Raw genomic sequence first — 55818 nt, 5'->3', positions numbered from 1 at the left:
GCAGGAGACCCGGGTCAGGAGATCGACGTGGCCTCGTTCTCGCATGAGCACGGCACCACCGAGTATCACCTGCGCCGGATGTTTTCGGCACTCGCGGGCATGCCGTTCTCGGAATACGTGCGTCGTCGTCGGATGACCCTCGCCGGGGCGGAGCTCGCTGCGGGTGCCGCGAGTCTGCTCGACGTGGCCGTGCGCCACGGGTACGGGTCGGTCGAGGCATTCGGACGCGCGTTCCGGGCTGTGCACGGCATCAGTCCGGCCGATGCGCGCCGTGACGGGGGTCCTCTCCGCACTCAACCCACGCTCCGGTTCCGCCTGAGCGTCGAAGGGAGAATCCCCATGGACGTCACCATCACCACTCGGCCCGCGTTCGTCCTCGCCGGTCATGCCGCCGAGGTCCCGTTGATCCACGAGGGCGTCAATCCGCACATCCAGGAGCACATCGCCGCGATCCCGTCCGAGGAACATGCGCGCCTCAAGGGCCTCGGCGACGCCGAGCCGTCGGGGATCCTGGCCGTCACGGCCGATATCGAACCGGACGCACCGGAGGGCACGCTGCTCACGTATCTGCACGGCGTCGCCCTGCAGAGCACTACTCCCGTTCCGGACGACCTCGACTCCCTTCCCCTCGAAGCCGGTTCCTGGGCGGTCTTCGCGGCCCAGGGCCCGTTCCCCGAGACGCTGCAGGATCTGTGGGCCGCCACAGCGACCGAGTGGTTCCCGTCGAACCCCTGGAGGCTTCGTCCCGGTCCCTCGATCGTGCGCTACCTCGAGTTCCGGGGTGACTCCGCGTCGTGCGAGCTCTGGCTTCCGGTCGAGCACGGCTGACGCAGGCCCGAGGGCGGGCGGGCGTCCGCGCACCACCCGCCCTCGCCTCGCCGCACCGTGTCCGACGCCCGTGCGACACTGGGCGCACGATCAAGGAGGGCACGTCATGGCGGCGATCGATCCCAAGAAGACGCTCGACGCGTATCGCGCGAAGAGGGGAGAGTTCCGCATCGTCGAGGTGCCGCCCCTGCAGTATCTGATGATCGACGGGGCAGGCGACCCGAACACCGCACCCGCGTACCGGGAGGCCGTGTCCGCCCTGTTCCCGGTGGCCTATGCGCTGAAGTTCGCGAGTCGGAACGAGCTCGGCGTCGACACGGTGGTGATGCCGCTCGAAGGACTCTGGCATGCACCGGACATGGAGTCGTTCACCTCGCGCCGCGACAAGTCGGCGTGGATGTGGACGATGATGATCATGGTCGGCGACCACATCACCGGGGCGATGTGCGTGGCTGCGGTGGAAGCCGTCGCGAAGAAGGCGGCGAAGAAGAAGGAGTCGATTCCGGCACTGGAGTCCGTGCGGTTGGAGACGCTCGACGAGGCCACCTGCGTGCAGACGCTGCATGTCGGCCCGTTCGACGACGAAGGTCCGGTGCTCGACGATCTGCATCACCGCTTCATCCCCGAGAACGGGCTGCAGATGCGAGGACTCCATCACGAGATCTACCTGAGCGATTTGCGTCGCGTCGATCCGGCGAAGCTGCGCACGATCCTCCGGCAGTCGGTCATGCCGCGCGCCTGAGCGGTGGATACCGGGAAAGCAAGCCCCTCCTCGGCTTCCGGTGCGACGGATACGCTTCAACGATGAGCACGGTCAAGAATGCGGCACGCGTCGCCAAGAGGTCGTCGACGTTCCGACGGATCGCCCGTGCCGGTTTCGTCGTCCTGGGCCTCATCCACGTCATCATCGGCTCGGTGGCGATCTCCATCGCGGCGGGCGCCTCCGGCGACGCCGACCAGGACGGAGCGATGGAGCAGATCCGCCAGAGCCCGATCGGAGGCCTGCTGCTCGTACTCGTGGCCGCCGGGCTGATCGCGCTTGCCGTATGGCAGATCGCCAGTGCCTTCCTCGCCGCCGACCCGGCCGAGACGAAGAAGTGGGGTCAGCGCGTCAAGCTCTTCGGCATCGCCGCCGCGTACCTCGTCGTCGGAGGCATGGCCCTGATCTACGCGGTGGGTGGCAACGCCGACTCGGAGACGGCCTCGAAGACCTTGAGCGCGGTGCTGCTCTCGGCGCCGGGCGGCGTGGCCCTGCTGGTCGTCGTGGGGCTCTCGGTCATCGGAGTGGGGGTCGGGTTCGTCGTCGGCGGTTTCACCCGCGGCTTCGAGAAGCTGCTCGACCTGCCATCGGGGGTCGCTCGCGGGGGCATCGTGACGCTGGGAGTGATCGGGTACTTCGGCAAGGGCATCGCGGTGGCCGTGACCGGGGTGCTGTTCGTGGTCGCCGCCGTGACACAGGACCCGGAGAAGGGCGCAGGGCTCGACGCTGCTCTGCACAGCCTGCTCGAGCTGCCCCTGGGAGGACTCGTCCTGGGGTTGGTCGGCGCAGGCTTCGCGGTCTACGGCGTCTTCTGCATCGCTCGGGCCCGCTTCGCTCGCATGTGACCTCCAGGCACGTGTGAGCGTTCAGGCCGCACTCAGGCGGTCGCGGGCTTCTCGCTCCACACCAGAAGGAACGCTCCGAGAGCGATCATCAGTCCGCCGCCTGTCGCGCCCATCGCCTCGATGCGTCGTGGGGAGCGACCGAACCAGTCGCGGGCGGCACTCGCGAGGAGCACCCACACCGCGTCGCACGTCACACCGATGGTGACGACGATCGCCCCGAGCAGGAAGAGCTGCGCGGGGACGGAACCGGCATGCAGATCGACGAACTGGGGCAGGATCGCGAGGAAGAAGGCGATGGACTTCGGGTTGGTCACGCCGACGACGAAGCCTTCGCTGAGGAGTCGCCACCCCGAGCGCCGTGCCGGTGCCGCGAACATGGCGCGCGCCGCATCCTTCCGGTGCCTGATCGCCTGGATGCCGAGGAAGATCAGGTAACCGGCGCCGAGCACCTTGACGATCGTGAACAGCACGATCGACTGTGCGATCACGGTGCCGACGCCGAGCGCGACGGCCACGACGAGGACGATCGACCCGACGGCCGTGCCGAGGATGCTCAGGAACCCGCCCCAGCGCCCCAGCACCATGGCCCGGCCGATCGTGAACAGCACCGTCGGCCCGGGGATCACGACCATGACGAACGCGGCGACGACGAAGGCGAGCAGCGTGTCCGGGGCGATCATGGGATGAGCCTAGAGGCGCGGGCGCCGGGCGGTCGAGGCCCGGCCACCCGGCGCTGCCGGATCAGGTGCTGCCGGAGACGGTGCTGCCGGATCCGGTGCCCTCGATCAGACGGTGCCCTCGATCAGACCGTGCCCCAGAAGCGGTCCTCCGCGTCCTGGTCCTCGCTGATCAACCAGACCTCGACGATGCGGTCATCGGCGACGCGGAAGACGTCGACGCCGTGCTGGTCGAGGTCGTCGCGCCCTTCGCGCTGGGCACGGAAGCGCACGGTCGCTGAGACGAGTGCGCCGCTCTCGGTCGCCGATTCGGTCTCGAGGGCGAAGGTTCCGCCGCTCAGCTGCATGAACCGGCCGAGGTGCGCGAGGATCGCGTCGGGACCGACATGGTCCCCCGAGACCTGGCTCTCTCCGGGCTGGTGCCAGACGGCGTCCGCGTGGAAGGTCGCGGCCAGAGCCTCCATGTCTCCGGCGGCCATGGCCGCACCATACTGTCTTACGACGTCGATTGCCGACATGATGCTCCTCCTGGATGGGTCGGTACTGTGGAGCATCCAGCGTCTCGACCGGGACGCGGTTACTTCAACGTCACCTGGGAAGGAGCGGCGGATGTCGCGCACATGGACGGTGTTCTCCGCCAGTTGCCCGTCGCGCGCGTCCCTCGCCCGCATCGCGAACAAGTGGACCGCGATGATCGTCGTCCTCCTGCACGAGCAGCCGCTGCGCTTCGGCGAGCTGCACAGCCGGATGGACGGGATCACGAAAAAGGTGCTCGTCGACACACTCCGCGCCCTCGAACGCGATGGGATGCTCGAGCGGGCGGTCGGCGACGACGGTCATCCCCGGTACCGACTCACCCCACTCGGGCGGACCCTGCACGAGCCACTCCAGGCGCTGCAGGTCTGGGCGGAGTCGCACGTGGAGGATGTCCGCGATGCGCAGGACCGCTACGACGAGGCCGCCGACGCGAAGACGCTCGACGGGCGCTGACGCCTGCGCCCACCCCCTGCTCACAGGTGGGAAACTGGAACGATGAGCGTTTCTCCCGGTGTCGACCTGATCGCCCCCTTGAACGAGGCCGAGGTGCGGCGCATCCGCGGGGACTTCCCGATCCTGGGAGCGCAGGTGCACGGGCATCCGCTCGTGTATCTCGACTCGGGGGCGACGTCGCAGCGCCCGACCGCGGTGCTCGACGCCGAGCGTGACTTCGCGACCTCCATGAACTCCGCGGTGCACCGTGGCGCGCACACGCTCGCCGCCGAGGCGACCGAGCTCTTCGAAGACGCGCGCGCCGCCGTCGCCCGATTCGTGGGCGCCGCCGACGACGAGATCGTCTGGACCTCGAACGCGACCGAGGCGACCAACCTCGTCGCGTACTCGCTGTCGAACGCGTCGCTCGGGCGCGGGGGAGCGGCCGCCGAGGGGCTCCGTCTCCGCGAAGGCGACGAGATCGTGACCACAGAGATGGAGCACCACGCGAACCTCATCCCGTGGCAGGAGCTGGCGGCGCGCACCGGCGCGACGCTGAAGGTCATACCCCTCGACGACCACGGGGGCCTGCGGCTCGACGTCGCGGCAGAGCTGATCACCGCCCGTACGAAGCTCGTCGCGTTCACCCATGTCTCCAATGTGCTCGGTGTCGTCAACCCCGTCGATCAGCTCGTCTCGCTCGCGCGCGAGGTCGGCGCACTGACGCTGCTCGACGCCTGCCAGTCGGCACCCCACCTCCCGCTCGACGTGCGTGCCCTCGGGGTCGACTTCGCCGTGCTGTCCGGTCACAAGATGCTCGGACCGACCGGCATCGGCGCCCTCTACGGTCGGCGCGAGGTGCTGGCAGCGATGCCCCCGTTCCTGACGGGCGGTTCGATGATCACCACGGTGACCACGACCGAGGCCGAATATCTGCCGCCGCCCCAGCGCTTCGAAGCGGGAACGCAGCGCGTCTCGCAGGCGATCGCGCTCGCCGCGGCCGTGGGCTACCTGACCGAGGTGGGGATGCCGCGCATCGCCGCGCACGAGGCCGCGTTCGGTCGCCGTCTCGTCGACGGGCTGAGCGCGATCGACGGCGTGCGTGTGCTCGGCGCCGGTATCGACCTGCCCCGCGTCGGCCTCGCGAGCTTCGACGTCGAGGGCATCCACTCGCACGACGTGGGTCAGTTCCTCGACGACCGCGGCATCGCCGTTCGCGTCGGCCACCATTGCGCGCAACCGCTGCACCGCCGCCTGGGTGTGACCTCCTCCACCAGGGCGAGCACCTACCTGTACACGACCGAGGCCGAGGTGGACGCCGTGATCGAGGGCGTCGCCGGAGCGATCGACTTCTTCCGGAGGGGCGCATGAGCGACCTGCAGAACCTGTACCAGGAGCTGATCCTGGACCACTCGCGCACGCCGCACGGCTATGGACTCCGCGACGAGATCCCCGCGCAGTCCCACCAGTTGAACCCGACCTGCGGTGACGAGATCACCCTGCAGGTGCACCGCGATGCCGACGGCAGCGTCGAGGCGATCGCCTGGGAGGGGCACGGCTGCGCGATCTCGCAGGCATCGGCCTCTCTGCTGGCGGAGCTCGCGGAAGGACTCAGCGTCGAAGACCTCGAGGTGCGCATCGCGGCCTTCCGCGAGGCGATGCGATCCCGCGGCACGATCGAACCGGATGAAGAGCTCCTCGGCGATGCCGCTGCCCTCGGTGGGGTGTCGAAGTACGTCGCGCGCGTCAAGTGCGCCATGCTCGCCTGGGTCGCGGCGGAAGACGCGCTCACGCGCAGCTGAGGTGCAGGATGGACGCATGTCCCTGCACCTGAAGCCCCTCCCCGCCACCCGCTTCGAGGCGTGGGTGACAACCGCACGGCAGCGCCTGATCGACCGGAACAGGGAGTCGGGGCGACGCCTCGGCGCGGACGCTGTCGGGCACGTAGAGCAGGTGTTCGGCGACCTGTTCCCGGAGGGTGGTGCGGCCTCGACGACGCGGGTCATGCGCATCGTCGACGATGCGGATGGCGAACTCGGAACACTCGTGCTGGCCCTGAGCGGACAGAAGATGCTCCTGCTCGACCTCGACCTCGACATCGGCCTCGGCGGTGCCGAGACGCTGAGCGATGCCCAGAACGAAGGGCTGCTCGCGCTCCTGCTCCCGATCGCCCGCGACATGGGCGCCACCCAGATCGGGGCGCAGCTCTTTCCGCAGGACACGGCCGGACGGGTGTTCGCCGAACAGAGCGGATTCGAGGTGGCCTCGATCCAGATGGTGCTCGAACCGCTTCCGGTGCGCGACGTTGCTCCCCACGTCGAGGTGTCGCCGATGACCGCGGAACGTTTCCCCCGCTTCGCGGCAGCGTCGGAGGAAGGGTTCGCGCACGACCTCGTCGCATCGGGGCGCTACACGTCCGAGGAGGCCATCGCCGAGTCGCATCGCCAGATGGTCGAGGAGCTTCCCGACGGGCTCGATACCGAAGGACAGGAATTCTTCACCGCTTCTGTCGACGGAACCGAGGTCGGCATCCTGTGGTTCGGGATGCGGCGGCGTGACGGTCGTCCGCAGGCGTTCATCCTCGACATCGAGGTGGCCGCGGATCAGCGCCGGAGAGGTTACGGACGCGCGTTGATGCACGCCGCCGAGAGAGAAGCCCGCAGGCTCGGCGCGGACTCGATCGGGCTGCATGCCTTCGGCTTCAACACGGGGGCCGTCGACCTGTATGAGCAGCTCGGCTACCGCCGCACCGAGGAGAGCCTGCTGCGCGAGGTCTGAGCCACGGTCACGCGAGCACTCGACGGGAATAGCCCTGAGCGCGAGGCGTTGGGGCCAACATGACAACTCTCGGAATCATCGGTGCAGGACACATCGGCAGCCAGGTCGCACGCGTCGCGATCGCGAACGGCTACGACGTGGTGATCGCCAACTCGCGTGGACCGGAGACACTCGCCGACCTGGTCGCCGAGCTCGGGCCCAGGGCTCGGGCCGCGACGGCGCAGGACGCGGCTGCTGCCGCAGACGTGGCCGTCGTCACTGTGCCCCTCGGCGCGATCGACCAGCTCCCGGCCGAGCAGCTCGCGGGCAAGATCGTCCTCGACACCAACAACTACTACTTCGAGCGGGACGGACACATCGAAGCCCTCGACAAGGGGGAGACCACGACGTCCGAGCTGGTGCAGCGTGCGCTCCCCGGCGCGAAGATCGTGAAGGCGTTCAACCACATCTTCGCCTCGGAGATCACGTCCGACGGAACGCCGGCCGGCACCCCCGACCGTCGCGCGCTGGCCACGGCCGGCGATGACGTGGAAGCCGTGGCCTTCGTGACGCGCTTCTACGACGAGGCCGGCTTCGACACCGTCAACGTGGGTCCGCTCAGTGAGTCCTGGAGGGTCGAGCGCGACCGCCCGGCGTATGTGGTGCGGCAGACTGCCGAAGAGCTCACGGCGAACCTCGCGATCGCGAACCGCCTGCCCTGAGCATCGTCGGGGGCGAGGGAGGAGCCCTCGTCCCCGCCCGGGCCGCCGCCGCTGCGAGGGCTTGGGATACCAAAAGTTGAGGAACACCGCCGGGAGTGCGAGAATGCCCAGATGGCGGGGGCTATAGCAGGAGGCGGCGAACTCGAGTCGGTGAGGGTCACGCGCATCCTTCGCGATGACATCATCCTCGGGCGGCGGATGCCGGGGTCGCGCCTGGTGGAGCGCGACATCGCGGCAGAGCTCAATGTGTCGCGACTTCCGGTCCGGGAGGCCATCCGCACGCTCGTCGCGGAGGGGATCGTCGTCGCCCGTCCCCGCACCTGGGCAGTCGTGCGGGAGTTCACCCATCGGGACATCCAGGACTTCGCCGAGGTGCGCGAGGCCATCGAGACGCTGATCTTCGTGTTCGCCGCCGAGCGGCACGACCAGGCCGGTATCGCCCGGATCCGCGAGGTCTACGAGCGTGAGCTCGCGGCCGCGAAGGCGCAGGATTCCGAGGCTGCGAGGGTGGCCGCAGCGGAGTTCCACGAGGTCGCCGTCGAACTCGCGGCGAACGAGATGCTCGGAGAGCTCATCGCCGTGTTCCTCACGCGTCTGCGCTGGTTGTTCGGTCAGCACGACGATCTGCTCGCGATGGCGGACGAGCATCGCATCATCCTCGAGGCGATGACTGCGCGTGACACCGAGGCATTGCGCCGGATCGTCCCCGCGCACCTCGCCAGTGGTCAGTCCGCAGCCGAGCGACGCCTCGCCGAGAACAGTGACCTGACGGCCTGAGCTGCCGGTTCGCCCTGACGCAGGTCGGGGGACCGCAGAGTCGGCTCCGGTTGTATATTGGGGCGATCGGAGTCGGTCCGGAACTGTTGCGCTGTCCTGGGGAGCGAGATGCGGAGTCTTGCTGTCGCGGTCGGATGCCTGTTGCTCGTCGGCGGGATCACGCTCGTCGCGATCGCGGATCAGGAGCGCATGGCGTCGATCGCCGCGGTCAAAGCGGAGATCGCACGCGTCGAAGGCGCGCTGGACACGTCGCGCGGCGAGAACCGGGAACTCGCCGAGAAGCTCACCGCCTTGCGGTCGAAGCTCGCTGAGCAGGACGCGCAGATCGCCGACACGACGGGGTTCCTGCCGTGATCCGCCGGGTGCTGGCCGTCACCCTCGCCGCCTCGGTGCTGCTCATCTCGGGGATGATCGGCAGAGCTGACGCCCTCGAGCACGAGAGAACGACCGCTGTCGCACAGCTCGTCGCACTGAACGGCCAGTATCGCGACGCCGGCCAGCGCACCGACTACCTCGACGGGGCCGTCGAACGCGCAGAGCAGGAGACCGCCGATCGCGCCGCCGTCCTTGCGCTGCGGCCCGCCTTCCTCGCCGAGGTCCAAGCCCTGACCGCCGCACTCCAGGGAGCCGAAGGTCGGGTGGATACGGCCGCGCATCGCGCCGCCGCCCTGTCGGCACAGCAGGCCGTCGCCGCCGAGAAGGAGAACCCCGATACCGTCGCGGCGGCCACGGCGACCCTGCACGCGCTCACGGAGAAGGTGGGCACAGAGGTCGCGTCCTGGCAGGCGGCACAGAGCTCGGGTCCCGGAGGGCCGATGTGGTCGTCGAGCAGTCCGGAGGGGTACGCGCGGGTGCGGGCAGCCCTCGACCTCGTCGGTGGTGGGGGCGTGGGACTCTACGAGTCCTCGTCGTGTGCGGGCGGGAACGCCCCGGCATGCGCGAACAGCAACGGATACATCAAGTACCGCGCCGACATCGCGACCTGGAGTGCCGGCCGGTTGAACTGGGCGATGGCGCATGAGCTCGCGCACATCTACCAGTTCCGCGTATGGGGCGCGCTCACCTCATCCGGGGCGTACGGGGCGCTGTTTGGCGGTGACCCGGAGTTCCTCGCGAACTGCATGGCCGTGGTGCGGGGCTATCCCGGATCGGTCGGCTGCAACGGCGACCAGCAGGCGTGGGCCTCGGCCATCTGGGTGGGCACCGTCCGCTGAGCGGGAGCCTGTCGCCGGCGTCGCCTCAGGTCGCCGGCGTCGTGGTGTCGATCGCCGCGCGCAGCGGGCGACGCATCACTCGCCAGTAGGAGGCGGGAGCGATGCGGGTGAGCACGTCGATCAGGCGGGCTTCTCGCCCGACCATCGTGCGCGCAGCCCGTCGTTCGGTCGCCCGCACGATCCGGGCCGCGGCATCGGTGGGCTCGGTGTGGTACATCGCGGCCTGCGCGGCGGCGGCCCGGGCCGCCACCTCCGGGTCGATCGCCGCGGCGTAGCGACCGTGCAGGATGATCCCGGTGCGCACCCCCGCAGGGTAGACGGCTCCGACGCTCACCGAGGTGCCCTCGAGCTCGTGCCGCAGAGCCTCGGAGAACGCGCGCACCGCGAACTTGCTGACCGCGTACGGGATGCGGCCGGCGGGGGCGGCGAGTGCGTAGACGCTCGCCAGGTGCGTGATGTGCGCGGCCGGCGCGGCGCGGAGCGCGGGGAGAAGGGCTTTGGTGACCGAGACCGTTCCCCAGAGGTTCACGTCGGTGAGCCAGCGCATCTCCTCCATGGTGAGCTGGTCGATGTCGCCGAGCATCGACGAGCCGGCGCACGTGATCAGGGCGTTGATGCGCGGGTGGGCCTCGGTGATGTCGGCGGCGGTCGCGAACACGGCCTCGTCGTGGCGGAGGTCGACGACGTGCGTCGTCACGCGCACACCCTGCAGTTCGGCCGCGATCGTCGCGAGTGACGCGGCGTCGTGGTCGATGAGCGCGAGGTGTACTCCCCGAGCCGCCAGCAGGCGTGCGATATCCGCGCCCATCCCGTTCGCCGCTCCGGTGATCACGGTGGTGCTGCCGGTGAGTTCGAGGTGCTTCATTGCTCTCCTGCACGGCGCGATCCTGGTGCGAACCCGCGGATGTCGGATGGGTGGGGCAAGCTGATTCCGAACCATTCTGGCCGACACCGGGCTGCAGTGATACCGGTACGCTCAAGGAGAGGAGGTACCGGTGGGACGGACAGCGGATGCCATCGCCGAGGGCGTTGCGATCGCGACCGCTGCGGCGCGCCTCGCCGTGAAGAACCACATCCTCATCGGCACCATCGCCGAAGACGGCGTCTTCGACATGGACAAGTACATCGACGACGCGCGTGAGGCGCTTCGTGCCATGGCCGAGGAGTCGGAAGAGGCCGCTGCCACCGTCACCGCGTTGCGCAAGAGGGCGAGGGGCCGGCACTCCGATCCGGTGGGGACGCACGACTACCGCGACCGCGATGTGCGCAACCTCCGCCGACGTGCCAAGCAGTCCACCGGCGTTGCCGTGCGCCTGCGAGAGATCATGCAGGACCGCGATCGGCTCGCCGAGATCGTCGAGGAGGCGCGTGACGCCGCCTGGGCGGATGTGCGCCACAACCTCGACCGCCGACTGCGGGTCGAGGGCATGCGTCCGGATCAGGATCCCGATTACAACCGCATGCGCGAAGCGCGGATGCAGGCCCTTCGACTCGTCGATCTGCAGGCGCTCTCGTCGGAGCAGAGGGCCAAGGCCAAGCGCCGGAAGAAGCAGCAGAAGGCCGCGTCGGTGGAGGACTGAGGCCTCGTTTCGCTTTCGCGTCGGGACTGTTGTAGGCTGTTCTACGGCCCGCTGAGCGGGCTGGGCGCCCGTAGCTCAATGGATAGAGCATCTGACTACGGATCAGAAGGTTAGGGGTTCGAGTCCCTTCGGGCGCACACTGTGTTGAGACAGTGAAGGAACGGCTTCCACTTCGGTGGGGGCCGTTTCTGCGTTTCTGCCCGCTGTCATCGGTCCTCGATGCTGCCGCATCCGCCCACGTCCGCATCCGCCCACGTCGCGAGTTTTTCTATACAGTCCAAAAATCATATGTAGGATAGGCAAACCTAACTTAGGAGTTGTCCATCGTGACTGAGCTGCTCACTTCCTCGACCGTCGACGTCTACCGCTCCCAGATCGCACGCACGGCGTCTCGGGTGGCCGCAAGGTTCACCGAAACCACACAACCCACGTCCGGCGCCTCGCTCGCAGAACTGCAGAAACTCGTCGATCGGGTCGACCTCGCCGGCTCCGGCATCGGCACCGCGTCGGCCATCCGTGAGATCGATGATCTCTTCCTCGCCCACGCCGTGTGGTTTCACCACCCCCTGTATGCGGCGCACCTGAACTGCCCGGTGGCGCTCCCCGCCGTCGCGGCCGAGACGATCCTCGCCGCGGTCAACACCTCGGTCGACACCTACGACCAGTCGACGGTGGGCACGCTGATGGAGCGTCGGCTGATCGAGGCCGTGACGGGATGGGTGGGGTTCGCCTCGGGCGACGGCATCTTCACCTCCGGGGGCACGCAGTCGAACCTCCATGCGCTGTTCCTCGCCAGAGAGGCGGCACTGGCGGCGGTCGGCGGCTCGCGTACGACGTCGATGTCTCGCTTGGTCGTCTTCGCCACGGCATCCAGTCATTTCAGCGTCGGCAAGTCGTCGCTGCTGCTCGGCCTCGCCGACGATGCGGTCATCGAGGTGGCCGACGACAGCGCAGGGCGGATGCTTCCGGCTGACCTCGATGCGGCGGTCTCTGCGGCTGTGGCGGAGGGACGGGTGCCCATCGCCGTCGTCGCCACCGCAGGCACTACGGACCGCGGCGTGATCGACCCGCTCGCGAGCATCGCCGCGGTGTGCGACGCCCGCGGTCTGTGGCTGCACGTCGACGCTGCCTACGGAGGAGGACTCCTGGTCTCGTCCCGGCGCCGGCACCTTCTTGCAGGCATCGAACGGGCACGGTCCGTCACCGTCGATTTCCACAAGAGCTTCTTCCAGCCCGTCTCCTCCAGCGCCCTGCTCGTGCGCGACCCCCGGGATCTGGTTGCGGGCGCCTGGCACGCCGATTACCTCAACCCGCGGGAGAACGACGAACCCAATCAGGTGGACAAGTCGCTGCAGACCACGCGCCGTTTCGACGCGCTGAAGCTGTGGGCGACGCTCCGATCGATGGGGACGGCGCAGATCGGCGAGCTGTTCGACGCGGTCATCGATCTCGCCACGGCCGCCGGCGATCTGGTCGACGCCGATCCCGAACTCGAGCTGGTGGGTCGCACCCAGCTCAGCACCGTGCTCTTCCGCGCGCGTCCCGGGGATGTGCCGCCCGCAGTGCAGGATGAGCTCGTCGCGGGGGTCCGGCGCGTGCTCTTCGAATCCGGCCGTGCACTCGTCGCGAAGACGGTGATCGACGGACGGCCCTGCCTGAAACTGACTCTCCTCAACCCGGAAGCCACCCTCGACGACGTCCGAACGATCCTGGACATCGTGAAGGACGCGGCGACTGCTCTCGCGGGCATATCGCCGGATCTCGTCGCCGCGGAGGCGACGGCATGACCGCGCACGTGCACGACGTCGTCGGCATCGGCATCGGCCCGTTCAACCTGGGGCTCGCCTGTCTCGCGGATCCGCTCGGGGTGGACGCGGTGTTCCTCGACCGTGCGGAAAGCTTCCGATGGCACCCCGGGATGATGATCGAGGGCTCGACCATCCAGGTGCCGTTCCTGGCCGACCTGGTCACTATGGCCGATCCCACCTCGCGCTTCTCCTTCCTCAACTGGTTGAAGCAATCGGGGCGGCTCTACCCGTTCTACATCCGTGAGAGCTTCTATGCGCTGCGTACCGAATATGACGCGTACTGCCGCTGGGCGGCCGAGCAGCTGCACCAGCTGCACTGGAATCACGAGGTCGTGCGGGTCGAGCATGACCCTGTCGACGACGTCTACATCGTGCAGGCGATGCGCACCGACACCGGCGAGGAGCGCACACTGCGCACCCGTCACGTCGTCGTCGGGGTCGGCACGAGCCCCACGATCCCGACGGCTCTCCGCGACATCTCCGGCCGTGCCGTGCACAGCTCGGCATACCTGGAGAATCGTGATGCGCTTCGCGCGACGGATTCGATCACGGTGGTCGGCAGCGGCCAGTCGGCGGCCGAGATCTACCGCGATCTCCTCGAGGGTGCGCGCGAGGGCGGCTATCGTCTCGACTGGATCACCCGGTCGCCGCGGTTCTTCCCCATGGAGTACACGAAGCTCACCCTGGAGATGACCTCACCGGAGTACACCGATCACTTCCATGGCCTTCCCCTCGCACTGCGGCAGCACCTGAGTCGGGAGCAGCGGAGCCTCTACAAGGGTGTCTCCTGCGACCTCATCGACGACATCTACGACACCCTCTATCGGCTCAGCGCCGAAGGTCCAGTGCCCACGACGCTCCTCGCCGATACCGAGGTCACCGCCGCCGAGTGGGACGGCGTGCGCTTCCGGCTCTCGTTGCGGCACGGCCAGCTCGGAGAGCAGTACGACAGGGAGACGGCCTCGCTCATCCTCGCCACGGGGTACTCTGCCCAGACGCCGCCTTTCCTGCAGGGCATCGCCGACCGTCTGGACTGGGATGCTCTGGGCAGGATGGACGTCGCGCGCGACTACAGCGTCGACGGCGGACGCGGGCGGGTCTTCGTGCAGAACGGTGAAGAGCACACCCATGGGTTGACCGCCCCGGACCTCGGCTTCGGCGCCTGGCGCAACTCGTCGATCCTCTCGTCGATCCTCGGTCGAGAGGTCTACCCGATCGAGCGCCGCATCGCGTTCCAGGACTTCGGTGTCCCCGCCGATGCCCTCCGGGAGTCCACCGTGCCCGGGGCGGTCGTGCGATGACGACGACGACCGGGATCGGAGTATCGCTCACCGTCGCCAGCCCCCTTCGGGACGCGGCTATCCTGCACCGCTGGCTGGCCGATCCCCATTCGGCGTACTGGGGCATGACCGACCTGGATGTCCCCGCCGTCGCGGCCTATCTCGCCGCTGTCGATGCTGATCCCGCCCAGCAGGCGTGGCTCGGGCTGGTCGACGAGGTCCCGCTGTTCTACGCCGAGACCTATGACCCGGCGCAGGTGCTGCTGACAGAGGTCCACGACGCGGTGCCGGGCGACATCGGCATGCACGTCCTGGTGTCGCCTCCGGGCGAGGACCCCCGACACGGGCTGACCGATGCGGTGTTCGCCGCCGTGATGTCGTGGTGCTTCGATGAGCTCGGCGCGGAGCGCGTGGTCGTCGAACCGGATGTGCGCAACGCGCGCATCCGCGCGAAGAACGTGCGCGCCGGCTTCGACGAGGTGCGCCACGTCGTCATCGACGAGGGCGGGCACCTCAAGACCGCGATGCTCTCGGTGTGCACCCGCGCCGGCTTCGCGGCGTCCGACCTGATCCGCCTCGACCGAGAGGGACGCGCATGATCGCCCCCGCCGCCCACCTGACGATCGATTCGCTGGAGCGCGCACAGCGTCACCTGGTGGCCAAGGCTCTCGCGGAGTTCAGCCACGAACGGCTGATCGCCCCGGAGCCCTCCGGCGATGGTTGGCGCGTCGGTTTGCCCTCCACCGCCGTCGAGTACCGGTTCCGCGCCATGCGTACCGAGCTGGAGCACTGGATCATCGAGGAGAGCAGCATCCGTCGCCTCATCGACGGTACAGATGCCGTGCTGGACGCGCAGCAGCTGATCCTCGAGCTGCAGCCGACCCTCGGCCTGTCGGATGAGCTTCTCCCGTTGTACCTGGAAGAGATCGCGTCCACGCTCGCTGGCTCGATGTTCAAGATCGCGCGGGGTGGGCCGTCGGCGCGGGAGCTGGCCGGCGCCGACTTCCAGACGATCGAGGCGGCGATGACCGAGGGGCACCCTGGTTTCGTCGCGAACAACGGGCGCATCGGCTTCGGTGTCTCGGATCATGCCACCTTCGCTCCCGAGGCCGCCCGGTCGTTCCGCCTGGTGTGGGTCGCCGCGCGACGGTCAGCATCGCATCTGGCCCTCGGCGCGGATCTCACCGAGGAGACCCTGCTTTCGGGCGAGTTGAGCCCGACCGAACGCGATCGCTTCGCCACCCGTCTTCGCGACCTCGGCGAGGAGCCGGCCGACTTCCACCTGCTGCCGGTGCACCCGTGGCAGTGGGAGAACCGCGTGACCATCACCTTCGCCCCCGACCTCGCCCGACGCGACCTCGTCTACATCGGCGAGAGCGAAGACGACTATCGCGCCCAGCAATCGGTGCGCACCATGTTCAACGTCTCCCATCCGCATCGGCACTACGTGAAGACGGCGCTCGCTGTGCAGAACATGGGGTTCCTTCGAGGGCTCTCTCCGGCGTACATGCGCGTCACACCCGCGATCAACGACTGGGTGGCCGAGCTCGTGGCCGCCGACCCGACATTCGCGGATGCCGGCTTCCGAGTGCTCCGGGAGCGCGCGTCGATCGGCTACACGGGCGACGTGTACCACCGCACCGCACAGCCGTCCGCCCACCGCAAGATGCTGGCCGCCCTCTGGCGTGAGAGCCCTGTGCCGTTGGCAGCCGGGGCTGAGCGACTGGCGACTCTGGCGTCGCTCCTGCATCGCGACGGCGAGGGCGTCTCGGTGGTCACCACGCTCATCCGTGCTTCCGGTATCCCCGCGACCGCGTGGGTCCACCGGTTCCTTCGCGCGTATCTCCGGCCGATCGTGCACAGCCTGCTGGCCCACGATCTCGCGTTCATGCCGCACGGCGAGAACCTCATCCTCATCCTCGAGCGGAACGTGCCGACCGGTGTGTTCATGAAGGACATCGGTGAGGAAGTAGCACTACTGTCCGAGCGCACGCTGCCGGAGGAGGTGCGACGCATCGTCGCCCCCGTCGGCGACGAGGAGAAGGCGCTCGCCGTCTTCACCGACGTCTTCGATGGGGTGCTCCGGCACCTGGCGGGCATCCTCCACATCGACGGCACCCTGACTGAGGGGGGCTTCTGGCGCCTGGTCGGAGAGACGGTCGATGAGCATGCCGATGGGCATCCCGACCTCGAGTCACTCGTCGATCTGCGGGCCGATGCATTCGCCCATTCGTGCCTGAATCGTCTGCAACTGCGCAACACGCTGCGCATGGTGGACCTCGCGGACCAGTCCGCTTCCCTCATGTACGCCGGAACGCTCGACAATCCCATCGGTCGGGCGCGCAGCTCGTCGCCCATTCCGCTGTCGACCCAGGGAGGGTGAGCGGATGACCAGCGGTGGTTCGCGACGTCCTCGGCATCCCGCGCATCCGGGCGATGGATGTGCGGGACCGTGGATGTGCGGTCTCGCGGAGCGCGATCAGAGCAGGCTGGTGATCGCCGGGTCGCGGTCGGCGACGTCCGCGGCGGTGGCGACGATCACCTGGCGGATCGCGGCGACGGCGACGGCCGGCGTGACGTCTGCACGGTGGGCGAGGCTCACCGTGCGGGTCATCATGGGGTGCGTCAGTCGCACCGAACGAAGAGCGGGGCGATCGAGCAGAACCATGGCCGGCACCACAGCGACGCCGACGCCGCGCTCGACGAAACGCAGCACCGCATCCATCTCGGCGCCCTCGAGCACATGGGTGGGTCGGAGTCCCTCGGCGCGGAAAGCCGCATCGGTGGTGGCTCGAAGCTCGTAGGTCTCGTCGAGGGCGATCAGGGGGAGGGTGGCGAGGTGGTGAAGCGTCATCGACGCCGAACTCGACACCGGTGGCTCGCTCGCGGCCGAGACGACGACCAGCTCCTCGGTGAGGAGCGGGGTCCGCGTCAGGCTGAATCCAGAGGGAGGAGGTCCTTCGGACTCGGTGATGAGGGCGATGTCGACGGCGCCGACCGCGAGCTCCTCGACGAGCCGGCGAGAGCCGCTCTCCGTCAGGTGCAGATCGATGCCGGGATGCGCGGAATGGAAAGCGCGGATGGCCTCGGCGACCAGGCTGATGCAGAGTGTCGGAGGGGCGCCCAGGCGCACGCGTCCACGGCGGAGTCCGGCCAGCTCGCCCATCTCGTCACGAATGGCGTCGGCCTCGGCGAGCATGCGCTGCGCGCGGGGGAGGAGGGTCTCGCCGGCGGCCGTGAGAGCGATGTGGCCGCGTGCGCGGTGGAACAGTTCCGCGCCCAGTTCGCGCTCGAGCGTGGAGATCTGCCGGCTCAACGACGGCTGCGCCAGATGCAGGTGCTCGGAGGCGCGGGTGAAGTGTCCGAGACGCGCGACCTCGACGAACCCGCGGAGTTGCTCGAGGTTCATGACCATAGCCTACCCGCATCGTTTCAACTCGAACTATGCATTGGAGTTATTAGGATCCCCTAACTAGCGTGGATCGCATGGCTACGCGCGAACGACAGATATCCACCACGGTCCTCGTCATCGGCACTGGAGGGTCGGGTCTGCGGGCGGCGATCGAGATCGCCGAACACGGCGTGGACGTGCTCGCCGTGGGGAAACGACCGCGGCAGGATGCGCACACGTCGCTCGCCGCCGGCGGCATCAACGCGGCACTCGGCACGATGGATGCCGACGACAGTTGGCAGCAGCACGCAGCCGACACCATCAAGGAGAGCTACCTGCTCGCCAACCCGCACACCGTCGAGATCGTGACGCAGGGTGCCGAGCGTGGCATCCGCGACCTCGAGCGCTGGGGCATGGACTTCGCCCGCGAAGACGACGGCCGCATCTCGCAGCGCTTCTTCGGCGCCCACACCTTCCGCCGCACCGCGTTCGCCGGCGACTACACGGGCCTCGAGATCCAGCGCACCCTCGTGCGCAAGGCCGAGCAGCTCGAGGTCCCGATCCTCGACCACGTCTACATCACGCGCCTGCTCGTGCGCGACAACGTCGTGTTCGGCGCCTACGGCTTCGACCAGGCCGACGGCACCCGCTACCTCATCCACGCGGACGCCGTGATCCTCGCCGCGGGCGGACACAACCGCATCTGGCGCCGCACCTCGTCCCGCCGCGACGAGAACACCGGCGACTCCTTCCGTCTCGCGGTGGACGCCGGCGCGCGGCTCCGCGACCCCGAACTCGTGCAGTTCCATCCGTCGGGCATCATCGAGCCGGAGAGCGCAGCGGGAACCCTGATCTCCGAGGCCGCACGCGGTGAAGGCGGAATCCTCCGCAACGCCCTCGGCGAGCGATTCATGGCGAAGTACGACCCCGAGCGCATGGAGCTCTCGACCCGTGACCGCGTCGCGCTCGCCGCGTACACCGAGATCCAGGAAGGGCGCGGCACCGAGAACGGCGGCGTCTGGCTCGACGTCTCGCACCTGCCGCGCGAGACGATCATGACCCGTCTGCCGCGCGTCTATCAGACGATGATGGAGCTGCAGATGCTCGACATCACGACCGATCCGATCGAGATCGCGCCGACCGCGCACTACTCGATGGGCGGCGTCTGGGTGCGTCCGGAAGACCACCAGACCGACGTCGACGGCCTCTATGCGATCGGCGAGGCGTCGAGCGGTCTGCACGGCGCGAATCGTCTCGGCGGCAACTCGCTCATCGAACTCCTCGTCTACGGACGCATCGTCGGTCAGGCGGCAATGGAGCATGCGGCGGGGCTCGACGCGCAGCGCCGGTCGGCGACCGCGGTGGCGGAAGCGCGGGCCGAGATCGACGATCTGCTGGCGGCCGAGGGGCGCGAGAACGTCCGTGCCCTGCAGCGCGCGATCCGCAACCTCATGACCGAGTACGCCGGTGTGGTGCGCTCGGAGGAGGGGCTGCGCGCCGGTCTCGCCGACCTCGACATGATCGAGGGGCGCATGGAGGACATCGGCATCCACCCCGACATCGCCGGGTTCCAGGACCTCGCGCATGCGTTCGACCTCAAGGCATCGGCACTCGCCGCCCGGGCCACCCTCGAGGCCGCGCTGGAGCGGCGGGAGACCCGCGGATGCCACAACCGCAGCGACTTCCCCGACACCGATCCCACGTTGCAGGTGAACCTGGTGTGGTCGCCGAAGGACGGCGTGACCCGTGAGGCGATCCCAGAGATCTCGCCGGAGATCGCGGAGCTCATGCGCGAGGTCGACACCGCGGGCAAGCTCGTCGAGTAAGAGCACACTGCGGCTGCTTCCGGTCGCACCTGCTGTCGTCCCGCCGACGATCGGGCAGCATCAGGTGCGACCGGAGCGGATCCGGTGCGGGAGGATGAGCAGATGCACATTCCCGCAGAACTGCTCCCCGATGGTGCGGACTGGCTGCCCGTGGAGAGCGGCGAGTCGGGCGCGGCTGTGCTTCGCGATGAGGCCGGTGGGCGATACGTCAAGGTGGTCCCCTCGTCGCAGGTGGACGAACTGGCGGCCGAGCGCGACCGGATCGCATGGCTCGCGAGCGTCGGCATCCCCGGTCCGTCGGTGATCGAGTGGCGTCTCACCGCGCACGGCGGTGCCCTCGTGACCTCTGCGGTGGAGGGAGTCCCCGCCGACCGGCTCGATGCGGCCGGTCTGCGTGCGGCGTGGCCGGCGATCGCCGACATCCTGCGGCGTCTCCACGCCGTCCCGGTGTCCGACTGCCCCTACGGCCAGGGAGTGGACGGGATGATGACGGCAGCCAGAGCGACGGTCGCCGAGGACCGGGTGCAGACCGAGTTCCTGCCCGTCGCGCTGCAGGATGTGCCGCCGTCGCGGATCCTCGCCGGCCTCGAGAGCGAGCTCCCGCGACGGATCGTCCAGGAGCAAGCAGAAGCGGTGGTCTGCCACGGCGACTTCTGCCTGCCGAACATCCTGATCGCGCCCGACGGCTCGCACGTCGCCGGACTCATCGATGTCGGCCGGCTCGGGCGTGCCGACCCCTACGCCGACATCGCCCTGCTCCTGGCGAACGCCCGCGAGACGTGGCCCGACGAGAGCACCGCCCGTCGGGCGGACGACGACTTCGCTGCGCGGTACGGCATCGATCTCGACTCTGCCCGTCAGGACTTCTACCTGCGGCTCGACCCGCTGACCTGGTAGCGCGGTCGCGGGTCTCAGCCGGCCTGCGGCTCTTCCGTGTCGACCACGCCGATGCCGACCGCCTCGTGATCGGGCTCGGGCTCGTCGCGCTTCGGGGCCTTGGGCTCCTCGCCCGGGGCCTTCTCGGTGCTCGGCTCTTCGAGCTCATCGGTGCTGGGCACTTCACTCGGGTCGGCGTCTTCGGGGGAGTCGGCTTGTGCCGGTGTCGTGACCTCGCCGTCGCTCGTGTCGGAGGTCGGGGTGGGAGTCGGAGTCTGCGCCTCGGCGGAGAGCTCGTCGGTGGGCGCGGGCTCGGGAGTGCTGTCGGTCATGGGGACCCCTTTCGATGATGTCGTCCGCTCAGGATGCCTCGGCGGCGGATGGGGCTGTAGGGGGTTGACGGGACGGCGAGTTAACCTCGGTGAACCGAAGTCGCCGATCCGGCGTAGCCTGGAGGGGTGACTGCGTACGTCTCGGCCTTCGACCTCTTCTCCATCGGAGTGGGGCCTTCGAGCTCCCATACGGTCGGACCGATGCGAGCGGCTCTCGACTTCGCACGACGACTCACTGCGACGGGCGTCCTGCCGCAGGTCACCCGCATCGGAAGCACACTGTACGGCTCGCTCGGCGCGACGGGAATCGGGCACGGGACGCCGGATGCCGTCGTCGCCGGCCTCCGCGGACTCGCGCCGGAGACCTGCGACCCCGCCGAGGTGCGCTCGGCCTGGACCGACCTGCCGGCACAAGCCGTGATCCGCATCGACGGCGCGCACGACGTGCCCTTCGCGAAGGAGGACATCGTCTTCGCGCCGCGCACCCGGCTTCCCGGTCACCCGAACGCCATGACCATCACCGCCTGGGGCTCCGCGGAGCAGGTCGTCGCCGAGGAGACCTACTACTCGGTGGGCGGCGGGTTCATCCGGCGCGATGGCGAGGAGGCGAAGCTCACGACCTCGGGATTCCCGTACTCGTACGCGGATGCCGCGTCGCTGCTCGCACTCTGTGACGAGAACGGACTCTCGATCGCCGAGGTGGCCCGACTCAACGAGACCTCGCTGCGCAGCGAGGAAGAGGTCGCGGCCGGCCTCGACGCGATCTGGGACGCGATGTCGGGGTGCGTGGATGCGGGTCTCCACGCCGACGGCACGCTTCCCGGCATCCTCAAGGTCAAGCGGCGGGCCGGAGTGATCCGCGGCCAGCTCGAAGAGGTCGAGGCCGACGGCCATCGTGAGCTTCCGGGTGAGTGGCTCGGCGCGTTCGCGCTCGCCGTCAACGAGGAGAACGCCGCGGGTGGCCGCGTGGTCACGGCGCCGACGAACGGTGCCGCCGGAATCCTCCCGGCCGTCGCGATGTACTGGTGGCGGTTCCTCGCCGACTCCGGACTCGGGGCGGGCAACGCGGTCACGCCCTACGGCGAGCTGGTCGGCAGCGCACTCCTCGGGTTCGAGTCGGACGTGCGCGCGGTGAGCGACGGGAGCGACCTCGACGAAGAGCAGACCGCCGAGGCGAACCGTCGCCGTGGCATCCGCCGCTTCCTGCTGACCGCGACGGCCCTCGGGTCGTTGTTCAAGGCCAACGCGTCGATCTCCGGGGCGGAGGGCGGATGCCAGGCCGAGGTCGGCTCCGCCTGCGCCATGGCAGCCGGCGGCCTGACGGCGGTGATGGGCGGCACGAACCGCCAGATCGAGAACGCCGCCGAGATCGCGATGGAGCACCACCTGGGTCTCACGTGCGACCCCATCGGCGGACTCGTGCAGATTCCGTGCATCGAGCGCAACGCGATCGCCGCGTCGACGGCCGTGACCGCCGCCCGCCTCGCCCTGCGCGGCGACGGCAGCCATTACGTCTCCCTGGATGCGGTCGTCGAGACCATGCGCCAGACCGGGGCCGACATGTCGACGAAGTACAAGGAGACCAGCGAAGGCGGCCTCGCGGTCAACGTCATCGAGTGCTGACGGTCCTCGGTCGCGCGGGTGTCCCCGGATGCCGGTAGCCTCCACGAGACGACACGCGGAGGATCACGATGGATGAGTTCTGGGAGCCGGCCTCCCGCCGTCGACGTCAGCAGCCCGTCGTGGCGGTGCGCCCGAACGACGACGCCCCCGCACCCGGCGCAGGATGGCCGACGAGCATCCCCGCCGTCGCCCAGGTGCTGCGCGAGGGGATCGACCTCGACCCCGGCGTCACGTTCCTGGTCGGCGAGAACGGCAGCGGCAAGTCGACACTGGTCGAGGGGATCGCGATCGCCTATGGGCTCTCTCCCGAGGGCGGTTCCCGCCAGGCCAGACACACCACGCGCGCGACCGAGTCGCCGTTGTCGGACTGGCTGCGGCTGCAGCGTGGCGTGGGGGCGAATCGGTGGGGTTTCTTCCTCCGCGCCGAGACGATGCACTCGTTCTACACCTACCTGGAGGAGAACCCCTCGGCCCGCGGCGACGTCCCGTTCCACGAGATGAGTCACGGCGAATCGTTCCTCGCCCTGCTGGAGAGCCGATTCGACGAGCCGGGCTTCTACTGCCTCGACGAGCCGGAGGCGGCGCTGTCCTTCAACTCGACGCTCGCGCTCATCGCCGTGCTCCGTCGCATCGCCGATGAGGGCGGCCAGGTGCTGTGCGCGACGCATTCGCCGGTGCTCGCTGCTCTTCCCGGCGCGAAGATCCTCGAAGTGGGGGAGTGGGGTGTGCGTCCGGCGGAGTGGGACGACCTCGAGATCGTGAACCACTGGCGCTCGTTCCTCGAGCATCCGACCCGCTACCTCCGCCATCTGCTCGATTGACTCGCGCGCCGTGCCCTCGTCGCGCGTCATAGGCTGACGGACATGACCGAGCAGAAGCCCCCGCGGCGGCGTGGCCGCCCCCGGGGCGTCTCCGACTCGCGAGCGCGCATCATCGCGGCTGCGGTCGACGACTTCAGTGAAAAAGGATACGACGGCGCGACGATCCGCTCCATCGCCGCCAGGGCCGGTGTGGATTCTGCCCTCGTGCATCACTACTTCGGCACCAAGGCCGATCTCTTCGCAGAAGCCGTGGGCATTCCGCTGCGACCGGATGTCGATGTGCCGGGGATCCTCGCGGGTCCGCGTGACGAGATCGGCGACCGGCTGATCCGGTACGTCCTCGAGGCGTTCGAGCAGCCCGAGGTGCGCCGTCGGGGAGTCATGCTGCTGCGCACTGCGATCGGCAGTCGGCTCACGACCCCGCTGCTGGCGGGCTTCCTGTCGCGCGAACTTCTCTCCCGGGTGGCTCGGCGCCTCGACGTCGACGACGCCGATCTGCGCGCCTCGCTCGTCGCCTCGCAGATCGCCGGGCTGCTGATCGCACGCTATGTGCTGCGGCTGCCGGCGCTTGCGGCGGCACCGATCGATGAACTCGTCTCCCGTCTCGGCTCGACCGTTCAGCGCTACCTCTTCGACTGACGCCGAACGTCGGCATCGGGTGTCTGCGGACCCTGTTGACGCGGACGACGGGCGGGCGCATAATTCATCACATGATGAATAACTCCGCCGTCGAGATCGCGCAGCTGCGTGTGCGTCGCGGGGCGGTGCACGTGTTCGACGGGATTGACCTCGCGATCCCCCGCGGCCAGATCACGGGCCTGCTGGGCCCTTCCGGATGCGGCAAGACCACGCTCATGCGCTCGATCGTCGGGGTGCAGAAGATCGCTTCGGGCGAGGTGACGGTACTGGGCGAGCCGGGAGGGTCGCGACGGCTGAGACACCGCGTCGCGTACGGCACGCAAGGAGCATCGGTGTACGGCGACCTCAGCGTGCGCCAGAACCTCGCGTACTTCGCTTCGCTGCTGAAAGCGCCCAAGGGCGACGTCGACCGGGTCATCGATGAGGTGGGTCTCGGCCCGCAGGCGGGGCAGCTCGTGGACTCCCTGAGCGGCGGCCAGGCCACGCGGGTGTCGCTCGCGGTGGCCCTGGTCGGAGCGCCCGAGCTCGTCGTGTTGGACGAGCCGACGGTGGGACTCGATCCCGTGCTGCGCGCCGAGCTGTGGGCCCTCTTCCGCGGTCTCGCGGATCGAGGGGTGACGCTCATCGTGTCGAGCCATGTGATGGACGAGGCCGTGCGCTGTGACCGGCTGCTGCTGATGCGCGAGGGGCGGATCATCGCCGACACGACTCCGACCTCGCTCCTCGCCGACACCGGCACGACCGACGCCGAGGCCGCGTTCCTCGTGCTGATCGAGCGCGACCGCGCGGCTGGTGTCGGCGACACGAGGCGATCGCGCCGAGGAGCGCGCGACCAGCAGGAGGAGGCCGGAGAATGAACGGCCGCCGGACGTTCGCCACCGCCGGGCGCGTGCTCGCCCAATTGCGGCACGACCCGCGGTCGATCGCGCTGATGCTCATCGCGCCGAGTCTGCTCGTGGGCCTCTTCGCCTGGCTGTTCAGCGATCAGGACGGCGTCTTCGATCAGTTCGGCGGCGCGATCCTGGCGCTGTTCCCGTTCATCGTGATGTTCCTCATCACCTCGATAACGACCCTGCGCGAGCGCCGTTCGGGCACCCTCGAACGCCTGATGACGACCCCGCTCGAGAAGGCCGACTTCATCCTCGGGTACGCGCTCGCGTTCGGTCTGATGGCTCTGCTGCAGGCGGTGATCACAGTGTCGTTCGCCGTCGGGGTGTGCGGGCTCGACGTCGAAGGTCCGCTCTGGCAGCTCGGCCTGGTCGCGGTGGTCGACGCGCTGCTCGGTACCGCGCTCGGTCTGCTCGCGAGCGCGTTCGCCCAGACCGAGTTCCAGGCGGTGCAGTTCATGCCGCTGCTGGTGTTCCCGCAGATCATCCTCGGCGGGCTCTTCATGCCCCGTGATCAGATGCCCGATGTGCTGCACGCGATCTCCGACTGGCTTCCGCTGAGCTACGCGATCGACACGATCAACGCGGTCGCCGCGGGCGACGAGGGGTGGGATGTCTTCGGTCCGCTGCTGATCGTCGTGGCCTTCGCGGTCGGCGCTCTCGTGCTCGCCTCGCTGACACTGCGGCGGCGCACCCGCTGACTCCCGTCCCGGTCGGTGTTCAGCGCGCGGCGCGGTTCTTGGTGTGCTTGGTCGGTGTGGCGGCCCACGGATCCTCGGGCCAGGGATGCCTCGGGTAGCGCCCCCGCATCTCGGCGCGGACCTGTGCGTAGGGGCCGGACCAGAACGAGGCGAGGTCGTCGGTGACCGCGAGCGGACGCCCTGCGGGGGACAGCAGGTGGAACAGCACCGGTACCCGTCCGTCGACGAGGCGGGGGGTCTCCGCCCAGCCGAAGCACTCCTGGAGCTTCACGGCGACGACAGGACGTGACGTCGGGTCGCCGTCGGGTTCGGGGTAGGTGATGCGGACGCGGGATCCGCTGGGCACCTCGAGGCGCTCCGGCACGAGGTCGTCGAGACGCACCGCTTCGGGCCACGGCAGCAGCCGACGAAGAGCCGACGTCAGGTCCAGGCGATCCACGGGGGTGCCGGATGCCAGGGCGTCGAGCTCGGACGCCAGCCAGGTGTCGAGGGTCTCTATCAGTCCGGCGTCCGAGACATCGGGCCACGGATCGCCGAGCTCGCGTCGTAGCATCGCCAGACGGCGGCGCAGTCCGTCGGCGGCGTCGGGCCAGCTGAACAGCGTGAGTCCGTCGCGCCGGAGCACACGACGCACGGCATCCCGCCCCTCCTGGGCCGATGCCCGCACCGGCACCGATGTGCGCAGGATCGCACCGATCCGGCGTTCGCGTCGGGCCTGGACACGACCTCCGACGAAGTCTGCCTCGACGCGGTCGGTCATCAGGTGGCTGGCGGCCTGCTCCATCTGCAGCTCGGTGAGCGCCGCAGCGGAGCGGATGATCGCACCGGACCCGGCCGCCGTACGGCCGGAGGCACGGGTCACGTCGGCGACGGCGAGCCATTCGACGGCTGCGAGCGGGCCCGTCACCCCTGCGCGTGTCCCGGAGGCGAGCAGGTACGTCGCTCCGGTGGCGGTGCGCTCGACGCGGTGGGCGATGCGCTCGGGAAAAGCCAGCGCGATCACGAGGCCGACCCCGTCGAGGTCCGCGCGCACGCCCGGCGCCGGGCCGATCATGCGTTCGAGGCGGTTCGCGTCGTCTCGCCATCGGCGGGCGTCCGGGGTCCGCCCGTTTCTGAGGGCGATGAGGGCCCGCGCGATGTCGGCCTCGGGGCTTCGCAGATCGCCACCCACGAGCGCGACGACCTCGGCCGCGAGACGGCTGCCGACCGTCGGGCTGCCGTCGCGCAGAGCACGGGCCAGCCGGGGATCGGTCGGGATGCCCGCCAGTGCACGTCCCTCGGCGGTGGCGCGGCCCTCGTCGTCGATCGCGCCGAGGCCGTGCAGAACAGCGATGGCGTCGGCCAGGTGGGCGGCGGGCAACGGGTCGATCATCCGCAGGCCGTTTCCACCCGGGGCACCCCAGCACGCGAGCAGGAGCGCGGCATCGGCGAGGTCGACCACGGCCAACTCCGGCACCGGACGGGCGGGTGCCGCCGCGTACGAACGCTCGTCGACGCAGCGGATCACCGCGCCGGGGCCCTGGCGCGTGGCGCGTCCGGCCCGCTGCACGCACGACGAGCGAGGCGCAGCGCTGGTGACCAGGCCCGTCATGCCGCGGGCGGCGTCGCGCTGCGGATACCGCGACAGGCACGTGTCCACGACCAGACGGACGCCCGGCACGGTGAGCGAGGATTCGGCGAGCGACGTCGTGATGATGATGCGCGGACGGTCTTGCGGTGTACGGCCCCGGATCACGGCGTCCTGTTCGGCCGGGGGAATGCGGCCGTGCAGTTCCCGCACGTCGAACCTGTCGCCGGCATCGCGGACGCGGCGGGCGATCTCCGCCACCTCGCGGGCACCAGGGGCGAAGACCAGTACGTCGGCATCGGGCTTCTCGCGGACCAGATCCCGTGCCGCCGATACCGTGACCGCCGCGACGTGGTCGAGGAATCCCCACGTGACACCGCGCTCGTCGAGCCGGGGCACGGGGCTCGGAGCCCAGCGTTCGGCGAGAGGGAAGGCAGGGACGTCGTGGTCGACGATCGGTGCCGGAGTCTCTTCCGTACCGAGGACCGCTGCCAGGCGTTCGGCGTCGAGGGTGGCGGACATGGCGACGACCACAAGATCGTCGCGCAGCTGCCTCACCTCGGAGAGCAGGCCGATCAGCAGATCGGTCTCGAGCGCGCGCTCGTGCACCTCGTCGATGATCACGGCACCCACGCCGTCGAGACCGGGATCATCGAGCATACGTCGAAGCAGTACGCCGGCGGTGACGAACTCGACCTGCGTCTCCGGACCGGCTGTGCGCTCGCCGCGGACGCTGAAGCCGACGCGTGCGCCGAGGGGTGAGCCGTCGAGGTGAGCGAGTCGGCGGGCGGCGGCGCGGGCGGCGACGCGGCGAGGCTGGGTGACGATCACCCGACCGCTGCGCCGTGAGGCGACGAGCGGCGGTACGAGTGTGGTCTTGCCGGTGCCCGGGGGTGCGGTCACGACGACCGACCCGCTCGTGTCGAGCGCTGCCGAGACCTCGTCGACGGCGGCCGCGAACGAGAGGCCCGCGCCGATGGTGGCGAGGTCGAAGACGGCGGGGGTCATCCGTCCAGTCTGCCCGGTCGGGCGACGTCCGGAGCCGTTCGGAACTCAGGAGATCTGCGGGGGATTCGGCGGAGCGGGCAGTACGGCGCGTCCACGGGGGCAGATGTCCTGAGCCGTGAACGGGGGACGGCGGTGCCCGCTCCGGAAACAGCGGATGCCGCGACCGGGTCGGTCGCGGCATCCGCCGAAGTGCTCTGCCTGCTCCGCCTACTCTGCTGCGGGAGCTGCGGGGGTTGCGGAAGCGGGCGGCGGTGGAGTGGTCGGCGTCGACACCCGGGGCGCGGGTGCGGGTGCGGGCGGCGTAGCCTCGGCGACTCCTGCACCGAAGCCGCGGCCGACGGCCTGACCCTGGATGATCCCGGCGAGGTCGAGCCCCGTTGCCGAGTGGACGCTGTCGAACACCGAGCGCAGGGCCTTCGCGCTGTCGGCGCCGACGACGTTCGACGCGCCGTCTTCGCCGGAGCTGCCGATGATCGACACGTTGCCGATCGCCGCGTAACCCTTGGAGAACTCGGCCATGATCGACGGCAGCACCTCGAGCACGCGCTGCGAGAGGAACGCGTCCTGGTTCGAGGCGATGGCCTTCGCCTCCGCCTCGAGAGCGGCGGCACGGGCATCACCCTCGGCGCGGATGGCGTCGGCCTCGGCGCTGGCGCGCAGACGGCGGGCTTCGGCCTCGGCTTCTGCCTGAGCACGCAGGGCGTTCGCCTCACCGCTGGCCTTGGCGATCGCGGCCGCGGCCTCACCGTCGGCACGAGCCTTGTCGGCCTGCGCCTGCTGCTCGGCGATGCGGGTACGGGCCTCGGCCTGCTTGACCTGCTCGATCGCGGCAGCCTCGGCGGCGCGCTCGCGCGTGTAGAGCTCGGCCTGTGCGCGGGTCTCGGCCTCATACCGCTGTGCATCGGCGACGCGCTTGACGTCGGCGTCGAGCTGGGCCTGCTTGTTCTCGGCCTGCTGCTGCAGAACGGCCTGCTCGGCCTGAGCACGAGCCAGCGCCTCGGCCTGCTCGGCTTCGGCGCGGGCGCGGCCGATCCCGGAGTCGGAGTTGGCCGTGTTGGTGTCGAGCGCTGTCTGCTCGATCAGGTTGGCTTCCTTGTTGGCGATGTTCTTCTGGTTGATCGCACGGTCGGCGTTGGTCTGGGAGATCTCGGCGGCCTGACGTTTCGCCTGGATCTCGGGGGCGCCGAGCGACTGGATGTAGCCGACCTTGTCGGTGATGCCCTTGATCTGGAACGAGTCGAGGATCAGGCCCTGTTCGGCGAGCTCCTGCGAGACGTCGGCGGCGATCTGGTCGGAGAACTTCTTGCGCTCGCGCATCAGCTCCACGACCGAGAGCGTCGCGACGATGCCACGGAGCGCACCCTCGAGCTGCTCGGTGGTGAACTGCTCGATGGCCTTGTCTTGCGATGCGAAGCGCTCGGCCGCGCGGCGCACGTACAGGGGGTCGGAGCCGATCTTCACGATCGCGACGCCGTCGACGTTCAGTGTGACGCTGTCGAGTGACTGGGCCTCGGCGTTGAGGGACACCTGCCGCGAGCGCAGCGAGATGATCTCGTGGCGCTGCGTGATCGGGTTGACGAGCGACTTGCCGTTCACGATGACCGTGACGGGCGACTCTGCCAGCTCGGAGCTGGTCGTGCCGTCGGCGGCGATGACCGCGCGCTGGATCTTCTGCTTGCGGCCCGAGATGACGAGTGCTTCGTCGGCTCGCGCGACCTTGATCCAGCTGCGTGCGAACAGCAGCAGGATGAGCAGCAGAACGACGGCGACGACGACCGCGATTCCGACGATGACGAGGATGCCGACGATTCCGGCGATCTCCATGGATGACCTCCCTGGTCCCCCCGAAGGGGCGGTCCCGAGCGCGCCGTGGTGCGCGCCTTCGCCCCCCACCCTGCCAGAAATGCAGAGAGGCCGTTCCGGGGGCATCGTGATGGGCGGAAAACTCGACGTCGGGAGGAAGGTCTTCGGCCATACGTCCGCCCGACGAGGAGATCTCCTCCTGCGGGGGTGCGGGCAGGGGCTGGTCAGGGTGTGCGGGCAGGGGAGGTGCCGAGGCCGAGGCCGAGGGCGTCAGCGGGCGCGGAGCTTCTCCGCGAGGTCGCGCAGGGCGCGCAGCTCGTCGTCGTCGAGACGGGACATGCGGTCGGCGATCGAGCGTCCGTGCACGGTGGCGAGCGAGCGGAAGGCCCGGGCCCCCTCGTCCGTCGCCCGGATCAGCGCACCGCGACCGTCGTCGGGGTCGGCGCACTTCGCCACGAGTCCTCGTGTGACCATGCGGTCGACCAGGCGCGAGACGCTGGGCTGGCTGATCAGCATGTTCGAGGTGATGTCGCGCAGCCGCGCGGTCATGTCGGGGGAGCGGGTGACGGTGAGCAGCACGTCGTACTCTGCCTGCGCGATATCGCTGTGCTCGAAGTCGCTCATCATCTCGGTGAACAGCTCGTGCTGCGCGCGGAACAGGCTCTCCCAGGCCTCCAGGGCGAGCTTGCGATCGGTCATCCTCACAGAATAGTGCGAACAGTAAAGGGCCGGTCGGAGAGGCTCCCGACCGGCCCTTGTCCCTTGCACCAAGAGTGTCCTGCAATCACATGCGGTGGATGCCACAGCAAACATTCACCGTGTGATCACTGTATAACGGCGAGATAACGAATGCAACGGTTTGATCACGGAAAGTTCTCGATCTCAGGCGACGTTGTCCGATCTCACGAAGTTGGCGGAGTCTCACGAAAGCTGTCGGAGCGTCTCACGAAAGTGGCGGAGTCTCAGGAAGTTTGTCGGAGCGCGGCGGCGCCACCTCCCTGCCGAAAACGATCGTTTTCGGCGTCCCCTGGCCACGGGTGAGGTCATCACGACTCGACCAACCCTATTGAGGCTGCGGATGCCAGCCCCTCGGTGCCGAGCTGGCCCGGAGGGGCCGGCGGCAGCACCGATGTTGAGCGACGCTGTCGCGAAAAAGCACGGAACGTGAAGACCGATTCCCGCCAGCAAACCCATCCCTCGGGTGATGAAGTTGCAACGGCCCAACAGACGTGGCCGCTCAACTAAGGAGGACACATGACAGTGGCGCTTGTCACAGGTGCAAATCGTGGAATCGGCCGCGAAGTTGCAAAAGAGCTAGCTCGACGCGGTATCCGGGTCGCGGTGGCCGCCAGGTCTTTATCGGCCGCGGAAGAACTCGTAGCCCAGCTCGGTTCGGAGTCGATCGCGGTGGAGCTTGACGTCACGAATCCCGCATCGGTGCGTGCTGCCGCCCAGCGAGTCCAGGAGTTGACGGGCGGAATCGATGTCCTCGTAAACAACGCCGGCATCTTGCCCGAAGCGACCGTCCAGACACACGAGGTCGTCGACGTCGACCTTTTCCAGCAGACCTACGCAACGAATGTCTTCGGAGCCGTCTCCGTCCTACAGGAGTTCCTTCCGCAACTACGCCGATCGCCCGCAGGGCGCATCGTCAACGTGACCACCACAATGGCCTCGCTGACCGATCAGACAGACCCTCAGTCGCCGTACTACGGCATGGTCGTGCCCGCCTATCAGAGCTCGAAGGCAGCGCTCAACAACGTCACAATCGCGCTGGCGAAAGCTCTCGCGGACACCCCGATCAAAGTGACATCGGTATGTCCGGGATTCGTGCAGACCGACCTGACTCCCATGAATCGAGAGCAGGCATCGGAAACAGCCGCTAACGCAGCCCGTGTAATTGTCAGCGCCGCAACGCTTGATGCAGACGCGCCATCCGGGACTTTCGTTGACCGGAACGGCAGCGTCCCCTGGTAACAGCATCTGCGTTTGAGGCAGTGCAACACGAGCGAGGCGCGAAACGGGGAGGTGCTCGGATTCTCGGCACCTCCTCCTCGATCCGACCCGCAACCGGCGCTTACTCGCAGGCCGGAGGAGCCTGCTTTGATCACCGCGAAGTATGTTAAGGGCGCAGCTCCCGGAAGAACGCGCGTATGTCGCCTACGAGGGCGTCTGGCTGTTCGAGCGCGGCAAAGTGCCCTCCGTGTTCGAACTCTGTCCAGCGGACGATGTTGTCGTGGCGCTGGGCGAGGTGGCGGATGGGTGTGAAGTTCTCGTACGCGAACACGGCAAGCGCGGTCGGGGTCGTTGACTGTTGGGGTTCGGTGCCCCAATACGGTGCGTGGGCGCGCTCGTAATAGATGCGGGCTGCCGATCCTGCGGTTTGTGTCACCCAGTACAGGGTCACGTTCGTTAGCAGGTGGTCTCGATCGATTTCGACGCCTGGTTCTGACCATTCGTAGAACTTCTCGGCGATCCATGCCAGTTGCCCCGCCGGGGAGTCGGTGAGGGCGTATGCCAGAGTTTGGGGTCGTGTTGATTGGAGCTCGGCGTACCCCGATCGCTCAGCGTCCCAGGCTTGTGCGCGGGCCCACGATGCCAGCAGCCGCTCACGTTCAGGTTCCGGCAGTGCATCGAGCTCGGACTGTTCGGGTTCTCGTGTTGCTCCTGAGCCTGGGAGCAGGTTGAGGTGGACGCCGATCACGTGGGCGGCGTCGACCCGTCCCAGCTCGCGCGAGATCGCCCCGCCCCAGTCTCCGCCCTGAGCGCCGTACTTCTCATATCCGAGGCGATGCATCAGCTCAGCCCATGCATGAGCCACTCGCACATGGTCCCAACCGATGGAAGCCGTTGGTCCCGAGAGGGTGAATCCCGGGATGGACGGTAGGACCAGGTGGAAGGCATCGCTGGGGTCGCCCCCGACAGAGACGGGGTCGGTGAGGGCCTTCGCGACAGAGATGAACTCCACCAGCGAGCCGGGCCACCCGTGGGTCATGATGAGCGGAGTGGCGCCAGCATGGGGTGATCGGATGTGCGCGAAATGGACTGTGGTGCCGTCGATCTCGGTCGTGTACTGAGGCCATGCGTTGAGGGCCGCTTCCGCACCCCGCCAGTCGTATCCGTGAGCCCAATACTCGACGAGTTCACGAAGGAGGTCCCCGGGGATGCCGTATGTCCAGTCAACTGCAGGCGGCTCAGACGGCCATCGCGTGTGAGCTAAGCGATTCGTCAGGTCGTCTAGCTCGGCCTGTGGGACGTGCAGACGGAATGGATGGATCGCGGTATCGATGGAGCCCATGGACTCGAACATAGCCCCGGCTGAGGCGCACGATTTCTGTCTTGATCGATCTCGGCTCGGATGAGGGACCGCCGTAGGCAGCGCTGCGTTCGGAGGGGTGCGGATATCCACACCCCGAATGCTGGGGCGGGCCTCTCCGCTCTGGGTGGTTTGCTTTACTGACGCGGCGGAAGCGCGTTTCTAGCGTTGCTTGTATGGACCTAACCGCTGCAACTGACTCTGCCTCTGAGCTCACCGGGATCGCCGGATGGGCGGTCAATCTCATGGAAACTCTCGGTGGGCCCGGCGCCGGCCTGGCGATCGCGCTCGAGAACCTGTTCCCTCCACTTCCGAGTGAGGTGATTCTGCCGTTGGCTGGATTCACCGCGAGTCGGGGGAGCTTCACTCTCGTTGAAGTGCTCGTGTGGACAACCCTGGGATCGGTTGTGGGGGCGCTCGCCCTCTACGGGCTTGGAGCGTGGCTGGGCCGCGACCGACTGCGGCGAATCATCGCCCGAGTACCGCTGATGAGGCTGTCCGATGTCGATAAGGCTGAGGCCTGGTTCGAGCGGCATGGTTACAAGGCCGTGTTCCTCGGTCGGATGATTCCGATCTTCCGGAGTCTGATCTCTATTCCTGCCGGCATCGAGCGGATGAATGTCGTCCGCTTCACGCTCCTGACCACAGCGGGAAGCCTGATCTGGAACTCGATCTTCGTGCTCTCGGGCTTCTACCTTGGCGAGAACTGGGCGGCCGTCGAGCCCTATGCCGATGTTCTCCAGAAGGTCGTCATCGTCGCGGTAGTCGCTGCCGTTGCCCTTTTCATCGTCCTCCGGGTGCGACGCGTTCGGCGTGAAAAGATGACCGGATGAGTCGAGACCAGCACGAGCCGGTGGCGGTGCTGAGACGCGGCGGGTTCAAGCGGATCCCGTCGAGGCTGGCGGGCGTCGCGCTCGGGGTCGCGCTGATCCCCGTCGACATGCTCGCGGTTATCGGCGGGCTGCTCTCCCGAGACGCGGCGAGATCAATCGTCCGACTCGAACACGCGCGGATCACTGCCCTGATTGGTGGGCGTCTTCGGAGCGAACCACGCGGGTGGCGTGCCGTGGGATACCTCGCGGTCCGCTCGCTGCTTGGAATTCTGGGAGGGACGGTCCTCGCACTCATTGTGGCGGGCGTCGTTGTGGCTGTCAGTCTCACAGTGGGAGCAGCAACGGGAGGCGCAGTACCTCTTTTCGATGCGCCTGCAGGACAGGTCACTTATCGCACCGTGGCGATCTTCGTGCTGCCTGGGTTGATCCTTCTCTTTCTCGCGGTGCAGGGAGTGATCGCTGCCGCGCAGCTGGAACCGAAGCTCTGGAATGCGTTCACTCGCCCGGGGAACGATGAACTCGAGAACCGGGTATCTCAGCTCACAGTGACGCTTGCAGATGTCGTCGACGCGATAGATGACGAACGGCGTCGGATCGAGCGCGACATTCACGATGGTGTCCAACAGCGAGTCGTGGCCCTGTCGATTCTGCTCGGTCGAGCCGAGCGCCAGGCGAATCCCGACGAGCAATCGGCTCTCTATGCGCGTGCTCTCACGGAGACACGGCACATCCTCGACGATCTCCGAGACGTGTCCTGGCGCATCTATCCGGCAATGCTCGCCCGCGACGGGCTGGGCCCTGCGCTGGAAGCGCTCCGGGAACGAACGCACCTGCCCATTCACCTGGACTACGACTTGGCAGAGCGATGCCCCAAGTCTGTCGAATCGGCCGCATACTTCGTTGCAAGTGAGGCCGTGACGAACGTGATCAAACATGCCGCAGCACACAGCATCGACATCACCGTGCGCCAACAGGGAGGACGGCTGACGATGACGGTGCACGATGATGGCGTAGGCGGTGCGGACCCAGCCGGGCAAGGAATCGCGGGCATCACCTCGCGAGTCACCGCACTCTCCGGCACATTCGACCTCGACAGCCCTGCCGGCGGCCCAACGACTATCCGGGTGGACATACCGTGCTCATAACCATTGCCGAAGACTCCGCCCTGCTTCGCGAGGGGATCGCCCAGCTCCTCGTAGCCGAGGGCCACGAAATCATCGACGCGGTCGGTTCCGCCAGCGAACTGATCGACGCCGTGTCGGAGCGGCAACCCCAACTGGTGATCGTTGATGTCCGGATGCCCCCCGACTTCATCGACGAGGGCATTCGGGCAGCACTAACGATCCGATCGACCTGGCCCCAGGTTGCTGTGATGGTCCTCTCGCAGTACGTCGAGCGCCGTCACGCCACCGAGCTACTCACCGGCGCCGGTGGGGTGGGCTACCTACTCAAGGACCGCGTCTCCGACATCACCGCGTTCCTCGCAGCGATCGAACGTGTCGGAGACGGCGGAACCGCATTCGACCAAGAGGTCATTCGCCAACTGCTCCTTGCCGGCCCCGCAGACTCACCTATCTCGCGTCTCACCGAACGTGAACGCGAAGTGCTGACGCTCATGGCTCAGGGGCACACCAACGCCTCCATGCGCCAGGAACTCTTCGTCACCCAAAGCGCCGTTGAGAAACACATCAACTCGATCTTCACCAAGCTCGACCTTCCGCACGGCACTACGTACAACCGGCGCGTTCTCGCGATCCTTGAGCTGCTTCGCGACTCCTGACACGCCCATCGGCCCGCGACCGCCGAAAACGCCTGCCGAATGCTGGTTCCGGGCCTCCCTTCTGGAGGAGTGACCGATGCTCAAAACCCGCACTCACCGTAAACGATGGCGACCTCAACCGGTCAACGCACCACCCGCCCTCTTCAGCACTTCGCTTCGCGAGCCTCCGTTGCGGTGTTGTCCATGATGTGCTCGCTGCCTCGCCATCCCTTAGTAGCTGCGGGCGGTCCGCCTGACGCCCACCGGCCGCGGGCATCGCGCCGTGAGCACGATGCCCGCCCGGTCAGCTAGCACCGACTTCGCGTCATGAGAAACGCGCTGATGACCGCAGCGCAGAGCGCGAGCACAGCGCCGACGCCCAGAACACCAGCGGGCGCACGCCCGCCGCACAGGTCGCACGCGACCTCGGCATGTCCCGCGCCACCTTCTACCGACGCTTCAACGCGCTAAAGGCCGCCGACTGCTGCCCGCCGCCGCGGACCGCGGAAGCCAACGAATGCTCACTGGGAAGATAGGGTCGGAACGCATCGGACGCGCTTGCCCACCCGAGCACACGACGTGGGCGCGTATTGATGCGGTCTGCGATCCCTTCGAGGTCGACCTGGGAGAACCGTCGCAGGTCGGCACCCTTCGCGAGATACTGCCGCAGGAGCCGGTTCGTGTTCTCGTTGCTGCCTCGCTGCCAGGGTGAGCGTGGATCGCAGAAGTACACGTCCAGACCCAGATCTGCCGAGAGCTGCTGATGCTCGGCCATCTCCCGCCCGCGGTCCCAGGTGAGCGTCTTCCGCAGCGCCGGAGGCAAAAGCGCGAGGTCGGCGGCGATCGCCGATCGGACCGTGGCCGCCTTGTAGCCGTCCGGCAGCGGGATGACTCGGACGAATCGCGTCGAGCGCTCGACGAGTGTCGCGACAGCGGAGGGTCGGGCTCCCATGACGAGGTCGCCCTCCCAGTGACCGATCTCGGTGCGCTCGGTCACGCAGGCCGGACGTTCGCGGATCGAGACCATGTTGCGCAGCACCCCACGGCCGTATGTTCGCTGTGGCACCCTCGCTCGCCGCACCGACCGTCCCGAGCGCAGATGCTTCGCAGACCCAGGTCCCAGTTCACGGCGGCCAGCGACGTAGATCGAGCGGTAGATCGTCTCGTGCGAGATTCGCAGCAGCGGATCGTGCGGATGTGTGCGCCGCAGCCAGTGGGCGATCTGCTCGGGCGACCAGTCCAACGCCAACCGTTCCCGCACGATCCGCAACAGCTCCGGACGAGACTCGAGGCGCGATGCCTTCGGCCGCCTGGCCCGCTCCCACGCAGCCCGATCCGCCAGCGTCGCGCGGTACGCGTCGCGGCCGCCGTTGCGGGCAATCTCCCTCGAGACCGTCGACGGCGCGCACCCGATCGAACCGGCGATCACCCTGTTTGACAAGCCCGCCGCGATCCCGCGCGTGACTTCCTCGCGCTGTTCGACTGTGAGATGCCGGCGACTCCGTCGACGCGTGGCAGGGCGCACCCCGCCGTGCTTTGCGAGATGCGCCCGAACAGCCGACGGATTCGACCGCAACGACCGGGCGATCAGCCTGCTCGGCTCACCCTTCGCCCAGAGCTCCCACAACGCGTCCTCTTGTTCGCTCGTGAACCCCACGCGCACCTCCAGAACGGTCGAGATTGCCCACGTTTACGGAGCAGGAACGCTCGGAGACGGGGCCGCCGACGCCCTCTCCAATAGGTGCGAGCGCATCTGTGCGATCAGGGTGCCGCGCTCGATTCGTCGAGATGGTGACCTCGCGCGCTCACGACGGCTGCGGTCCCGAGTGGGGAAGGAAGCCCTCGGCGACGACGTCCCAATCGGTACTCCCTGGCCAGTGCTGCATCGCTCGGGCGGATGCGGCGCGGACGATCTCGGCCGGGCCGGGGTCAATGCCGGCTGCTCGACTGGTCGCGACGATGTGCTCGAGGAACGACAGGCACATGTCCAGGCGCGCCTCCCCGCCGTCGTAGCGACGCTGCTCGACTGAGGCCGTCAGGCCGGCGAGCGAGGCGCCGAGCGTGTCGACGATGCCGCGGGCGTAGGGCAGGAACCGGGCCGCATCGACGCCGTGCGCCGCCGCCAGCGCTGTCGCGTGGAGATGCGCGTACATCCCGGCGAAGTAGATGTCGAGCATCGCCAGGTCCAACGCCGGCGGCACGGCGTGGTCCTCGCCGACGACGTCGTTGGTGCCCCGCATCGCCGCGAACAACGGGCCGGTCTCTGCGAGGTCGTCCTCAGCGCCGGCGTACAGCACGACGCAGTCGTCGGTGCCCACCATCGGGGTGGGCACCATGACCGCTCCGGTCACGTACCGGACGCCACGGGCGGCCGCGTGCGCCGCTGAACCGACGGCCTCGGCTGGCGTCCCCGTCGACACGTTCACGACGACCCGCCCGCCCAGAGCAGGCGCGATCTGCTCGATGACAGCACGGCTTCCCGCGTGATCGCGAACGCACACGACGACGAGGTCCACACCGTTCAACGTCTCGGAAGGAGACTCGATGAGGACGATGCCTGTCGCCTTCGCGAGCCCGAGCTCGTCGAGCGTCTTCGGCGTCCGGTTCCACGCCAGGACACGCTGCCCTCGTTCGGCAGCGGCTCGGGCGATCGCGGCACCCATGGCTCCGAGGCCCAGGACCGCGATCGTCGCTGGCGCGCCTCGGTCGTTCGTCGCGAAGCTGTCCGTCTCGTCCGTCTCGTCCGTCTCGTCCGCCTGGGTCGTCATGTCCACCATGCTGGGTTGGTGCGTCGGTCACGTCCAGTACGCACAATGGAGTGCGGACGAACCCGCAGGTGAGCGAGGCAACAGTGAAGCAGCGACAGCAGTGCGGCGTGAACGTCGTGTTCGACCTCGTCGGGTCGAAGTGGAAACCGACCATCCTCTGGCGCCTGGCCGAAGGCGATCGGCGCTTCGCCGAGCTGCGTCGCGCCATCGACGGCATTTCGGAGAAGGTGCTCGCAGATCAGCTGCGCGAACTCGCACGAGACGGCCTCGTCGAACGCGACGCTGGCGCCGGATTTCCGCTCCGGGTGGACTACCGCCTCACACCTATGGGCGTCGAACTGAACGACCTACTTGACCCACTCGCAGCATGGGGTGATCGCCTGGCAACGGCAGCGAACTCAGCAGAACACCCGACGCTCGCTCCACCCAAGGTCGGCACGCGTCGCTCCCATGGTGCGTTGACCGGTTGAGACCGCCATCGTTTCTGGCGGTTTGACGGATTCGTTGCTCTAGAGGTCGCCGTATAGGTGTGCCAGAACCTGGTTTCGGCAGACGCTTTCGGTCCATAATCCCGGGGCGAGGAGGTCGCCCCGGCGCGCTATAGCCCAGGTAGGCGGGGGCAGGTCCAGGAGTCAACGCCCCTCAGGATCGCCCACTCACTATCGGCTATGGTGCGACCGCTGGGGCGGGGGCGTCGATCGCGAGCTTCACGCCGATTGCGCCGAGGAGGGTGCCGGTGACCCACTTCTGCCAGCGCATCCAGGCAGGTTTGCGTTGGAGGAAGGTGGCGACTGACCCGGCGGCGATAATGATCGCGCCGTTCACGGCGACGCCGACGAGGATCTGGATCGCGCCGAGCTGGAAGCCTTGTGCCACGATGCTGCCTGCTGCGGGGTCGATGAACTGCGGGATGAGAGCGAGGTAGAGGATCGCGACCTTCGGGTTGAGTAGGTTCGTCAGGAGGCCCATGCGGAAGAGCTTGCCGAACGAGTCACGTGGAAGATCGTTGGTCTCGAACAGCGATTTCCCGCCCGGGCGGAGCGTTTTGTAGGCGAGCCAGAGCAGGTAGACGGCACCCGCCACCTTCAAGGCGATGAACAGCCATGGGACAACGAGGAACACTGCTGCCAACCCGAGGTTGGCCATGATCATGTACACGACGAAGCCCACCGCCGTGCCGGACAGCGACATCATCCCGGCGCGCCATCCCTGGCTTATGCTGCGCGAGACGAGGTACATCATGTTCGGGCCGGGGGTGAGGGCGAGCCCAAGCTCGATGAGCGCGATACCGAGGGCGGCGGATAGCGAGATCATGCACGCTTCTTTCGTGGGGTGGGTTGCGGTGAGCATCCCCCTCGATGCCGAACTCCGACAAGTCTCCCATTCGCTGCCGCAGGCGACAGCGCACCCCACTTCTCGAGCGGGTGTACCCCGGGTGGCGCGGCCCCGTCTCCGGGAGGAATCGGCAAGCTAGCGGGCACCATCATGCGGGGTGTTTAGGGGGCGCATCAGCATTAGCGCGAAAGTTCCCACGGCCGCGGCGGTGACTGCGATATCGCGGCGAGGTGCTTTCGCGAGCTGCCCCGTCTCTATCCGAGCTGCCCAGCGTTGCAGGGTCCGCACCGCAACGCCGGAGTGCTCCGCAAGCCGCGTCCACGGCACCCCGTCCTGGTGTTGGCGCACAAGCTCGGCCTTTTGCCGGTCGCTGAGGTGCGCCATGATCCCTCGTCAGGCCCGCTCGACGTGCTCGGCCAAGTGCCGATAGATCGTGGGCCGGGACACCCCGAACGTGTCTGCGATCTCCTGCACGGTGTGGCCGCCCTCGTCATACATCGCCCGGGCTTGCCGGATCTTCGTCGGCGTCATCTTGAACTTCGGGCCGCCTTTCCGTCCCCGTGCGCGGGCGGCCGCGAGGCCGTCGTGGGTGCGCTCCACGATGAGGTCGTGCTCGAACTCCGCGATCGCAGCGAGCATATGGAAGAACAACCGGCCACCAGGCGTGGTGGTGTCGATGCCCTGCGACAGGGCTTTCAACCCAACCCCACGCTGCTGCAGCTCATCCGCGACTTGCTTGAGGTTTCGCACAGATCGGCCGAGCCGGTCAAGCTTCGTCACCACGAGCGAGTCACCCTCTCGCAGATACCCGAGGGCATCCGTCAGCGCCGGCCTCTTCGCCAGGGTGCCAGATGCGTGCTCGACAAAGATCTTGTCGCACCCCGCAGCTTCGAGCGCATCGGTCTGGCCGTCCGGATTCTGGTCTCGGGTCGAGACACGGGCGTAACCGATCGCGGCCATGCCTCAGCGTATCGCGAACGCCGCCTGCTTTACATAGATCGTCGACACGAGTCATGAGACACGACTCGCCGAACTGAGCCAGTAGAGCGTCGGCTGACTCATGAACGGTCGTTTGCGGGATCTGGCGTCACGCTGATGCACGTCTGAGTTTCTGCCTCGGCCAGGCGTGCGTTGCTAAGAGGGCGAGCGCGATGGCGCAGAGAATCAGCGTGGATACGAACCCTCCGGCGTAGTGGTTGGTCGGTATCTGCTCGTCGGCGACAGCGACGACGGCGAGGCCGAAACTGTTTCCAAACTGCTGCGCGGTTGTGAGCACTCCGGAAGCAGCTCCGGCTAGTGCTGCGGGGAGCAGATGAGTCACGCCGTCAGCGATTGACGCCAGTGCTATACCCATGCCGATGCCGAAGATCCCGCTCGCCGCGATCAGGGCCGCGGGGAAGGGGGCGGCAGAGAAGGCCCAGATTGCGGCCAGACCGGTTGTCATGATGAGCGCGCCGAGCGCGGTCGTTCTGTCTGTCCCGAGCCGGCGCTGGAGCCGGTGACTGTTGGCGGCGGCGAGGAAAGCCCCGAGAGATAGGGGAAGGAATGAGAGACCGGTGGCGAGGGGGCTGAGCAAGTGAAACAACTGCAGGTTGAGCGTCATGAAGTAGAACGTGGCTGTCATGGCTCCGCCGATGAACATCATCGCAGTAACGGGCCGCCAGGCGCCGGTTCGACCGAGCGCTACAAAGGGGATCAGAGGTGATGCCGCGCGCTTCTCGATGAGCGCGAATGTGACGAGACTGACCAGGCCGAGGAGGGCCCAAGCGGCAGCGGTGAAGGCGTTGGAAACTGACATGACTGTGAGCACAAGTGATGCCGTCGCGACGAGAAAGGCGGTGCTGCCAGCTAGGTCGAGTTGGGGCCGTGCGGTGGGGCGCGGCGTCCGGTTACTGAAGACGAGTAAAGCCAGAAGTACGAGCCCGATCGGGACGTTCACCAGCAGAGTCCACCGCCACCCTAGGGTCTCGACGATGACTCCACCGCCAAGTACTCCGAGAGCGCCGCCGCTGCCGGATGCCGCGCCCCATAAGCCGAACGCTTGTGCGCGAGCTGGGCCCTGAAGGAAGGTTTGCGAAAGGAGTGAGAGGCACGCCGTCGTCATCAACGCCGCACCAATCCCCTGCCCGACTCGACCGGCGATGAGCACCTCGGCTGTGGGAGCGAGCCCTGCTCCCAGGCTGGTCAACGTGAAGACGCCCACCCCGATGGCTAAGACTCTGCGCGATCCGAACCGATCGGATAGCCGTCCTGAGAACAGCAGAAGGCCTGCGATCGGAATGGCGAAGGCGTTCACGACCCAGGGCAACGTCTCAGCAGAGAACCCGAGCCCGGTTCTCAGATCAGGAAGCGCCACAGCGAGAATTGAGCTATCGAGTGTGACCATCAGTTGTGCCAGGCAACACAACAGGAGAGTGGTTCGATTTCCTTTCATCGCTCGTTCGATCTCGAGATGGCATTGTCTCGCTGAGTTCGCTCGGTCACGGCGCTTGCTCCCTGGATATGTCACGTGGTGTGGGTGAGGTCTGAGGCTAGGAGCTGAGCCGGACAGCCTCTGTCCTCCTTCCGTTGCGAAGGGGGGATCGCTCGCGGCGGACCGCTGGTGTCCTCCTTCCAGGGATGATCGGTTCATGTGGGATACGACATCAAGGACGTTCGAGCTACTAGGGATGCTTCAAAGGAACGGGTTCGTCGGCAGCGTCCAGCTAGCGTCCGACCTGGGCGTGACGACCAGAACCGTGCGGCGCGACGTGGCAAGACTCCGCGATCTCGGGTACCCCGTTGACACACGTCTCGGTGTCGACGGCGGATACTCTCTCGAACCTGGGGCGGTCCTGCCTCCGATCTTTCTTTCCACCGATGAGGCGCTGGCGTGTGCTCTCGCGCTTAGAAGGTGGAAGGAAAGCTCTGATCCAACCCTGACCGCCAGTTCTCTCGGCAAGCTCCTCGCATCACTGCCCACCCAAGTGCGGTGGGTCATCGATGCGGTAGCGAAGGTCACGATCGATGCGCCAGTGGACGGTCTCGAACCGATAGAGTCCCCGGTCGTTAACATCGGGGTTCTCGGCGAGTTGGCAAGAGTATGTCTGCTCGGCCGTCGAGTGGAGTTCAAGCACTCGCAGCGAAACGGAGCGACGAAGGACCGACGGGTTGATCCCCTTGCGTTGGTCAACACAGTGCGGCGGTGGTACCTCGTCGCCTTCGACGTCGACACCGACGATTGGCGGACGTACCGTGTCGATCGCATCTCCGACGTCGCAGTCAGCCAGATGCCGATCCGATCGCATACGTTTCCCGGCCCGAGCGTCGATGAATGGGTGACGCGACAGCTCAGCGCGGGGTGGCAGCAGGTGACCGCCACCGTCCGCGTGCACGCGTCAGTGGATACGGTGGAGCGCTGGGTTGCGCCGGCATGGGGAGTCATTGAACAGGAGACGACTCGGACCACGATCGTGCATGCGGGTGCCGAGAGTTACGAGTCCATCGCCAGATGGCTCCTGCTCCTACAAGCCGACATCGAGGTGCTGGAACCCAACGAGCTACGGACGGCGTTCGGCGCCGTAGCACAGCAGGCTGCTCGCGCAGCCCAGCGAGCTTAAACAGGGTGGGCCGGCCATCGCACGACCGGCCCACCTTGGTCAGCGGAGAGGCCGGAAGAACTCCGTGAGGTCCGCGATAAGGAGCTGCGGTTCTTCGAGGGCGGCGAAGTGCCCGCCACGGTCGGTCACATCAGTCCACCGAGTGATGGTGTTCTCTCGTTCGGCGTAGCGGCGAATGCCGACGTCGTGAGCGAACATGATGACCCCGGTGGGAACACCGGAGGGCTCCTTGACTGCTCCCCACGCTGAGTGCTGCGCGTAACCGATGTAGGCGGCTGTGCCGGCGGTCTCGGTGAACCAGTACAGGGACACGTCGGTCAGGATTCGATCGAGGGAGATGATCGTTTCGGGGAGCTCCTCGTGCGGAACGGTCCACTTCTGGAACTTGTCGATGATCCACGCAAGCTGGCCGGCGGGAGAATCCACGAGCCCCGCGGCGAGAGTCTGAGGTCGAGTGGACTGGATCGCGATGTAGCCATACTCCTCCTGCATGAACGCCTGAACCCGCCCCAGACGGTCGAGCTCCAACGGAGTGAACGACGCAAGATCTGCTTCGCTGGGAGCCTGTAACGGCATTCCCATCGAACCGTTGACGTGGACGCCGACCACATGAGATGGTGCCACTCGGGCGACCTCGGGAGAGACGGCAGCGCCGATGTCACCACCCTGTACCCCGTATCGGTCGTAGCCGAGACGTTCCATCAGTTTTGCCCAGGTCCGCCCGATTCGAGCCGCGTCCCAACCGCCCTCGACGACCGGGCTCGAGAATCCGAATCCCGGCAGCGACGGAATGACCACGTCGAACGCATCCGCCGCCGCCCTTCCGTGCGCTTCCGGATCAGTGAGGGGGCCGATGAGGTCCACGAACTCAACGAACGACCCCGGCCACCCGTGAGTGAGCACCAGCGGTAGAGCGCCCGACACCTTCGATCGGACGTGGACAAAGTGGATCGTCTGCCCCTCGATCACCGTCGTGAACTGCGGAAGCATGTTCAGCGCCGCCTGCTGTGCCGCCCAGTCGAACTCGTCAGCCCAGTACCCGACCAACCGTCGCAGATAGCTGACCGGCACTCCTGTCGACCAGTCATCACCAGGTAGCGGCGGCGGGAACCGGGTCTCGCTTAACCGGCGTCTGAGCTCGTCGACGAAGCTCTCCGGGATGTCGATTCGAAACGGCTGAACCTCGGCACTCATAAAAAGTTCCTTCCATCGCGTGCTGGCTCAAATGAACCACGCCACGACGACGACGCTAGGAATGAACGAGGACATACCCTGTCCCCCTGCCGACAATGATCGTTTTCGGCGCGAGGCGTTATCCGTGCTGGACGGGCTGCCGAAATCGCCGGTCACAACGGGCTAATGGCAGTGTTTTTCGGCTGGCGCCCTTGCTCATCGATTCATTTGCTGAGGACGCGACCCATCACCTGTCGGTCGTCGCCGTAGGTGGCGAGGCTCACCCATCCTCGCGACGAGTAGAGGCGTACCGCCGGGTCGTCCGGACTGCTGGACGTTGCGAGCAGCGCGCGCCGGTGGTCAAGGTTCGCGAGCAGTGCGTCGTGCAGCTGACCCCCTATGCCTCGGCCCCGCACTTCAGGAATCACGGCGAGCTCGACGAACTCAAAATGTCCCCCGACCCATCTCTCAACTTTTGAACCAAGCTCGCGCGTGATGAAGTCAGACCAGTACTGTCCGCGTTCCCCGGTGTAACCCCACGCGAACCCGACCAGCCGCCCGTCGTCATGCGCGACAGCGAGGCGGTATCCGGCACGCGAGCGATGACGGTCCCATGGCGATATCGCCCACTCCTCTGGATCGTTCACCTCTCCGAACGCCGCGGTCCAGACGCCAAGAACTTCATCGCGGTGTGCCGACGCGTCCGTGCCGGCCACGGTTCCGATGGTGATCACACATTCATCGTTGCAGGAGAAGGCAGCCCGCCGGAAACGATCGGGTTCGCGCCACGCCGCCGGTTGATAGCGTGTCGGCATGACGCAGTACCGAGCCGTATTCGACGCCGCCGTGACCTTCTCGAACGAGGGCGGCATACAGGCGCAGAGGTTCAGAGTTGACCTCCCGAGCGCCGACGTCAGTGACGAGCTGGTGGCCGAACTGTTCGTGAGATCGCTTGACCTCCTGATGACGGATAGCGCGACCGTGAGCAGTGTGCAGATCATCGAGGAGCCTCACAAGGGAACTCGCGGAGGGCCAAGCGATCCTCGTTTGGACCCACCAGAGCGCTGACCACAAACGATCGTTTCCGGCAGGCGCACCGCGGTCACCGGCCGACTGCACGACACGCCGGTCGCGCACCTGCCGAAACCCCCTGCCGGAACTTGTCGCGCCGAAACGGTCCGCCCGACCTTTTAGGCAAGGTGAGATCGAAACGCGAATACCGACAAGTTTCGTGAGACAACCGGCAGTTCGGCAGCGCACCACTCACCCGTCTTTCCGGGGATGTTCTGTCTCACCGACCGACAATTTCCGTGAGATCGGACAGACGTGTCCTGTCTCATCGGATCTGCCGAAATCTCCCCTACCTGCAGATCGTCTCACCGGAGTTGCAGATTCTCATCGGAGTTGTCACTCGGCGGCGTGGTGTCGGTGGGGTACCCGGCAGCGGAGTAGCTTTCACGTCAAGTTGGTACCCGCACCGCGGAAGACCTCCGCGGACGCCGCTGGCATATGCCCACGTGCGGCGCGGCCTCCTTCGTGTGGGTCTCGCATCCGAGGAACTCCCCGGTGGGTGGGAGCTGCGGGGCAACCCTCGACTCGGCGGTCAGATCCTTCTTGTCCACCAGGACCAGGGCGCGACCCTGCGGGTCCTCTCCGAGAGCCGTGTCACTCGCAACGGTGTACCTCACGCGGGCGCGACGGCTGCTCGACGCGCCGCCTGGTACCAGCCTCTGCGTCCGATGTGCACCGGACTGAATTTTGATGAGTCCGATCATCTGCACATGCTTCTCCTGATGAACCTGCGCGGAGACATTCCCGCTTGGCGCATCGTCCACCCGATCGAACCGGGCAAGTCCAACGGATCGGTGGACTGCGATCTCGCTGTCAACCTCATCCGCGACACCGACAGCGCTGCCGGGCGCTTCGAAGCAGATGACGAAGACGTCGACTTCTTCCGTGCCGACATCAACGAGGAGACCGGCGATGTCTGAGGCGTTCAACGGCGCTCGTCTCGAAACTCTTCGGAACCTTCTTGGACTCACCCGGAACGAGCTCGGCGCGCGCCTGGGACTGACACAGTCCCTGCTCTCCCGAATCGAACACGGTCATGTCCCGCTGTCTGAAGACCTCGCAGCCCTCGCCAGTCAGGCTTTCGGAGAGCCGATCAAGTTCTTACAGTCCCGCTCAACGCCGTCCCGCTTGGTCCCGTCGCCTACCGAAAAAGTCGACGACCCGTGCCGCCGAACGCGCACGGATCAGCGAGCTCTATCGAGAAGCCTCACGCGTCTTCCACGAGATCAGCGCAGCGTCGGGGTACCGAACGGTTGCGCCTCAGATCGACAGAATCTCCGGCGACATCGAACGTGCAGCGGACGCCATCCGGGACTCTGCAGGGGTCGCGAACAATGCGGCAGTGCGCAACGCCACGCGGATGCTCGAAAGGCTCGGTATCGGCGTGGTCGTCGACCTGGACGACGAAGCGCAATCACACGACCGCGCGGATGATTCCGGGATCTCGATGCCGACCAAGAACAACGAGCGCCCTCTCGTTGCGACAACGTCGATCGCACACGGCGACGTACAGCGCATGACTCTCGCTCATGAACTAGGACACCTGGTTCTGCACCGCGACGCTCCCTCGATCAACTGCTCGATCCGTCATCCCCAGGAGCAGGAAGCGTACTTCCTCGGAGCACTCGTCCTTGCACTACGCCAAGTCATGGCTGCACGAATCTCCGAATCTGCGACGCTTCGGCACTTTCTCGGTGTCAAGAGCGAGTTCGGTGTGTCGGTCGGCGCGGCTGTTGTGCACGCGCACCGACTGAGCTTGATCAGCACTGATCGGTACCGCGGCCTGCAGATGCAGATGCAGATGCAGATGCAGGCGCGCAAGTGGAAGTACGATGAGCCGGGCGAAGTTGCCGCGGAATCGCCAAAACCCTCGCCCAAGCACTTTCGCGCGCCTATCCGACGTCGACTTGCGCACGCGCCTCACATGAGCTCGGCATCCGACCATCTCGTCTGCATCGCTGGGCTCACCGTGCTGAGGGTGATGCGAATGCCGTCGAACCAACTGGATCGCCGACGAATGTGACGCCACTTCGCGGGCGATTCGGAGAATCAGTGCGACATGCTGATGGAGATCAATCGGATGCAGCTCGACCTCCTGCGGGAGCTTCGTCGGGATGTCCCTCCCATCGCCGCGCCGGGAGAGGGAGCAGGCGATGACGCCAGGAACGCATCCGGTTGAATCTCACCGCGGCGACCTCGCCGGGCGTCACCATCAGGTTGCACCTGACCTCCGCCGAACCAGCGTCGAAGACCGAGCTCGGCGCACCGCCCACCAGACGACGACAGCGATCGACGTCCCGAGCACGGCTCCAGCGACCACGTCCGTCAGCCAGTGCGCCTCGAGGTATGTTCGGCTCCAGGCGACCATCGTGATCCAGGTCACCGCGACCAGCCAGAAACGTCGACCGATCAGGAATGTGAGCATGACCGCAGTCGTTGCTGCGATGGTGGTGTGTCCGGAGGGAAACGACGTCAGGCCGGTGTCAGCGAGCGAGTCGGTCGGGCGAGGGCGGGCGACGAGCACTTTGATGGTGGCGGTCGCCGCCTCCGCACAGATCATCGCCGTGGCGAGTGCGAGCGCGCTCCACGGCCTTCTCATGATGAGCAGCGAGACCGTGAGGAACAGCCCGACGACGACCATCGCCCCCACTCCGCCGGCGGAATCGAACCACGTCGCGACCGCCACCCACGGCTCCGTCCGCCAGTCGAGCATGAGATCGTGCCACAGGCCGTCGAGTGCGGTCGGCCCCCTGCCCGCGACGACCAACAGCATTCCCAACGACACGGTGCTGAGGATCCCTGCCGAACCGAGGACGAGCGGAAGCCACGGGTGGCGGAGAAGCGGTGCGGGCGTCGTCAAGGACGCATCGTGTGGGAGTCGCGTGTTTCGAAGCATCGGGTCGCTTTCGTGGAGATGCACACGACGTGTCCATCACGCGCCGTATCTCGTCCTTCGACGATAGGAACGTGCGCTGGGCATCTCGTGCGATGTGCCACCCTCCGCTCTGAGAGAACCCTCAGGAGCGCGGAAGACCCAGCGGCGGGACGCGACGAACCGGAACAGGGAGCCGAGCAGGAGGCCGATGACGTTCGTCGAGATGTTGTCGGCCAGCGCAGAGGTGAACCCGAGCAGATAGTGGCTGATCGTGAGGCATCCGATCGCGATGGCGCTCCCAACGAGACTGACGGCGACGAAGGAGGCCATCTCGGCTGCGATGTGTGTGCCGTGTCGGTCGCGGAACGTCCACCAGCGGTTTCCGGCCCAGTTCGCAAGGATCGCGAGCACTGTGGCCACTGCTTTGGCGATCAGGACCGCTCCAGCGATGCTGCCGTTCGACAGGAGTGTGGCACGCAGCAGGTTGAAGACGACGACATCGATCACGACTCCTACCCCACCGACCGCTGTGAATCGGAGGAGATCTCGCGCGAGGGACCGGAAGGGGCGCTCATGCATGACGTGGCTCCCTCTGCGTTTTGACGACGTGGTGTGTGCGCGACTGAAGCGCCCACACCGTGACGCGCCACATCGCCTCGAATACGATGCTGCCGCGCATCTTCGATGCTCCGAGTCGACGGTCGGTGAAGGTGATCGGCACCTCCGCGATGGTGAGGCCGGCGTCGTGTGCTCTCCACAGCATCTCGATCTGGAAGCAGTAGCCCTCGCTCTGGATGGCGCCGAGACCGATGCGGTCGAGAGCGGTGGCGCGGAACGCGCGATAGCCGCTAGTCACGTCGTGCAGCGGTAGCCGCAGCCCAGCTCTGGCATATGCGCTCCCGGCCCGCGACAGCGCTCGTCGCGAAAAGGGCCAGTCTTCGACTACCCCTCCTGGCACCCACCGTGAGCCGACCACCATGTCGGCGTTGAGAAGCGCCGCCATCAGACGGTTGAGTTCCTCAGGATGGTGCGATCCGTCGGCATCGCATTCGACGACGGTGCCGTAGTCGTGCCGCTTCGCCCACGCGAAGCCCTGAAGGTACGCGCCGCCGAGACCGGACTTCGTCGGGCGGTGGAGCACGTTCACGGACTTGTCCTGACGTGCGAGCGCATCGGCGATCTCACCAGTGCCGTCAGGCGAACCGTCGTCGACGACGAGGATGTCTGCGGCGGGAACGCTTCGACGAAGGCGTGCGACGATGTGCGCGACGTTCTCTGCTTCGTTGTACGTGGGCAGGATGACGAGTGTGCGATCGGACATGATCATTCCTTGGTCAGGTGGTACACGGTGGTGCGATTGATCAGCTGCGAAGCGTCGATGCGGAATCCGTTCTGCAGGAGCAAGGTGATGTCGGTGGGACGCCCGGTTTTGGAGGGCAGCTCCACAGCCCAGACATCCGACGATCGAGGCATGTCAGCGACGGCGACGGAGTTCGGCACGACCGCATCCCAGAGGTGCGTCCGCTCGGTGTACGGCGTCTTGAGGGCTGGATCGTGCAGGCCGCGGAACGCGTCGGGATACAGGGAGATCATGATGCGCGGGTCTCGCGACGGCTTCGTCGCCTGGTCGAAGAACACAGAGTCACCAGGGTGCGCGTTCACCGCGACATACTGCGCCACTGCGCGCCAGTCGCTCCCACCGTCCTTTGCCCACATCGTGCGCTGTCCGAGATACACCGGGACGCTGGCCACCAAGAGTGCAGCGACCAGGCCCAATGGGACGACGCGGCGCAGCCGCGGCCCGACCAGCCCTCCGGCTACTTCGGCTCCAAGCGCGATGAGGATGGCGGCGGCGGGCACGCAGAACGACAGGTACCGCACGTTGTACATCGGAGAGATCGCGTTCCCCACGAGCAGCAGCGTGGACGGTACCGCGAGCCACAGTAGTGCGAGCACGGTGAGACGCCGCCGCGGTCGGTCATCCGCGCGCCCGCGGGCGAGGGAGGTCACGAGCGCTGCGGATGCCGCGGTGACCAGCAGCCACCCGATGACACCCACGAGCGGGTGGCCGAACCACTGCGACACGAGCACGTTGCGCGCTGTCGCGTAGTCACGCCGCGCGAGGAATGCGATCTGGGATCGTTGCCGGTATCCCAGAACGATGATCGGTGCCGCAAGCAGCAGTCCTGCAGCAGCGGAACCGGCCCACACGCCAAGACGGCGGCGGTGCATGAGGGCGATGTACAGCGCATGAACGATGAGCACCAACCCCAGGTAGAGGAAGAGGTACATGCACGCAGCCGCGCCGACGGCATAGCCGAGCCACTCTCCGACCCCGCCCCGACGCCGGAGGAGACGCAGAAGCAGGACGGTGAGCCACACGGCGGCGGCGGCCCCGAGCGCGTACGAGCGCGCCTCGGAAGCCATCGAGGTGGTCCGCGGGAGCATGATCCCCACGATGCCCGCCGCGATCGCGATCCGATCGCCGGCGAACCCTCTCACCAACACCACGATGCCGGCGACCATCAGGCCGACCGCGATGGCGCTCGGCAGTCGGGTGGCGAGCTCGGTCGAGCCAAACACGCCGACCCAGAGGTGGAGCATCGCGTAGTAGACACCATGCACGGCATCGATCGTGCCGAGCATCCCGGCGAGACCCGACCAAGACCGTTCCGCAGACATCACGCTCGCTGCCTCGTCGCCCCAGTACGACGGGATCCATGAGCCTGTGAACCCCACGACGGCGCCAGCGGCGCCGATCAGCCATGGAAGGGACGCGCGCGGCACCCGCACGCGTGCACGCCGACCCTCGTCGGTGCGCGCGACATGCGTCTGCAGCATGCTGTTCCTCCGGATCTGCCGGTGTGATGTCCTCGTCACACTGCTCTCGGAACTTCTGAACTGGCTCGGCGAGTCGCCTACCACCGTGAGAAGGTTCTCAGGAAAGCGGCGCGTTGCTGCATCTCTGAGAGAACACTCACCCGCGGCGACCTTGTCACGGAGCCAACGTCAAGCAATTGTCGGGATTCTGACGGCATGACGAATCCTCTGCCCGACCACATGCGCACCATCCTGTTGAACAGGGTGCCGGAGGTGACCTTCGCCTTCTGGGTGATCAAGATCCTCTCCACGACCACTGGCGAGACCTTCGCCGATTTCCTCAACGTCGACCTGGGCTTGGGTCTGAGGATCACCACCTGGGTGATGGGCGGAGTCCTTCTGGTCGCGCTCGCCGCGCAATTCGCGACCAAACGGTACACCTCAGGCATCTACTGGACTGTAGTGGTGCTCATCAGCATCGTGGGGACGCTCCTCACTGACAACCTGACCGATGTGCTCGGTGTCCCGCTCTGGGCAAGCACGCTCATCTTCAGCGCCGTGCTCGCACTCACGTTCGGCATTTGGTTCGCGCGCGAACGCACGCTCTCGATCCACACGATCTTCACGCGCCGTCGCGAGGCCTTCTATTGGATCGCGATCCTGTTCACCTTCGCCCTCGGCACTGCAGCCGGCGACCTGATCTCGGAGGGACTCGGTCTCGGGTATGTCTTCGGGACCATCCTCTTCGCTGCCCTGATCGGCGTGATCGCCATCGCGCGGTTCGCCTTCAAGGCGAATGTGGTCTTCTGCTTCTGGGCCGCCTACATCCTGACCCGGCCGCTCGGAGCCTCGATCGGCGACCTGCTCTCGCAGGCTCCGGCAGACGGCGGGCTCGGGGTGGGGACGACGATCACGAGTGTCGTCTTCCTCGTAGTCATCGTCGCCCTGGCCGCGTATCTCGGGGTGAAAGCCACCAGACAGCGCCGCGAGGCCGCCGTGTACGCTTCCTCGTCGCTGGTCTCCGTCGCCCCGTAGGATCACCACGAGGGAGGCCGATGATATGACGCTGCGAGTACTCACGGTCGAGGACGAACGCGAGATGGCCGATCTCATCGCCCGCGGCCTGCGAGCCGATGGACGAGAGCTGACGACGGCTCCGTTACGCAGAAGAGCCGCCTTCCGAAGAGGAAGGCGGCTCTTTCGTCGCAGGAAGGGACGGATCAGATGACGCCCTGGGCGAGCATCGCCGCGGCGACGCGCTCGAAGCCCGCGATGTTGGCACCGGCGACGTAGTCGCCCGCGACGCCGTGACGCTCCGCGGCGTCGAAGGCGGCATCGTGGATGTCACCCATGATCTCGCGCAGCTTGTTCTCGCTGTCGCCGAAGCTCCAGCGCTGACGGGAGGCGTTCTGGCTCATCTCGAGCGCCGAGGTCGCGACACCACCGGCGTTCGCGGCCTTGCCGGGGGCGAACAGCACACCGGCCTTCTGGAAGGCGTCGACGGCATCCGGCACGCAGGGCATGTTCGCGCCCTCCGACACGGCGCGCACGCCGTTGGCGATCAGTGCCTCCGCGTCGGCGAGGGAGACCTCGTTCTGCGTGGCGGACGGCACGGCGATGTCGACCGGCACCTCCCACACGCTGCCGCCCTCGACGAAGCGGGCGCTCGGGCGGCGGTGGGCGTACTCGACGATGCGGGCGCGCTCGACCTCCTTGATCTGGCGCAGCAGGTCGACGTCGATGCCGGCATCGTCGACGACGTAGCCGGAGGAATCGGAAGCCGTCACCGCGGTGGCGCCGAGCTGGGTGGCCTTCTGGATCGCGTAGATCGCGACGTTGCCGGATCCCGAGATGCCCACACGCTTGCCGCTCAGGGAGTCGTCGTGCACGGCGAGCATCTCCTGCGCGAAGAAGACCGCGCCGTAGCCGGTGGCCTCGGTGCGCACTTCGGCACCACCCCACCCCGTGCCCTTGCCGGTGAACATGCCGGACTCGTGGCGGTTGGTGACCTTGCGGTACTGGCCGAACAGGTAGCCGATCTCGCGGCCGCCGACGCCGATGTCGCCCGCGGGAACATCGGTGTGCTCGCCGAGGTGGCGGTACAGCTCGTTCATGAACGACTGGCAGAAGCGCATGACCTCGGCGTCGGACTTGCCGTGCGGGTCGAAGTCGGAGCCGCCCTTGCCGCCGCCGATGCCCTGACCGGTGAGCGCGTTCTTGAAGATCTGCTCGAAGCCGAGGAACTTGATGATCGACAGGTTCACCGAGGGGTGGAAGCGCAGTCCGCCCTTGTACGGGCCGAGCACCGAGGAGAACTGGATGCGGTAGCCGCGGTTGACCTGCAGCTTTCCGGAGTCGTCGATCCACGGCACGCGGAAGAGGATCTGACGCTCGGGCTCGACGAGCCGTTCGAGGATGCCGCCGTCGACGTACTCCGGGTGGCGTTCCAGGACCGGGGCGATCGAGTGCAGCACCTCGTGGACGGCCTGGTGGAACTCCGGCTCGTGCGGGCTGCGGGAGAGCACCGTGTCGAACACGGGCTGCACCGATGCGGCGAGCGGATGGAAGTCGGCGGGAGACGAAGCGGTCACGCGGAAGAGCTTTCTGGTGGGGGATGGTGGTGCAGGCGATCGTGTCGCGTGAGGCTGTGCCGGATCCGGCAGAGACTTCACTCTAGTCGCCACCGAAGCGGGGGTTCCCGCCGGTTCGGTGGCGACGTCGGTCACCCGGTGTTCTGCAGGCCGGCGGCCACACCGCTGACGGAAAGCAGCAGCAGTCGCTGCTGTTCCGCGTCGGCGCCGGAGCCCGTGGGATCCTCCGCGGCCGAGCGCAGCGCCCGGAGCGCGCGCAGCTGCAGGAGCGAGAGCGCGTCGACGTACGGACTGCGCAGCTGTACGGCGCGCTGGAGCACGGGCTTGTTCTCGAGCAGACTTTCGCCGCCGGTGAGGCGGATCACCCAGCGCCGCGTCGTCGCGAGCTCGTCGAGCACGAGCTGCGCCAGGTCGTCGCGGTCGCCGAGGGCGAGGTACTGGCGCGCGATGCGCTCGTCGGTCTTCGCGAGGCTCATCGCGACGTTGTCGATCATGGTGCGCAGCAGCGGCCACTCCCGGTACGCCTCGACGAGCAGCGCCTCATCGCCGACGGCGTCCAGAGCGGTGCCGAGGCCGAACCATCCGGCCAGGTTGATGCGAGCCTGCGTCCACGCGAAGACCCACGGGATCGCCCGCAGGTCTTCCAGCGACTCCACCGACAGTCCGCGGCGGGCGGGGCGGGAGCCGAGCGCGAGCAGACCGATCTCCTCCATCGGGGTCACGGTGGCGAACCAGGGAGCGAAACCCTCCGCCTTCACGAGGGAGAAGAAGCGCTCGCGGGAGGCAGCGTCCATGATCGACGCGACCTCGGCGTACCGCGCGGCCGCCCGGCTCGTGCGCTGCTCCTCGGTGGGGGAGGAGGCGAGCAGCGTCGCCGCGGCGACCTGGTCGATGTGACGCATCGCGATCGCGGGCTCACCGTAGCGCGCGAAGATCACCTCGCCCTGCTCGGTGAGCTTGAAGCGGCCGTCGACCGAGTGCGGCGGCTGCGCGAGGATCGCGGAGTTGGCGGGGCCGCCGCCGCGTCCGAGGGCACCCCCACGACCGTGGAAGAGGGTCAGCTCGATGCCGGACTCCCGGGCCCACCGCGCGATCTTCTCCTGCGCCTCGTACAGGGCGAGGTTCGCGGCCACCGGGCCGACGTCCTTCGACGAGTCGGAGTAGCCGAGCATGACTTCGAGCCGGTTGCCGGTGGCCGCCATGCGCTCGCGGAACTCCGGGAACGTCACGGCTTCCTCGAGGATGCCGGGAGCCGCCTGCAGGTCGGCGAACGTCTCGAACAGCGGCACCACGTCGAGCACCGGAGCGTCGTCGCCGAGGGCGTAGTGGGCGAGGCGGTGCACATTGGCGAGGTCAGAGGCGGCCTGGGTGAACGAGACGACGTAGCGCCCGGCGGCGCGCAGCCCGCGGTCGCGCTGGATATCCGCGATCGCGCGGAACACCTCTAGCACCTCCTCGGTCTGCGCGCTGACGGCCTCTCCCGCCTCGAGTTCTGCCAGTGCCTTCGCGTGCACCTGGGAGTGCTGACGCACCTCCAGCTCGGTGAGGTGGAAGCCGTAGGTCTCGACCTGCCAGATCAGGTGCTGCACGCCGCCGAACGCATGGCGCTTCGCGCCGGCATCGGCGAGCGACGCCTGCACGGCGCGCAGATCTTCCAGCAGCTCCTCGGGACGTGCGTACGCCTGGGCGCTGTCGTCACCCCGGCGCGTGGCGGCGACGCGACGCGCCAGGATCAGCAGCACGCGGCGGTGCGGCTCGTCGGGAGAGCGGGTGGCGAGCTCGGCTGCCAGCGCGGGCTCTGCAGCGGCGAAGCTCTCCCAGAGTGCGGTGACCTCGGCGCTGGGCGGCGTGTCGTCTGAGGCGAGGGTGAGCGTCCGGCCGATGCGCTCCAGCGCACGCTCGAGCCCGCGCAACACGTGGTCCGCCGCGATCTGCGAGGCCTCGCGCGTGACGGACGCCGTGACGAAGGGATTGCCGTCGCGGTCGC

At 67.4% G+C, this 55818-nt stretch carries 56 protein-coding genes and 1 tRNA gene (2 of these 57 running past the window's edge); 34 read left to right on the top strand and 23 right to left on the bottom strand.

Annotation, left to right across the window (positions count from 1 at the left end):
* The 3 genes from GLO27_RS10190 to GLO27_RS10180 form a co-directional block, all read left to right on the top strand.
* On the top strand, positions 1-828 hold the 3' portion of the coding sequence (locus tag GLO27_RS10190; protein WP_167254674.1) for a GyrI-like domain-containing protein. It extends 39 nt beyond the left edge of the window; only the last 828 of its 867 coding nucleotides appear in the window; the start codon falls outside the window, past its left edge; its stop codon occupies positions 826-828.
* A 106-nt stretch (positions 829-934) separates the two neighbouring features.
* Entirely contained in the window at positions 935-1570 is a 636-nt protein-coding gene (locus GLO27_RS10185; protein ID WP_167254672.1) for a GyrI-like domain-containing protein, read from the top strand.
* A gap of 62 nt (positions 1571-1632) precedes the next feature.
* Positions 1633-2433: a DUF1206 domain-containing protein gene (locus GLO27_RS10180; RefSeq protein ID WP_167254670.1), complete on the top strand. Its 801-nt coding sequence runs from the start codon at positions 1633-1635 to the stop codon at positions 2431-2433.
* 32 nt (positions 2434-2465) lie between these two features.
* On the opposite strand, the gene GLO27_RS10175 is transcribed toward GLO27_RS10180, so the two are convergent.
* Both GLO27_RS10175 and GLO27_RS10170 read right to left on the bottom strand, forming a co-directional pair.
* Positions 2466-3113: a LysE family translocator gene (locus GLO27_RS10175; RefSeq protein WP_167254668.1), complete on the bottom strand. Its 648-nt coding sequence runs from the start codon at positions 3111-3113 to the stop codon at positions 2466-2468.
* 122 nt (positions 3114-3235) lie between these two features.
* A complete protein-coding gene (locus tag GLO27_RS10170; protein ID WP_167254666.1) occupies positions 3236-3628 on the bottom strand; it encodes a nuclear transport factor 2 family protein in 393 nt (130 codons plus the stop codon).
* Positions 3629-3719: 91 nt separating this feature from the next.
* On the opposite strand from GLO27_RS10170, the gene GLO27_RS10165 reads away from it, so the two are divergent.
* The 8 genes from GLO27_RS10165 to GLO27_RS10130 all read left to right on the top strand — a co-directional run bounded on the left by GLO27_RS10165 (position 3720) and on the right by GLO27_RS10130 (position 9549).
* Entirely contained in the window at positions 3720-4100 is a 381-nt protein-coding gene (locus GLO27_RS10165) for a helix-turn-helix domain-containing protein (protein ID WP_021198167.1), read from the top strand.
* A gap of 42 nt (positions 4101-4142) precedes the next feature.
* Positions 4143-5450: a SufS family cysteine desulfurase gene (locus GLO27_RS10160; RefSeq protein WP_167254664.1), complete on the top strand. Its 1308-nt coding sequence runs from the start codon at positions 4143-4145 to the stop codon at positions 5448-5450.
* Positions 5447-5881 carry a Fe-S cluster assembly sulfur transfer protein SufU gene (sufU, locus tag GLO27_RS10155; protein WP_021198165.1) on the top strand — a complete coding sequence of 145 codons (435 nt, stop codon included), beginning with the start codon at positions 5447-5449 and terminating at the stop codon, positions 5879-5881. The genes GLO27_RS10160 and sufU overlap by 4 nt, the downstream gene beginning before the upstream one ends.
* A gap of 16 nt (positions 5882-5897) precedes the next feature.
* Positions 5898-6857, top strand: a complete 960-nt coding sequence (locus tag GLO27_RS10150) for a GNAT family N-acetyltransferase (RefSeq protein ID WP_167254662.1) — start codon at positions 5898-5900, stop codon at positions 6855-6857.
* A gap of 59 nt (positions 6858-6916) precedes the next feature.
* Positions 6917-7558, top strand: coding sequence for an NAD(P)-binding domain-containing protein (locus GLO27_RS10145; protein WP_167254660.1), 642 nt, complete (start codon positions 6917-6919; stop codon positions 7556-7558).
* A gap of 111 nt (positions 7559-7669) precedes the next feature.
* Positions 7670-8335, top strand: a complete 666-nt coding sequence (locus GLO27_RS10140; RefSeq protein ID WP_167254658.1) for a GntR family transcriptional regulator — start codon at positions 7670-7672, stop codon at positions 8333-8335.
* 108 nt (positions 8336-8443) lie between these two features.
* A complete protein-coding gene (locus tag GLO27_RS10135) occupies positions 8444-8689 on the top strand; it encodes a hypothetical protein (protein WP_021198161.1) in 246 nt (81 codons plus the stop codon).
* Complete coding sequence (locus GLO27_RS10130) at positions 8686-9549, top strand: hypothetical protein (RefSeq protein WP_167254656.1); 864 nt, start codon at positions 8686-8688, stop codon at positions 9547-9549. Before GLO27_RS10135 ends, GLO27_RS10130 begins: the two co-directional genes overlap by 4 nt.
* Before the next feature lie 25 nt (positions 9550-9574).
* Here GLO27_RS10130 and GLO27_RS10125 read toward each other — a convergent pair whose 3' ends face one another.
* The gene (locus GLO27_RS10125; RefSeq protein ID WP_021198159.1) at positions 9575-10414 is read right to left on the bottom strand and encodes an SDR family NAD(P)-dependent oxidoreductase; all 840 of its coding nucleotides are present in this window, start codon (positions 10412-10414) and stop codon (positions 9575-9577) included.
* 130 nt (positions 10415-10544) lie between these two features.
* Here GLO27_RS10125 and GLO27_RS10120 point away from each other — a divergent pair, with 130 nt between their 5' ends.
* From GLO27_RS10120 to GLO27_RS10095, 6 genes are all read left to right on the top strand, one after another.
* A complete protein-coding gene (locus tag GLO27_RS10120; protein WP_021198158.1) occupies positions 10545-11129 on the top strand; it encodes a hypothetical protein in 585 nt (194 codons plus the stop codon).
* A 64-nt stretch (positions 11130-11193) separates the two neighbouring features.
* Positions 11194-11266, top strand: a tRNA-Arg gene (locus GLO27_RS10115).
* A gap of 189 nt (positions 11267-11455) precedes the next feature.
* Positions 11456-12916: a pyridoxal-dependent decarboxylase gene (locus GLO27_RS10110; protein ID WP_292774748.1), complete on the top strand. Its 1461-nt coding sequence runs from the start codon at positions 11456-11458 to the stop codon at positions 12914-12916.
* Positions 12913-14238: a lysine N(6)-hydroxylase/L-ornithine N(5)-oxygenase family protein gene (locus tag GLO27_RS10105; RefSeq protein ID WP_167254654.1), complete on the top strand. Its 1326-nt coding sequence runs from the start codon at positions 12913-12915 to the stop codon at positions 14236-14238. Before GLO27_RS10110 ends, GLO27_RS10105 begins: the two co-directional genes overlap by 4 nt.
* Positions 14235-14816: a GNAT family N-acetyltransferase gene (locus GLO27_RS10100; RefSeq protein ID WP_084487211.1), complete on the top strand. Its 582-nt coding sequence runs from the start codon at positions 14235-14237 to the stop codon at positions 14814-14816. The genes GLO27_RS10105 and GLO27_RS10100 overlap by 4 nt, the downstream gene beginning before the upstream one ends.
* The gene (locus GLO27_RS10095) at positions 14813-16600 is read left to right on the top strand and encodes an IucA/IucC family protein (protein ID WP_167254652.1); all 1788 of its coding nucleotides are present in this window, start codon (positions 14813-14815) and stop codon (positions 16598-16600) included. The genes GLO27_RS10100 and GLO27_RS10095 overlap by 4 nt, the downstream gene beginning before the upstream one ends.
* Positions 16601-16696: 96 nt before the next feature.
* Here the strand turns inward: GLO27_RS10095 and GLO27_RS10090 are convergent, their stop codons facing one another.
* A complete protein-coding gene (locus GLO27_RS10090) occupies positions 16697-17632 on the bottom strand; it encodes a LysR family transcriptional regulator (RefSeq protein ID WP_021198155.1) in 936 nt (311 codons plus the stop codon).
* A 71-nt stretch (positions 17633-17703) separates the two neighbouring features.
* On the opposite strand from GLO27_RS10090, the gene GLO27_RS10085 reads away from it, so the two are divergent.
* Positions 17704-19434, top strand: coding sequence for an FAD-binding protein (locus tag GLO27_RS10085; protein WP_029266059.1), 1731 nt, complete (start codon positions 17704-17706; stop codon positions 19432-19434).
* A gap of 102 nt (positions 19435-19536) precedes the next feature.
* Complete coding sequence (locus tag GLO27_RS10080; protein ID WP_136025300.1) at positions 19537-20331, top strand: APH(3'') family aminoglycoside O-phosphotransferase; 795 nt, start codon at positions 19537-19539, stop codon at positions 20329-20331.
* A 14-nt stretch (positions 20332-20345) separates the two neighbouring features.
* Here the strand turns inward: GLO27_RS10080 and GLO27_RS10075 are convergent, their stop codons facing one another.
* Positions 20346-20642: a hypothetical protein gene (locus tag GLO27_RS10075; RefSeq protein WP_167253773.1), complete on the bottom strand. Its 297-nt coding sequence runs from the start codon at positions 20640-20642 to the stop codon at positions 20346-20348.
* Between the two features lie 126 nt (positions 20643-20768).
* Here GLO27_RS10075 and GLO27_RS19795 point away from each other — a divergent pair, with 126 nt between their 5' ends.
* The 5 genes from GLO27_RS19795 (at position 20769) to GLO27_RS10050 (ending at position 25313) form a co-directional block, all read left to right on the top strand.
* Positions 20769-22265: an L-serine ammonia-lyase, iron-sulfur-dependent, subunit alpha gene (locus tag GLO27_RS19795; protein WP_167254650.1), complete on the top strand. Its 1497-nt coding sequence runs from the start codon at positions 20769-20771 to the stop codon at positions 22263-22265.
* 68 nt (positions 22266-22333) lie between these two features.
* Complete coding sequence (locus GLO27_RS10065; RefSeq protein WP_021198150.1) at positions 22334-23086, top strand: AAA family ATPase; 753 nt, start codon at positions 22334-22336, stop codon at positions 23084-23086.
* 42 nt (positions 23087-23128) lie between these two features.
* Positions 23129-23725: a TetR family transcriptional regulator gene (locus GLO27_RS10060; RefSeq protein WP_167254648.1), complete on the top strand. Its 597-nt coding sequence runs from the start codon at positions 23129-23131 to the stop codon at positions 23723-23725.
* A gap of 71 nt (positions 23726-23796) precedes the next feature.
* On the top strand, positions 23797-24582 hold the full coding sequence (locus tag GLO27_RS10055) for an ABC transporter ATP-binding protein (protein WP_167254646.1): 786 nt from the start codon (positions 23797-23799) through the stop codon (positions 24580-24582).
* Complete coding sequence (locus GLO27_RS10050) at positions 24579-25313, top strand: ABC transporter permease (protein WP_021198147.1); 735 nt, start codon at positions 24579-24581, stop codon at positions 25311-25313. The genes GLO27_RS10055 and GLO27_RS10050 overlap by 4 nt, the downstream gene beginning before the upstream one ends.
* A gap of 19 nt (positions 25314-25332) precedes the next feature.
* Here GLO27_RS10050 and hrpB read toward each other — a convergent pair whose 3' ends face one another.
* From hrpB to GLO27_RS10035, 3 genes are all read right to left on the bottom strand, one after another.
* Positions 25333-27888, bottom strand: coding sequence for an ATP-dependent helicase HrpB (gene hrpB / locus GLO27_RS10045; RefSeq protein WP_167254644.1), 2556 nt, complete (start codon positions 27886-27888; stop codon positions 25333-25335).
* Positions 27889-28095: 207 nt separating this feature from the next.
* Positions 28096-29712 (bottom strand): flotillin family protein, encoded by a 1617-nt coding sequence (locus GLO27_RS10040; protein WP_136025306.1) that lies wholly within the window; start codon positions 29710-29712, stop codon positions 28096-28098.
* Positions 29713-29961: 249 nt separating this feature from the next.
* Positions 29962-30390: a MarR family transcriptional regulator gene (locus GLO27_RS10035; RefSeq protein WP_021198144.1), complete on the bottom strand. Its 429-nt coding sequence runs from the start codon at positions 30388-30390 to the stop codon at positions 29962-29964.
* Positions 30391-30945: 555 nt separating this feature from the next.
* On the opposite strand from GLO27_RS10035, the gene GLO27_RS10030 reads away from it, so the two are divergent.
* Complete coding sequence (locus tag GLO27_RS10030) at positions 30946-31668, top strand: SDR family NAD(P)-dependent oxidoreductase (protein WP_058630407.1); 723 nt, start codon at positions 30946-30948, stop codon at positions 31666-31668.
* A gap of 145 nt (positions 31669-31813) precedes the next feature.
* Here the strand turns inward: GLO27_RS10030 and GLO27_RS10025 are convergent, their stop codons facing one another.
* Positions 31814-32989, bottom strand: coding sequence for an epoxide hydrolase family protein (locus tag GLO27_RS10025; protein WP_058630495.1), 1176 nt, complete (start codon positions 32987-32989; stop codon positions 31814-31816).
* Between the two features lie 194 nt (positions 32990-33183).
* On the opposite strand from GLO27_RS10025, the gene GLO27_RS10020 reads away from it, so the two are divergent.
* The 3 genes from GLO27_RS10020 to GLO27_RS10010 are packed head-to-tail and all read left to right on the top strand — an operon-like array spanning position 33184 to position 35620.
* Entirely contained in the window at positions 33184-33840 is a 657-nt protein-coding gene (locus GLO27_RS10020) for a DedA family protein (RefSeq protein WP_167254642.1), read from the top strand.
* Positions 33837-34985 (top strand): histidine kinase, encoded by a 1149-nt coding sequence (locus GLO27_RS10015; RefSeq protein ID WP_058630409.1) that lies wholly within the window; start codon positions 33837-33839, stop codon positions 34983-34985. Before GLO27_RS10020 ends, GLO27_RS10015 begins: the two co-directional genes overlap by 4 nt.
* A complete protein-coding gene (locus tag GLO27_RS10010; RefSeq protein ID WP_058630410.1) occupies positions 34976-35620 on the top strand; it encodes a response regulator transcription factor in 645 nt (214 codons plus the stop codon). The genes GLO27_RS10015 and GLO27_RS10010 overlap by 10 nt, the downstream gene beginning before the upstream one ends.
* A 427-nt stretch (positions 35621-36047) precedes the next feature.
* Here GLO27_RS10010 and GLO27_RS10005 read toward each other — a convergent pair whose 3' ends face one another.
* Together GLO27_RS10005 and GLO27_RS10000 are read right to left on the bottom strand one after the other, a co-directional pair.
* Entirely contained in the window at positions 36048-37256 is a 1209-nt protein-coding gene (locus GLO27_RS10005; RefSeq protein WP_208323591.1) for an IS30 family transposase, read from the bottom strand.
* Positions 37257-37404: 148 nt separating this feature from the next.
* Positions 37405-38367, bottom strand: a complete 963-nt coding sequence (locus GLO27_RS10000; RefSeq protein WP_082682487.1) for an NAD(P)-binding domain-containing protein — start codon at positions 38365-38367, stop codon at positions 37405-37407.
* Between the two features lie 68 nt (positions 38368-38435).
* Here GLO27_RS10000 and GLO27_RS20040 point away from each other — a divergent pair, with 68 nt between their 5' ends.
* Entirely contained in the window at positions 38436-38837 is a 402-nt protein-coding gene (locus GLO27_RS20040; RefSeq protein ID WP_206549469.1) for a helix-turn-helix domain-containing protein, read from the top strand.
* 196 nt (positions 38838-39033) lie between these two features.
* On the opposite strand, the gene GLO27_RS09990 is transcribed toward GLO27_RS20040, so the two are convergent.
* The 4 genes from GLO27_RS09990 to GLO27_RS09975 form a co-directional block, all read right to left on the bottom strand.
* The gene (locus tag GLO27_RS09990; protein ID WP_058630412.1) at positions 39034-39681 is read right to left on the bottom strand and encodes a LysE family translocator; all 648 of its coding nucleotides are present in this window, start codon (positions 39679-39681) and stop codon (positions 39034-39036) included.
* A 156-nt stretch (positions 39682-39837) separates the two neighbouring features.
* On the bottom strand, positions 39838-40086 hold the full coding sequence (locus GLO27_RS19785) for a helix-turn-helix domain-containing protein (protein WP_058630413.1): 249 nt from the start codon (positions 40084-40086) through the stop codon (positions 39838-39840).
* 9 nt (positions 40087-40095) lie between these two features.
* Complete coding sequence (locus GLO27_RS09980) at positions 40096-40662, bottom strand: recombinase family protein (protein ID WP_058630414.1); 567 nt, start codon at positions 40660-40662, stop codon at positions 40096-40098.
* A 127-nt stretch (positions 40663-40789) separates the two neighbouring features.
* Positions 40790-42136 (bottom strand): MFS transporter, encoded by a 1347-nt coding sequence (locus GLO27_RS09975; protein ID WP_275044701.1) that lies wholly within the window; start codon positions 42134-42136, stop codon positions 40790-40792.
* A 196-nt stretch (positions 42137-42332) separates the two neighbouring features.
* Here GLO27_RS09975 and GLO27_RS09970 point away from each other — a divergent pair, with 196 nt between their 5' ends.
* Positions 42333-43301 carry a YafY family protein gene (locus tag GLO27_RS09970; protein ID WP_058630416.1) on the top strand — a complete coding sequence of 323 codons (969 nt, stop codon included), beginning with the start codon at positions 42333-42335 and terminating at the stop codon, positions 43299-43301.
* 39 nt (positions 43302-43340) lie between these two features.
* Here GLO27_RS09970 and GLO27_RS09965 read toward each other — a convergent pair whose 3' ends face one another.
* On the bottom strand, positions 43341-44495 hold the full coding sequence (locus tag GLO27_RS09965; RefSeq protein ID WP_058630417.1) for an epoxide hydrolase family protein: 1155 nt from the start codon (positions 44493-44495) through the stop codon (positions 43341-43343).
* A gap of 203 nt (positions 44496-44698) precedes the next feature.
* Entirely contained in the window at positions 44699-45289 is a 591-nt protein-coding gene (locus GLO27_RS09960) for a GNAT family N-acetyltransferase (protein ID WP_167254640.1), read from the bottom strand.
* Here GLO27_RS09960 and GLO27_RS09955 point away from each other — a divergent pair.
* From GLO27_RS09955 to GLO27_RS09940, 3 genes are all read left to right on the top strand, one after another.
* A complete protein-coding gene (locus GLO27_RS09955) occupies positions 45288-45542 on the top strand; it encodes a hypothetical protein (RefSeq protein ID WP_058630419.1) in 255 nt (84 codons plus the stop codon). The genes GLO27_RS09960 and GLO27_RS09955 overlap by 2 nt on opposite strands.
* A 713-nt stretch (positions 45543-46255) precedes the next feature.
* A complete protein-coding gene (locus tag GLO27_RS09950; RefSeq protein WP_167254638.1) occupies positions 46256-46465 on the top strand; it encodes a hypothetical protein in 210 nt (69 codons plus the stop codon).
* Positions 46466-46887: 422 nt separating this feature from the next.
* A complete protein-coding gene (locus GLO27_RS09940) occupies positions 46888-47568 on the top strand; it encodes an ImmA/IrrE family metallo-endopeptidase (RefSeq protein WP_167254634.1) in 681 nt (226 codons plus the stop codon).
* A 189-nt stretch (positions 47569-47757) separates the two neighbouring features.
* Here the strand turns inward: GLO27_RS09940 and GLO27_RS09935 are convergent, their stop codons facing one another.
* The 4 genes from GLO27_RS09935 to GLO27_RS09920 form a co-directional block, all read right to left on the bottom strand.
* The gene (locus GLO27_RS09935; protein WP_167254632.1) at positions 47758-48405 is read right to left on the bottom strand and encodes a phosphatase PAP2 family protein; all 648 of its coding nucleotides are present in this window, start codon (positions 48403-48405) and stop codon (positions 47758-47760) included.
* A 72-nt stretch (positions 48406-48477) separates the two neighbouring features.
* Complete coding sequence (locus GLO27_RS09930; RefSeq protein WP_167254630.1) at positions 48478-48999, bottom strand: GtrA family protein; 522 nt, start codon at positions 48997-48999, stop codon at positions 48478-48480.
* Positions 48992-49741 carry a polyprenol monophosphomannose synthase gene (locus tag GLO27_RS09925; RefSeq protein ID WP_208323589.1) on the bottom strand — a complete coding sequence of 250 codons (750 nt, stop codon included), beginning with the start codon at positions 49739-49741 and terminating at the stop codon, positions 48992-48994. The genes GLO27_RS09930 and GLO27_RS09925 overlap by 8 nt, the downstream gene beginning before the upstream one ends.
* 2 nt (positions 49742-49743) lie before the next feature.
* A complete protein-coding gene (locus GLO27_RS09920) occupies positions 49744-51261 on the bottom strand; it encodes a glycosyltransferase family 39 protein (RefSeq protein WP_167254625.1) in 1518 nt (505 codons plus the stop codon).
* A 195-nt stretch (positions 51262-51456) separates the two neighbouring features.
* Here GLO27_RS09920 and GLO27_RS09915 point away from each other — a divergent pair, with 195 nt between their 5' ends.
* Positions 51457-52275, top strand: coding sequence for a hypothetical protein (locus GLO27_RS09915; protein WP_167254623.1), 819 nt, complete (start codon positions 51457-51459; stop codon positions 52273-52275).
* A 185-nt stretch (positions 52276-52460) separates the two neighbouring features.
* On the opposite strand, the gene gdhA is transcribed toward GLO27_RS09915, so the two are convergent.
* Positions 52461-53831, bottom strand: coding sequence for an NADP-specific glutamate dehydrogenase (gdhA, locus tag GLO27_RS09910; RefSeq protein WP_021199508.1), 1371 nt, complete (start codon positions 53829-53831; stop codon positions 52461-52463).
* A gap of 131 nt (positions 53832-53962) precedes the next feature.
* A protein-coding gene (locus tag GLO27_RS09905; protein ID WP_167254621.1) for a phosphoenolpyruvate carboxylase crosses the window boundary here: on the bottom strand, positions 53963-55818 show its 3' portion. Its footprint extends 841 nt past the window's final position; only the last 1856 of its 2697 coding nucleotides appear in the window; the start codon falls outside the window, past its right edge — the gene reads right to left on this strand; the stop codon is at positions 53963-53965.

Source organism: Microbacterium sp. Be9, from assembly GCF_011754135.1.
GTDB lineage: Bacteria > Actinomycetota > Actinomycetes > Actinomycetales > Microbacteriaceae > Microbacterium > Microbacterium maritypicum_A.
The sequence above is the reverse complement of the archived record's forward strand: the minus strand, read 5'-3'. Positions and strand labels throughout refer to the sequence as shown.

Bases quoted from the DNA above. Each gene is read 5' to 3' on its own strand.
- GLO27_RS10105 (WP_167254654.1), top strand. From the start codon at position 12,913: ATGACCGCGCACGTGCACGACGTCGTCGGCATCGGCATCGGCCCGTTC.
- GLO27_RS09960 (WP_167254640.1), bottom strand. From the start codon at position 45,289: ATGCCGACACGCTATCAACCGGCGGCGTGGCGCGAACCCGATCGTTTC.
- GLO27_RS19785 (WP_058630413.1), bottom strand. From the start codon at position 40,086: ATGGCGCACCTCAGCGACCGGCAAAAGGCCGAGCTTGTGCGCCAACAC.
- GLO27_RS09975 (WP_275044701.1), bottom strand. From the start codon at position 42,136: ATGAAAGGAAATCGAACCACTCTCCTGTTGTGTTGCCTGGCACAACTG.
- GLO27_RS10140 (WP_167254658.1), top strand. From the start codon at position 7,670: ATGGCGGGGGCTATAGCAGGAGGCGGCGAACTCGAGTCGGTGAGGGTC.
- GLO27_RS10165 (WP_021198167.1), top strand. From the start codon at position 3,720: ATGTCGCGCACATGGACGGTGTTCTCCGCCAGTTGCCCGTCGCGCGCG.
- sufU (WP_021198165.1), top strand. From the start codon at position 5,447: ATGAGCGACCTGCAGAACCTGTACCAGGAGCTGATCCTGGACCACTCG.
- GLO27_RS10085 (WP_029266059.1), top strand. From the start codon at position 17,704: ATGGCTACGCGCGAACGACAGATATCCACCACGGTCCTCGTCATCGGC.
- GLO27_RS10075 (WP_167253773.1), bottom strand. From the start codon at position 20,642: ATGACCGACAGCACTCCCGAGCCCGCGCCCACCGACGAGCTCTCCGCC.
- GLO27_RS10170 (WP_167254666.1), bottom strand. From the start codon at position 3,628: ATGTCGGCAATCGACGTCGTAAGACAGTATGGTGCGGCCATGGCCGCC.
- GLO27_RS10015 (WP_058630409.1), top strand. From the start codon at position 33,837: ATGAGTCGAGACCAGCACGAGCCGGTGGCGGTGCTGAGACGCGGCGGG.
- GLO27_RS09925 (WP_208323589.1), bottom strand. From the start codon at position 49,741: ATGTCCGATCGCACACTCGTCATCCTGCCCACGTACAACGAAGCAGAG.
- GLO27_RS09920 (WP_167254625.1), bottom strand. From the start codon at position 51,261: ATGCTGCAGACGCATGTCGCGCGCACCGACGAGGGTCGGCGTGCACGC.
- GLO27_RS10100 (WP_084487211.1), top strand. From the start codon at position 14,235: ATGACGACGACGACCGGGATCGGAGTATCGCTCACCGTCGCCAGCCCC.
- GLO27_RS10125 (WP_021198159.1), bottom strand. From the start codon at position 10,414: ATGAAGCACCTCGAACTCACCGGCAGCACCACCGTGATCACCGGAGCG.
- GLO27_RS09965 (WP_058630417.1), bottom strand. From the start codon at position 44,495: ATGAGTGCCGAGGTTCAGCCGTTTCGAATCGACATCCCGGAGAGCTTC.
- GLO27_RS10145 (WP_167254660.1), top strand. From the start codon at position 6,917: ATGACAACTCTCGGAATCATCGGTGCAGGACACATCGGCAGCCAGGTC.
- GLO27_RS09990 (WP_058630412.1), bottom strand. From the start codon at position 39,681: ATGATCTCGCTATCCGCCGCCCTCGGTATCGCGCTCATCGAGCTTGGG.
- GLO27_RS10025 (WP_058630495.1), bottom strand. From the start codon at position 32,989: ATGGGCTCCATCGATACCGCGATCCATCCATTCCGTCTGCACGTCCCA.
- GLO27_RS10175 (WP_167254668.1), bottom strand. From the start codon at position 3,113: ATGATCGCCCCGGACACGCTGCTCGCCTTCGTCGTCGCCGCGTTCGTC.
- GLO27_RS10020 (WP_167254642.1), top strand. From the start codon at position 33,184: ATGGACCTAACCGCTGCAACTGACTCTGCCTCTGAGCTCACCGGGATC.
- GLO27_RS10090 (WP_021198155.1), bottom strand. From the start codon at position 17,632: ATGGTCATGAACCTCGAGCAACTCCGCGGGTTCGTCGAGGTCGCGCGT.
- GLO27_RS10095 (WP_167254652.1), top strand. From the start codon at position 14,813: ATGATCGCCCCCGCCGCCCACCTGACGATCGATTCGCTGGAGCGCGCA.
- GLO27_RS09915 (WP_167254623.1), top strand. From the start codon at position 51,457: ATGACGAATCCTCTGCCCGACCACATGCGCACCATCCTGTTGAACAGG.
- GLO27_RS10160 (WP_167254664.1), top strand. From the start codon at position 4,143: ATGAGCGTTTCTCCCGGTGTCGACCTGATCGCCCCCTTGAACGAGGCC.
- GLO27_RS09955 (WP_058630419.1), top strand. From the start codon at position 45,288: ATGACGCAGTACCGAGCCGTATTCGACGCCGCCGTGACCTTCTCGAAC.
- GLO27_RS10055 (WP_167254646.1), top strand. From the start codon at position 23,797: ATGATGAATAACTCCGCCGTCGAGATCGCGCAGCTGCGTGTGCGTCGC.
- GLO27_RS10050 (WP_021198147.1), top strand. From the start codon at position 24,579: ATGAACGGCCGCCGGACGTTCGCCACCGCCGGGCGCGTGCTCGCCCAA.
- GLO27_RS10040 (WP_136025306.1), bottom strand. From the start codon at position 29,712: ATGGAGATCGCCGGAATCGTCGGCATCCTCGTCATCGTCGGAATCGCG.
- GLO27_RS10065 (WP_021198150.1), top strand. From the start codon at position 22,334: ATGGATGAGTTCTGGGAGCCGGCCTCCCGCCGTCGACGTCAGCAGCCC.
- GLO27_RS09930 (WP_167254630.1), bottom strand. From the start codon at position 48,999: ATGCATGAGCGCCCCTTCCGGTCCCTCGCGCGAGATCTCCTCCGATTC.
- GLO27_RS10035 (WP_021198144.1), bottom strand. From the start codon at position 30,390: ATGACCGATCGCAAGCTCGCCCTGGAGGCCTGGGAGAGCCTGTTCCGC.
- GLO27_RS10060 (WP_167254648.1), top strand. From the start codon at position 23,129: ATGACCGAGCAGAAGCCCCCGCGGCGGCGTGGCCGCCCCCGGGGCGTC.
- GLO27_RS10135 (WP_021198161.1), top strand. From the start codon at position 8,444: ATGCGGAGTCTTGCTGTCGCGGTCGGATGCCTGTTGCTCGTCGGCGGG.
- GLO27_RS09950 (WP_167254638.1), top strand. From the start codon at position 46,256: ATGCTTCTCCTGATGAACCTGCGCGGAGACATTCCCGCTTGGCGCATC.
- GLO27_RS10000 (WP_082682487.1), bottom strand. From the start codon at position 38,367: ATGACGACCCAGGCGGACGAGACGGACGAGACGGACGAGACGGACAGC.
- GLO27_RS10180 (WP_167254670.1), top strand. From the start codon at position 1,633: ATGAGCACGGTCAAGAATGCGGCACGCGTCGCCAAGAGGTCGTCGACG.
- GLO27_RS10080 (WP_136025300.1), top strand. From the start codon at position 19,537: ATGCACATTCCCGCAGAACTGCTCCCCGATGGTGCGGACTGGCTGCCC.
- GLO27_RS10030 (WP_058630407.1), top strand. From the start codon at position 30,946: ATGACAGTGGCGCTTGTCACAGGTGCAAATCGTGGAATCGGCCGCGAA.
- GLO27_RS09980 (WP_058630414.1), bottom strand. From the start codon at position 40,662: ATGGCCGCGATCGGTTACGCCCGTGTCTCGACCCGAGACCAGAATCCG.
- GLO27_RS10185 (WP_167254672.1), top strand. From the start codon at position 935: ATGGCGGCGATCGATCCCAAGAAGACGCTCGACGCGTATCGCGCGAAG.
- GLO27_RS09970 (WP_058630416.1), top strand. From the start codon at position 42,333: ATGTGGGATACGACATCAAGGACGTTCGAGCTACTAGGGATGCTTCAA.
- hrpB (WP_167254644.1), bottom strand. From the start codon at position 27,888: ATGACCCCCGCCGTCTTCGACCTCGCCACCATCGGCGCGGGCCTCTCG.
- GLO27_RS10150 (WP_167254662.1), top strand. From the start codon at position 5,898: ATGTCCCTGCACCTGAAGCCCCTCCCCGCCACCCGCTTCGAGGCGTGG.